Here is a 44,889-nt window from a genome sequence, read left to right as displayed (position 1 = left end):
TTCCGCGCCGACCCGGACGTCACCGCGGCCCTCACCGCCGCCCGCCTGCCCGACCTCGCCCTCCCCACCGCCGCCGACGGCCTGACCGGCCTCCTGACCGACCGCGCCGCGTTCGAGGACTTCGACGTCGACGCGGCCGCCGCCCGCGGCATGGCCTTCGAGGCACTGGACCAGCTCGCCATGGAACACCTCCTCGGCGCCCGCTGAGCGTCCGGGGAAACGTCGAACGGCCCGTCAGCCGGGGCTGACGGGCCGTTCTCGCCTGGTGCACGACCACGCGGCGATCACTCCACCACGGTGGACCGATTCCCGGTGGGCGACAGGTGACCGCGCAGGAACGCCAGTGCGGCCGCGTCGTCGTCGGGGCCGCCGGCCTCGTGACCGTTGTAGCGCCAGACGTCAATGGACTTGGTGCCCGCGTAGGCGTGGTAGGCCGCGTAGACGGTGGAGGGCGGCGTGACCGGGTCCATCAGCGCGACCGAGAACCGGGCGGGGACCTGGGCACGGGCGGCGAAGTGGACGCCGTCCACGTAGGAGAGGGTGCGCAGCACCGCCGCCTCCCGGTCGCGGTGGGTGGCCAGGTAGTCGACGACCTCACGGTAGGGGTGGGCGTCGGTGATCGTCAGAGCACGGGGGATGTCACACAGGAAGGGAACATGGGCGACGACACCCACGAGATCGGACACGAGCGCGGCGACGGCCAGGGCCGTCGCCCCGCCCTGACTGCCCCCGACCACCGCCACACGCGTCGGGTCGACGAACCCGAGGGAACGGACCGCGTCGACGGCGCGGACCCCGTCCGTGAACAGACGCCGGTAGTAGTAGCCCGCGGGATCGCCGATGCCGCGCGTCATGACGCCGGGGACCTGGGGGCCGGTCGGCGCCGGATCCGGTGTGTCGCCGCGGCTCCAGCCGGAGCCCTGACCGCGGGTGTCCATGATCAGGTGCGCGTAGCCGGCCGCGGCCCAGTGCAGGTTCTCCAGGACGTGGCCGCGGCCGCCGCCGTAGCCGACGTACTGCACGACGGCGGGCAGGGCGGCCCGCCTTCCGCGCGGGAGCCGGAGCCAGCCGCGGACCGGGTCGCCCCCGAAGCCGGGGAAGGTGACGTCGTAGCAGTCGAGCGCGGACAGACCGGTCTCCACCTCGGCGAGCACCACCTTCCCCTCGTGTGCGCGCGCCTGCCCCAGGGTCTGCGCCCAGAAGGCGTCGAAGTCGGACGGGGCCCGCTGGGCGCTGCGGTAGGCGGCGAGCTCGGGTTCCGGCAGATCGGTGAACATGACGCTCCTGGAATCGGGACCGTGAGGGTGACCGGGGCCGGCCTAGTCGAGGACGAACTCGGCGTGCAGGCGCCGGGTGTGGTCCAGGGTCCGGGTCGGGCCGTCCAGCCGTACCCGGGCGGTGAGCCGGCAGTCGGCGCTGGAGGCGGCCAGGCGCAGCTCCACCTCACCCGGCTCCACGATCCGTTCCCCACTGCGCCCGGTGAAGGAGGCCAGGTCCGCGGGGACAACGACCCGCACCCGGGTCTCCTCCCCCGGAGCCAGCGTGATCCGCTGGAAGCCGATCAGGCGCTGGACGGGCTGCACCACCGAGGCGACCGGGTCGTGCAGGTAGAGCTGCACCGTCTCGGTCCCCGCGCGCTCCCCGGTGTTGCGCAGGGTGAAGGCGAGGCGGATCTCCCCGTCCGTGCCGGCCGTGTGCTGCTCCACCTGGAGCCCCGACCAGGAGAACTCGGTGTAGCCGAGCCCGTGGCCGAAGGCGAAGGCCGGGCTGGGGTCGGTGCTGGAGACCTCGCTCGGCCCGGCCAGCCGGGCCGCGAGGTAGGTGGTGGGCTGGACCGCCGGGCGGCTCGGGATGCTGACGGGCAGTCGCCCCGAGGGGTTGGTCCGGCCGCTCAGCACCGAGGCGATCGCCCGGGTGCCCGCCTCGCCGGGGAAGAAGGTCTGGACGACGGCTGCCGCCTCGGTTCCGGCTCGCCCAAGGGCGTAGGGACGGCCCGCGAGCAGCACCAGCACGACCGGCTTCCCGGTATCCAGCAGGGTGTCGAGCAACTGCTGCTGCACCCCGGGGAGTTCCAGCGACTCCGCATCGCAGCCCTCACCGCTGGTACCGCGACCGAACAGGCCCGCCCGGTCTCCCAGGGCCAGGACGACCACGTCGCTGTCCTTTGCGGCGGCCACGGCCGCGGCGAAGCCGCCGGTGTCGGTGCCGTCCACGGTCGCGCCCTGGACCGCCCGAATCCGGCTCTCCGGGAAAGCCCTGGCCAGCTCCTGCTTCAGCGTCGGCAGTTCGATGCCGAGCGGGATCTCCGGGTGCTGGCTGCCGACATGGACGGGAAAGGCGTAGCAGCCCAGGACCGAGGTGGGCGTGTCGGCGTTCGGCCCGATCAGGGCGATGCGGCCGGGCCGTGCCAGCGGCAGCGTGCCGTCGTTGCGCACCAGGACCACCGCCTGCTCGGCGATCCGCTCCGCGAGCCGGCGGTTCTCCTCCGTGTCCAGATCGACGCTGCCACGCAGCGCGGCCGGGTCGTCGAGCCTGCTCCCGGCCAGGGCCGGCGGAATCGGGTTCCAGCCCGGGTCCAGCAGGCCGAGCTGCGCCTTCTGCACCAGGACGCGGCGCAGCGCGCGGTCGACGAGCGCCTCGGGCACGGTCCCGGCCCCGACCGCCCGCAGCAGCGGCTCGCCGAAGGTCTTGACGGTGGGCAGTTCCACGTCGACGCCGCTGGCCAGGGCGAGGCCTGCCGCCTCCGCCCAGTCGGCGGCGACGCCGTGCAGCAACTTGAGGAAGGCGACGCCGAAGTAGTCGGCCACGACGGTGCCTTCGAAGCCCCAGGTGTCCCGCAGCAGTCCGGTCAGCAGGGCCTCGTCGGCGGCGGAGGGAATGCCGTCGGTGTCGGTGTAGGCGTGCATCACCGAGCGCGGCCGGCCCTCGCGGACGGCCATCTCGAACGGCGGCAGGATCACGTCGGCGCGCTCGCGCGCGCCCATGCCGACGGGGGCGAGGTTGCGTCCGGCACGGGAGGCCGAGTAGCCGGCGAAGTGCTTGAGGGTGGCGACGACGCCGGTGGACTCCAGTCCCTGCACATAGGCGGTGGCCACCGCGCCGACCAGGTAGGGGTCCTCGCCGATGGTCTCCTCGACGCGGCCCCAGCGGCCGTCGCGGACCACGTCGAGGACGGGGGCGAGCCCCTGGTGGACGCCGACCGCGCGCATGTCGCGGCCGATCGCCACGGCCATCCGCCGGATCAGGGCGGGGTCGAAGGTCGCTCCCCAGGACAGCGGGACCGGGTAGGCGGTCGCGCCCCACGCGGCGAAGCCCGCCAGGCACTCCTCGTGGGCGAGCGCCGGGATGCCGAAGCGGTTCGCTGCGGCGATCCGCTGCTGACTGCGGGCCAGCGACAGCGCCCCGAGGGCGGGGTCGACCGGGGCGGTGCCGAACGGGCGGGTCAACTGGCCGAGCCCGTTGGGCAGCAGCGTGTCGAGGTCGGGCGGCGCCTCCATGTCGTGCTGGTGCGGGGCGACGTCCCCGCCCTCGTCGGAGGCGCCCACCCAGACGCCGACCAGCTGGGCGAGCTTCTCGGGCAGGGTCATCACGCCGATCAGGGCGTCCGCGCGCTCCTCGGGGGAGAGCGCGGGGTCGTGCCAGGGGGCGGTGGTGTCAGATGACGGCACGGCCAGGTTCATGGTGCGGATCTCTTTCCTCCGACGCCGTGCATACGGCGTCAAGCCGACGAGGCAGGGCCATTCCAGGGGGCGCGGGAGCCGACGCCGGCCTCCGCGGAACCCGCTCTCCTGAATGTTTCGCCCCTGTTGCCGAAAGTGCTGCCTCTGCCGGGACGTTAGGTCCCAACCCTCGCGCGGTCAACCCCGGATCTACGGGGCAGCCGAAGCGTGACGCCGGCAGCTCGACCGGCGATCTGGTGGCGTTTGCACCGTATTGATGCAGTGTGCTCGGCATCCCGCGGTGCCGATTCCTCCTCGCACCGACCTATTGACGCGCCGGATCGGCCCGCCATACGGTCCCCACCATTCGCTGACTGTCGGCATCGGTATCGAAAGTTTCGACGTATTCGGCACGATGCCTCTCGTCCACGGAAGGGACATCCATGGGCACCACCCTCAGCACTTCCCGCCCCCGGCCCGGGCGGCCGCGGTCGCGCGTCCGGCTGGTCACCATCGGGCTGGCCGCCGCGATCCTCGCCGTGCCGTCCGCCGTCGCGGCCGCCGACGACGCCGGCGCGCCCCAGGCCCCCGGTGACTCACTGCGGGCCATCGCCGCCAGGGAAGGCCTGCGCATCGGCACCGCCGTCGACATGGCCAAGCTCGGCACGGACACCGCGTACACGTCCGTGGTCGCCGACCAGTTCTCGGTGGTGACACCGGAGAACGTCATGAAGTGGGACGCGGTCGAACCGACGCGCGGCACGTACGACTGGCAGGCCGCCGACCGGCTGGTGAGCTTCGCCGAGCAGCACGACCAGCTGGTCCGCGGTCACACCCTGATGTGGCACAACCAGCTGCCCGGCTGGCTGACCAGCGGGGTCGCCGACGGCTCCATCGGCACCGCCGAACTGCGCGACATCCTGCACCAGCACGTGACCGACGAGGTCGGCCATTTCCGCGGCCGCATCTGGCAGTGGGACGTCGCCAACGAGGTCTTCGCCAACTCCTGGGACAGCCATCCGCTCGCGGACGGGGTCAACGGGGACGACTTCTGGGTGCAGCACCTCGGCGAGGGGGTCATCGCCGACGTCTTCCGGTGGGCCCACCAGGCCGACCCCAAGGCGCTGCTGATGTACAACGACTACAACATCACCGGCGAGGACGGCACCAACGCGAAGTTCCAGGCCGTCTACGACTTCGTCAAGCGGCTGCGCGCCCAGGGCGTGCCCATCGACGGCATCGGCGAGCAGGGCCACCTCGACACCCAGTACGGCTTCGATCCCCAGACGTTCCAGGCCGACCTGCAGGCCTTCGGCGACCTCGGTCTCAAGGTGGCCGTCACCGAGGCCGACGTGCGGACGTTCGTGAGCGGGACCGGCGCCGACGAGGTCCCGACGGACCAGCTCGCCGCCTTCGCCCAGCCCTACGAGTTCTCCGCCATGCTCACGGGCTGCCGGCTCGTGCGGCAGTGCATCTCGTTCACCGCCTGGGGCGTCGACGACGGCGACTCCTGGATCCCTAACACCTTCAGCGGGGAGGGCTACGGGCTGCTCTACGACGCCCGGCTGCGGCCGAAGCAGGCCTACTTCGCCCTGCGGCAGGACCTGCTGCTCGGCCTGTCGGCGCACCGCACGGACGGCTAAGTTTCGAAAATGTTTCGGAAATTTGCCATTGACTCCCCTTTGGGGCCCCCGCATAATTCCAGCATCCGAAACTTCCCCGCAACGGAGGTGACTCCGTGCGGAAGCACCCGGCAGCCAGGCGCACTTGGCACGCGGGTGACCGAGCCCGATGCGGGCGCCCACAGCGCGCCGCCGGCCTCTCCCCTTGAGAACGTATTTCGAAATGTTGCGAAGATGATCTTCAACCAGGGACTTTCCATGATGACGAGAAACACCCGCACCGCGACGGCCGCGGCCCTCGGTATGGCCATCGCTCTGGCCGCGACCGCCTGTGCCGGTGGTGGCAGCGCCGGCAACAGCGGCTCTTCCGACGGCCAGGTCACCCTCACCGTGTGGGAGAACTCGACGACCGGGCCCGGCGTGCAGTACTTCCAGGACGCCGCGAAGGCCTACCACCAGCTGCACCCGAACGTCACCGTCAAGATCCAGTCGATCCAGAACGAGGACCTCGACGGCAAGCTGCAGACCGCCCTCAACTCGGGTTCCGCGCCGGACATCTTCCTGCAGCGCGGTGGCGGCAAGATGCAGGCCATGGTGGACGCCGGCCAGATCCAGGCACTGAACCTCACCGACACCGACAAGGCGAACATCGGCACGGCGGCCCTGGCCAGTGCCTCGGTCGACGGCCAGGTCTACGAGGTGCCCATCGACACGCAGCCCGAGGGCGTCTACTACAGCAAGGACCTCTTCCGACAAGCCGGCATCACCGCGACGCCGACGAGCATGGACGAGCTCCAGGCCGACATCGTGAAGCTCAAGGCCATCAACGTGGCGCCCATCGCGGTCGGGGCCAAGGACGCCTGGCCGGCCGCGCACTGGTACTACAACTTCGCCCTGCGCGAGTGCAGCCAGGACGCCATGACGACGGCCGCCAAGTCCCTCAAGTTCACCGACGCGTGCTGGACCAAGGCGGGTGACGACCTCGCGTCGTTCGTCAGGACCAACCCGTTCCAGCAGGGCTTCCTGACCACCTCCGCCCAGCAGGGCGCCGGCTCCTCGGCGGGTCTGCTGGCGAACCACAAGGCGGCCATGGAGCTCATGGGCAGCTGGGACCCGGGGGTCATCGCCAGCCTCACCCCGGACCAGAAGCCGCTCCCGGACCTCGGCTGGTTCCCCTTCCCCGCCGTGACCGGCGGCCAGGGCGACCCGTCCGCGATCATGGGCGGCACCGACGGCTACTCGATCTCCAAGACCGCCCCCAAGGAGGCCCTCGGCTTCCTGCAGTTCCTGGTGACCAAGGAGCAGCAGGAGGCGTACACCAAGGCCTTCGTCACCATCCCGGTGAACAAGGACGCCCAGTCGGTCGTCACCGAGTCCTACAGCATCTCGGCGCTGCAGTCCTTCAACAAGGCCGCCTACTCCATCCAGTTCCTCGACACCGAGTACGGCCAGAACGTCGGCAACGCGATGAACACCGCCGTCGTCAACCTCCTGGCCGGCCAGGGCAGCGCCGCCGACATCGTCAAGGCCACCAACGACGCCGCGGCGAAGGGCTGAGTAGGCACACCATGAGCGACACCCTGGGCACTGACGCGGCCCTCGGCCGGACGTCGCAGGACACGCTCGGAGACGGGGGCGCGGTCGAGCCCGCGCCCCCGGTTCCTCTGCGGACGGCTTCCCGCCGCCGCGGGCGTGCCAGGATGCGGCTGGAGATCGCGGTCCTGTCCGGGCCGGCCGTTCTCGTGTTCGTGGCCTTCGTGATCTTTCCGGTCGTGCTCGCCGCCTACTACGGCTTCTACCGCTGGCACGGCTACGGAGCGCCCACCGACTGGGTCGGCCTGAACAACTACAAGCTCATCCTCACCGACCCCGCCTTCCAGCAGGTCCTGTGGCACAACGGCGTGATCCTCGTGCTCTCCCTGGTGATCCAGGGCCCGGTGGCGATCGGCCTCGCCCTCCTGCTCAACCAGAAGATCCGCGGCCGCTCGCTGATCCGCGTGCTGATCTTCGTGCCGTACATCATCTCCGAGGTCATCGTCGGCACCGGCTGGAGCCTGCTGCTGCAGAGCGACGGCGCCGTCAACGACCTGCTGCGCAGCATCGGCCTCGGCTCGCTCCAGGCGAACTGGCTCTCCGACCCGAAGCTCGCCATCTGGACGCTGATGGTGATCATCTCGTGGAAGTACATCGGATTCGCCGTGATCCTGATGCTGGCCGGCCTCCAGTCGATCCCCGACGAGCTGTTCGAGGCCGCCGCGATCGACGGCGCCTCCTACTGGCAGATCCAGCGTCACATCACCTTGCCGCTGCTCGGGCCGACCGTCCGCATCTGGGGGTTCCTCTCGATCATCGGCTCCCTGCAGCTCTTCGACCTCGTCTACATCATCTGGGGCCAGTACGTCGCGGGCACCGCCGGCACCTCGACCATGGCGATCTACATGGTCGGCCAGGGCCGCAACGCGGGCAACTACGGCTACGGCAGCGCCGTGGCAGTGGTGATGTTCCTGATCTCGCTCGTGGTCGCCCTGCTCTACCAGCGCTTCGTCCTCCGCCGGGACCTCCAGGGCGCCGTCACCGAAGGAGCCGCCCGATGAGCGCGACCAGCCCGCTTTCCCTCCCACGTCGCCGGGACCGCGACCGCGGCGGCGCCCAGGAGCAGCCGCTGAAGTGGGGAAGCCCCTTCACCTACTTCGTCTCCCTGCTCTTCATCGGCGCCTGCCTGGCCCCGGTGCTCTACATCGTGATCGGCGGGTTCCGCACCAACGCGCAGATCACCACGAGCCCGGCGGGCCTGCCCAGCCCCTGGGTGCTCGGCAACTACACCGGCGTGCTGAGCTCGACCACGTTCTGGGGCGAGTTCGCGAACTCCGTCATCGTCGCGCTGGCCTGCACGGTGGGAATCGTGGTCCTCGGGCTGATGGTCAGCTTCGTGCTCGCCCGGTACGACTTCCGGCTCAAGGGCGCGATGTACTCCCTGTTCGCCGCGGGCCTGATGTTCCCGATGGTCATCGCGATCACCCCGCTGTACATCGTCGTCAAGGACCTCGGGCTCGTCGACAACCTGCTCGGCGTGATCATCCCGGAGATCGCCTTCGGCCTGCCGACGACCGTGATCATCCTGGTGCCGTTCCTCCAGGCCATTCCCAAGGAGATCGAGGAGGCCGCCTCGATCGACGGGACGAGCCGGCTCGGCTTCTTCTTCCGGATGGTCGTCCCGCTGTCGATGCCCGGCGTCGTCACGGTCGGCATCCTCGCCTTCATCGGGAGCTGGAACAACTACGTCCTGCCCCTGTACATCCTCAACTCCCAGGCGAACTTCACCCTGCCGCTCGGCGTCCAGATGTTCTCCTCGCAGTACTCCGCCGACACCGCCAAGGTGCTCGCCTTCACCTCGCTCGCCATGCTGCCCGCGCTCGTCTTCTTCTCGCTCTTCCAGAAGCGGATCGTCGGCGGCCTCACCGGCGCCGTCAAGGGCTGACCAGACAAGGACCATCGCCTTGCCCCGCGCTCACGTCACACTCGACCGGCAGTCCGTCGTCGCCCCCGTCCGGCGGCGCACCTTCGGGTCGTTCGTCGAACACCTCGGCCGCTGCGTCTACTCCGGGATCCACGAGCCGGGGCACCCGACCGCGAACGAGGACGGGTTCCGCATGGACGTCGTGGACCTCGTCCGGGAGCTCGGCAGCACGACGGTCCGCTACCCGGGCGGCAACTTCGTCTCCGGCTTCCGCTGGGAGGACTCCGTCGGCCCGCGCGAGCAGCGCCCGGTGCGGCGGGACCTGGCCTGGCACTCGCTGGAGTCGAACCAGGTCGGGCTCGACGAGTTCGCACGGTGGCTGCGGCTCACCGACTCCGAGCTGATGCTGGCGGTCAACATCGCGACGCGAGGCATCCTGTCGGCTCTGGACCTGCTGGAGTACGCCAACCACCCCTCGGGCACGGCGCTGTCGGACCAACGCGTCGCCAACGGCTCTCCCGAGCCGCACAACGTGCGCATGTGGTGCCTGGGCAACGAGATGGACGGACCCTGGCAGACCGGCTTCATGACCGCCGACGACTACGGCAAGCTCGCGGCCCGCACCGCTGCCGCCATGAAGGCGGCCGACAAGGACCTCGAACTCGTCGTCTGCGGCTCCTCGGGATCCGGCATGCCGACCTTCGGCGACTGGGAGCGCACGGTCCTGGAGCACAGCTACGAGCACGTCGACTACATCTCCTGCCACGCCTACTACCAGGAGCACGACGGCGATCTCCGCTCCTTCCTCGCCTCCGCGGTCGACATGGACTACTTCATCGACACCGTCGTCGCGACCGCCGATCACGTGGGGTACAAGAAGCGGTCGGAGAAGAAGATCAACATCTCCTTCGACGAGTGGAACGTCTGGTATCTGACGCGCCACCAGGAGTCCGGTGAGGGCCGCGGGGAGTGGACCCACGCCCCTCGCCTGCTGGAGGACACCTACACCGTCGCGGACGCCGTCGTGGTCGGCAACCTGCTGATGACGCTGCTCAAGCGCAGCGACCGGGTCACCTCCGCCTCACTCGCCCAGCTCGTCAACGTCATCGCACCGATCATGACCGAGCCCGGTGGGCCGGCGTGGCGGCAGACGACCTTCCACCCCTTCGCGATCACGAGCCGCCTTGCCACCGGCGAGGTGCTGCGGCCCGTCATCGACGCCCCGGTCCACCGCACGGCGCGGCACGGTGAGGCGTCCCTCGTCGACGCCGTGGCGACCGCCGACGAGGGACGGGCCGCGGTCTTCCTGGTCAACCGCGACCTGGCGGAACCCGCGCAGGTCACGGTTGACGTGCGCAGCCTCGGACTGTCCCGGGTCGTCGAGGCGCTCACCCTCGCCGACCCCGACGTGTACGCGAAGAACACCCTGGCCGAACCGAACCGGGTGGCCCCGGCCACGAACCCGACCGCGACGCTGGCCGACGGCGTCCTCACCGTCGAGCTGCCCCCGGTGTCATGGTCGGCGATCGCACTGCACTGAGCTCCCGTCCGACCTCACGTCCGACCTCACGCAGGCGCCACGCTGTCCGTGAACCGGTGACCCTGCGCCGCAAGCCCTGACCCGGACGGCCCGTCCGCCCGCCGCGTCTTTGGTACGCGGCGGGCGGACGGGCCGACGCGGTTCATCCGCAGGTGACACCGTTCAGGGTGAAGGCGCCCGGTGCCTGGTTGCCGCCCGAGTAGGAGGCGTTGAAGCCGACGGTGGTGCTCGCGCCGGGCGCGAGCGCGCCGTTGTAGGACAGGCTGGTCGCGGTGACCGTGCTGCCCGACTGGGTCCAGGCGGCGTTCCAGCCGTTGGTGAGCTGCTGGTTGCCCGGCCAGCCGAAGGAGAGCGTCCAGCCGTTGACCGGCGTGCTGCCGGTGTTCGTCAGGACCAGGGTGGCGGTGAAGCCACCGCCCCAGTCGTTGACCGAGTAGCCGACCTTGCAGCTCGCGCCGGTCGTCGCCGCCGTCGTGGTCACCGTGACCGTCCCGGAGCGGGCCGAGCGGTTACCCGCCGTGTCCCTGGCGTAGACGGCGAAGGTGTAGGCGGTGTTCGGCTGCAGGCCGCCGACCGTCGCGCTCGCGCCCGTCGGTGAGGCCACGACCGTCTCGTTGCCGCCGGACACCTGCACCACGTCGTATCCGGCCAGGCCGGTGGAGCTGGTGGACGGGCTCCAGGTCAGGTTCGCCGAGGTGCTGGTGACGGCCGAGGCGGTCGGCGTGCCTGGTGTGGTCGGCGGGGTCACCGCGCTGCCCGGCTGCAGGGTGAGGAGCACGGCGCTGTACGGTGCCACGGTCTGCGCACCCGCCGTGCCGGTGCTCGCGGTGGTCAGTGCCGCCGCGGCGCCCGCCATCGTGGTCACCGTCGGTGTGCCCGAGGCGGGAGTGAACCCGGTGTAGTTCAGGCTCACCTGATAACTGTTGGCCGGGTCGTCGTTCACCAGCAGCACACGCAGCGAGCCGTCGGCGGCCTTCACCGAGTAGGCCTGGAGCAGGGACTGGCTGGAGGCGGCGGAGACCAGGGTGTCGCCCGGGTGGACGAACCGGCTGAGCAGCGTCATGCCGTTGTAGGCCGGGAACGGTGTGTCGGCCGCCGGCTCGCACAGTTGTGTGCCGCCTGCCGTCGCGCAACTGCCGTCGGCGAGCATGCCATAGTCGCCGTAGCCGGCCGAGCCGTAGAGCGAGGAGCCGTTGTCGCCCGTGGTCACGATGCCGTTGTGGATCTGCCACCAGTCCACGCCGGCCACCCCGTTAGCGAGCCAGCCGAGGTAGTCCTGGGGCAGGAACAGCGCGTTGACCAGGCCGACGGTCTGCTTGCCGGGGTTGGACGAGACGGAGTTGGTCTCCGTCACCATGATCGGCACCGAGCTGCTGCCCGCGTACTGGCCGAGCTGCGAGCGCAGGGTGGAGACCATGGTGGGGATCTGCGCCGCGTCGGCGAGCAGGCCCGCGTCGGTCGGCCCGGGCGGGGTGACGCTGCTCGGGTTCTGCGGGTACCAGTGCACGTCCGCGAAGCCGATCTGTCCGGCCAGCGCCGTCATCACGGTCTGGTTCCACGACTGCGGGCTGCCCGCGGAGGTGGCGCCGTCCGGCCAGTTGCCGGGCGCGGTGAGGACCACGCCGATCTGGATGGTCGGGTCGACGGCCTTCATCGCGGCGATGTACGCCTTGACGTTCTGCGCGTACACCGCCGGACCGCAGTTGCCCGGGTTCGCGCCGGCCGCGCAGTGCTTGTCGGTCTCCCAGTCGGCGCCATAGGTGCCGTTGCCGTAGACCTCGTTGCCGATCTCCCAGTACTTGACGTGGTAGTTGTGCGTGACGTTGGCGTACCTGACCCAGTCGGCGGCCAGTTGCGCCCCGGTCTCGGCCGGGCTCTCGCTCGCGCCGATGGTGTCGCCGCTGCCGTAGTTGACCGTCACCATGCCCTGGGCACCGGACTGCTGGAGCATGGCGGCGTACTGGTCGAAGTCGACGGCCTGGGTACCGTTGGTGAGGTCGCTGTTGGTCTTCCAGTTGTAGCTGTCGGACGAACTGCCGCCCGGGAAGCGCACCAGACCGACGCCGGCCTGCTTCAGCAGGCCCGGGACGGCGGCGTCGGTCAGCTTGCTGTCGTACACCGAGGCGTTGGTGCCGATCGCGGTGGCGGGCACGGTGGCGAGGGACTGCGCGGCGTTCACGTTCACCGTGGCGGTGGTGGCCGCGCTGGTGGCGGAGGTGGCCGCGTCGGCGCTGGGCACGGAGCTCCAGAACGGTGCGGCCGCCAGCAGGGCCAGGGTCGCCAGCGATACGGGCAGGCGTAACGTGCGCGAGGGGAGTCGCATGGGCGTGGACCGGTTTCTCTCGACGGGTGGGTACCGCCGGAGCCTTGCTGGTGAGGGGGCTCGGGACCGCCGACGGTGCCCCGAGGTTCGGCCGCACCGTCGTCGCACGTCAACGGCGCGGCCCCCGGGCGGTGCGATGCAGCGGGGTCACCTGCGGTGATGAGGGGGCGGCCGGTGTAGCTTTCATCGTCCCCTGCGGCGCAGGAGGCATCCGCGTCGGAAGGGTCAGCGCCGCAGGGTGAGCACGCCCGGCCGCCACGCCAGTCGGCAGATCTGGACCTGTAACGGCCAGGCGAACCAGCAGTGGAACCTGGGCTGAGCCCCACGCCCGCTGACGAATGCTGAACAGGTGGCCGACGGCACACGCCGTCGGCCACCCGCGCATGTCAGGTCAGGCAGGTCAGTCGAGGGTCCATTTCTGGTTGCTCTGGCCGCTGCACGTCCACAGCTGGACCAGGGCGCCGTCGGCGGTGGAGGCACCGGTCACGTCCAGGCACAGCCCCGACTGGACGCCGGTCACCGAGCCGTCACTGTTGAGCTGCCACTGCTGGTTGGTCTGGCCGTTGCACGGCCACTCGTCCACCTTCGTGCCGTTGGCGGTGCCCTTGCCGTACGCGTCCAGGCACAGCGTCGTCCCGGAGTCCGTCACCGTCAGCTGACCGGACCCGGTGTGCGTCCACACCTGGTTCGCCCCACCCCAGCAGGAGTAGATCTGGAGCTGCGTCCCGGCCGTGGTCGACCCGTTCGGCACGTCCAGGCACTTGCCCGCACCCACCGCGTGCAACTCACCCGTCGCACTGCCGCCACCACCGGTGCCCGAGCTGCCGCCGAGGGCGGCGAGCGCCGCGGAGTAGGCCGGCTTGGGCTGGTCGTTGTCGTCGTACATGGTGGCGGCGCCGTAGCCGGGGAAGGTGCCGGGGATCCAGGAGTGGGCGTCGTCCACCCCCCACTGGCTCACGCCCACGCAGCGGGAGACAGCCAGGCAGTCGTGCACCACCGCGCCGAAGTCGGTGGCCTGCTGCTGGAGGGAGCCGCTGGTGGCGGGCAGCTGGATCCGGTCGTCCAGCTCGGTGACGGCCACATCCAGCCCCAGGGCCGCGAACCGCTGGAGGTTCGCCTGCATGTCGGAGGGGATCTGGCCGACGACGAAGTGGCTCTCGAAGCCGATCCCGTTCAGCGGCACCCCCTGCGCGAGCAGCGACTGCGCCAGGGAGTAGAGGGCGTTGCTCTTCGCGTTCTCGCCCTCGATGTTGTAGTCGTTGAGGTAGAGCTTGGCGGCCGGGTCGGCGGCGTGCGCGGTGCGCAGCGCGTCGGCGACGTAGCCGCTGCCCATGGCGTTGTAGAAGACGTCCTGGCGCAGCGAGCCGTCGTCGTTGAACGGCTCGTTGACCACGTCCCAGGAGTAGACCTGGCCCTTGTAGTGGGTGGCCTCGGTGGTGATGTGCGATTCCATGACGGACTGCACCTGGTTGAGCGGCAGACTGCTGACCCAGCCGGGCAGTTGGCTGTGCCACACCAGGTTGTGGCCGCGCACCCGCATGCCGTTGGCCTGGGCGTACTGCACGAGCTGGTCACCTGGACCGAAGTTGTACGAGCCGTTGGACGGCTCGGTGGTGTCCCACTTCATCTCGTTGCCCGGGGTCATCATGTCGAACTGCGCGCCGGCGATGCTGGTTTCGCCGCTGACGCCGAGATCGGCGTCGGTCAGGGCGGTGCCGAAGTACCGCCCGCCCGACTCCGCGGCCGCCTTCAGCGTGCTGCCGGACGCCGCCGCCGGGCTCGCCGCGGCCAGCGTGCCGAGCGCGACGGCGAGCGCCGAGGTGACCGTGACGGCCCACACGCGCTGCGATCCGCTGCGGATCCTGCCGATGAGCATGGTTGACCTCCTGTGACAAGGGTGGGGGGAGGGCATGCGCGCGGCGCCCGTCCGGCAACGGCACGCTCGGGGAGATGCTCCGCCGCCAAGTAACCCGGAGCGACCGCGCACCGTCAAGACACTGCTGAAAGTTTCGATGATGTTTCGGAATCTCAGAACCCCGACCCGGACTTGCTCAACATATTTATCAGTGCATGTACTTGACAGACCGTCTGATCTCGCTGCACCGTCTCCACCCAGAGCATCCCGCCCGTCCTGCGGTCCGGCAGCCCGGAACGGGCGAGATTGTTAGCGCTAACAACCACCCATTTGCGCTACTCAGGGAGTATTCCGCATGAGCAACTTCCGCCTCCGACGGCCTCTACGAACGCGTGCCCTCGGCCGCGCCGGCGCCGCCGCGGCCCTCGTGCTCGGTGCACTCGTGGCGACGGGTGCCTCCACCGGCGCGGCCCAGGCCGCCGCGCAGGGACCGTGCGACATCTACGCCGCCGGCGGCACCCCGTGCGTCGCCGCCCACAGCACCACCCGCGCCCTGTACGCGGCGTACGACGGCCCGCTGTACCAGGTACGACGCGCCTCGGACGGGGCGACGAAGGACATCGGACTGCTGAGTGCCGGCGGGTACGCCAACGCCGCCGCGCAGGACGCGTTCTGCTCCGGGACCAGCTGCGTCGTCACCGTCATTTACGACCAGTCCGGCAAGGGCAACAACCTGACCGACGCCCCGGCAGGCGGCGCGGCCGGCGGCCCGGACAACCTGGCGGACGCCACCGCCGCGCCGGTCACGGTCGGAGGCCACGAGGCCTACGGCGTCTACATCCCCTCGGGCACCGGCTACCGCGACGACACGACCAACGGCATCGCCACCGGCGACAAGCCCGAGGGCATGTACGCGATCTTCGACGGCAGCCACTTCAACGGCGGCTGCTGCTTCGACTACGGCAACGCCGAGACGACGAACCACGACGACGGCAACGGCACCATGGAGGCCATCTACTTCGGCAACATCAAGGTCTGGGGCTACGGCACCGGCAACGGCCCGTGGGTGATGGCCGATCAGGAGAACGGCCTGTTCTCCGGCGTCAACGCCGGCTACAACGCGAACGACCCCAGCATCAACGACCGCTTCGTGACCGCGATCGTCAAGGGCGAGCCGAACCAGTGGGCCATCCGCTCCGGCAACGCCCAGTCCGGCGGCCTCACCACCGACTACAGCGGCCCGCGACCCAACGTGTCCGGGTACAACCCGATGCACAAGGAGGGCGCGATCATCCTCGGCATCGGCGGCGACAACAGCAACGGCGCCACCGGCACCTTCTACGAGGGCGTCATGACCTCCGGCTACCCGAGCGACGCCACCGAGAACGCCGTCCAGGCCAACATCACCACCGCCGGCTACAGCACCAGCACCACCGGCAGTGCGACGGGTGAGTTGCACGCGGTGGGTGCGGGCAAGTGCCTGGACGTGCCGAACGGCTCGACCACGGCCGGGACGCAGCTCCAGATCTACTCCTGCTGGGGTGGGGCGAACCAGGTGTGGACGCACACCGGGTCCGGTCAGCTGACGGTGACGGACTCCGGGACGACGCTGTGCCTGGACGCGTACGGCAAGGGCACCGCCAACGGCACGAAGGTGGACGAGTGGCCGTGCAACGGCCAGACCAACCAGCAGTGGCAGCTCAACAGTGACGGCTCGGTGACCGGCGTCCAGTCGGGGCTGTGCCTGGACGTGACCGGTGCCTCCACCGCCGACGGCGCCCTGGTCCAGCTGTGGACGTGCAGCGGCCAGAGCAACCAGAAATGGACCCTCGACTGACCCCGTCCGGGGACGCCGGCGGCCCGCTGCTCACCGAGCGGGCCGCCCGTCGCTGCCGGCGCCGATGCCGGATGTGATCGCCGCCAAACGACAGAATCGCCGCATATGTCCCGCACAGGGCGATCCCTCACAGGGCGGTCGGCTGGTGGATGAACGCAGTGAAGCTCCCCCGGATGACGGGCCGCCCCGGCAGGGCGCGGGCACGGCGGAGTGCGTGGTCGACGCCCGAGGGTGTGTCGCGCGCTGGAGCGAGGGGGCACAGAGCCTGCTCGGCTACTCGGCCACCGACGTCGTGGGACGGCCCGCCGTCCTCCTGCTGGCCGAACCCGTCCCGTCGGCGGAGGTGACGCGCGCGCTGGCCGCCGGTGGGCCACGGTGGAGTGGCGAGCTCGCCCTGCGCCACCGTGAGGGCCGACGGGTCGACGTGACCGCCGTCGCGCACCACGGCGCGCCAGGGTGCGGACCTGACACCTGGCGCGTCGTCTGCGCGCTGGGCGGCCGGCAGCCGCGGCGCGAGGACGACGACCTGGTGCGCTGGACCCTCGACCAGCTGCCGCGCTGTTCCGTCTCGATCTACGACGCGGACCTCGGGTACCGCCGCTCGAACCAGGCCATGGTGCCCGTCGTCGGCCTGCCGGACGACGCCATCCGGGGCCTGCACATCCATGACATCACCACCCAGCCGCAGACCGGGGCCCTGGCCGCCGCGTTGCGCAGGGCGGTCGACATTGGCGAGCCGAGCCATCTGGAGACCTTCCAGCGCACCGGGGGCCAGCGACGCGTCCACGCGTGGTCCGTCGACTTCGTCCCGCTGAAGGAACCGGGCGGGCCGGTGCGCGGGGTCGCGCTCGTCGCCCACGACATCACCGAGCAGCAATACGCGCGCAAGCGCCTTCTGCTGCTCAACGAGGCCGCCAGCCGCATCGGCAGCACGATCGACCTCGCGCAGACGGCGCGCGAACTGATGGAGGTGACGGTTCCGGAGCGGGCGGACCTCGCCAGTGTCGACCTGCTCACCGCCCTGGAGGGGGATGCCGAGGTGGGCGAGGAGGACCTGCACGGTACCGTGACGCTGCGGCGGTTCGCGCACCGGTTCGCCCCCGGCAGCAGCCCACGTCCCGCTCCCCCACCTGCACGGTGCCGCCCTGGGGATCGAGGTGCTCTACCCCGCCGGCAGCCGGGCGGCCACCAGTTGGGACGCAGACACCGCCGAGCTCCGGGTGACCCTGCCCACGGCGCCCTCGGCCGTACTGCTGCGCCTGTCCCGCGCCGGCGAGGCGCGGGACAGGCCGTAAGGGCCGGGGCGTAGGGCTTGGGCTGCTCAGCGCGGCGGCGCGGTGCTCTCGCGGACGACCAGGGTGGTGGCGATGTCCAACCTGGTCCGTGACACCTCGTCGCCGCGGCCGAGGGCCACGACCAGCCGGGTGGCGGCGGCGGCCATCGCGGTCAGCGGCTGGCGGACCGTCGTCAGCGGCGGGTCCGTCCACTCCGCCACCGGCAGGTCGTCGAACCCCACTACGCTGAGGTCCCCCGGCACGGACAGGCCCAGCTCGCGGGTCGCCTGGAAGACCCCCAGCGCCTGCAGGTCGCTCGCGGTGAAGACCGCGGTGGGCCGGTCCGGACGCGAGAGCAGCTCGCGGGCGGCCGCGTAGCCGTGGTCGCGGGTGATGTGGGTCCGCACCAGCAGCTCGGGGTCAGCGTCCGCGCCGGCCTCCTGGAGCCCGGACAGGTAGCCGGCCACACGGGCGACGCAGAAGGGGTGGTCGGACCCACTGATCATGGCGATGCGGCAGTGCCCCAGACCGGCCAGGTGCTGGACGGCGGCCCGGCCACCCTTCCAATTGGTAGCGCTCACAGATGGCGCGTCCTCGGGGACTTCGCCGAGCGGATCGTAGACGACGAACGCGACTCCTTCGGCCCGCAGCCGCCGGCGCTCGGACTCCTGGAGCCAGGCGACCGAGACCGCGTGCTCCCCGCCGTGGTCGGGCCGCTCCCCGGCGCTCTGCGCCGTGACGCCCTTGCGCCCGAAGTCCTTGGTCAGGACGCCGACGCCGTGCTCCTGGGCGACCTGCTCCACCCCGCGCAGGATCTCGTCCGCCCACATGTGGTGCAGCTCGCGGAAGAGCAGTTCCTCGTCCTCGCCCGGCTCACCAGCCGACTTCCCGGCGCCGTAGGCGGCGAAGAGTTCTCGGGCACGAGCCCTCGTCGCCTCCAGGTCCTCGGGCTCCCCACCCTCGCCGTGGCGCGGCCCGACGGCCGCAGGCCGTACGGAATCCGCGCGGTAGACGAGGGTGACCGACAGCATTCCGTCGTCACGCACCCCGGCGTCGTCGGCCGTGGGTTCTGCAGATCGTCCGTCTGTCACAGCGGCTTCTCACAGTTGACGGGACGCATGCCGTGCCCGGTCGGGAAGGACAGGCTACTCATACTCGGACCTGTGGGAACAGTCTCCTTGAGGTGCACCTGACCCCGTTGGTGCGGCTACGGTGCTGCGGGGGCGAGCTTCTCGAAGAAGAACTCGTGCTTGAGGAAGGACACGTCGTGCTCGTGTCCCGGGTACGGCGGGAGCAGCTGGGCCGCCTGGAAAAGCCGCCAGCCGTCCAGTAGGGCCCCGGTGCCCGTCGGGTACGGGGGGACGTCGCTGTCGCCCGTGGTGGGCGAGGTGCCTCCGGTGCCGTCGTACAGCGACCAGCCGAGGACCCGGGAGTCGAGCGAGGAGTCGCTCAGGTAGAGCACCAGCACCTGCTGGCGCAGCGTGTCGTCCTTGGATTGCGTGAGAGCGGTCATATAGCGGCCTCCTGCGGGCGGTTGGAGACGCGGGTCGCCCAGTGGTCCGCGTCGAAGGTCGGGTTGCCGGTCAGTTCCCGCCACAGCAGGACGCGGTTGTAGATCTCGAGCCGGCCCGAAGCCTGCTCGTACCAGGGGAACTCGGTGACGAGCTCGTCTCTGACCTGCGGGTCGTCCAGGTCGGTGGTGTCCCACAGCAGGCGCTGGCGGACCGTCGGATTGAAACGGATCTTGAACATGTAGCGGGTCAGGTCGCTGTCGTTGCGCCGGCCGCCGTGCCAGATGCCGTGGTGCACAAACACCACCGTCCCGGCCGGACACACGAGTCGGTCCTGGCCCAGGAGGTTCTGGTAGCGCCCGGTGTCGGTCTCGTTGATGCGCCGCAGGTGGCTGCCGGGAACGCTGAGGGTCCCGCCCATCTCCAGGGTGACGTCCTGCGGGTAGTACATCAGCTGGACGTCGAAGGCGTCGGGACGGACGTCGATGATCGCGTCGGCGTGCAGGGACTGGGCGTGCCCGTTGTGGGGCTCGCGCACGTGCACGGCGTGGTGGTCGACGGTCGGCTCGGGTCCGACCAGGCTGTGCAGGGCTCCCGCCACCTCGGGGACGGCGAGCAGCCGCCGGGGGAAGGAGTCGTCGGCGTAGGCCTTGGCCAGGGGCGTCCCGTAGCGGACGTCCGGCACGCCCTGCCCCAGGAACGACAGCGCCTCGGCGTTCATCTCGGGTGGCACGACCGCGTCCAGACGCAGCGAGCCGCGCGCCACGAAGCGCGCCATCTGCACCGAACTGAGTAGTGCTTGACTGTTCTGCATGTCGGCAACGCTAGGTCCGGTGGGCGGCCCGCCGCGTGGGCCGGGATCACCCTCTACTGGTTCATTCTCACCATGCGGCCGCGATGGCGTGCTGCGCCGCGCACCGTGGTAGGAATCGCGTCATGCACGCTGTTTCCGCCTGTCTCGACGAGCCCCCGGTCCTGGCTGCCGTGGGCATCGGGGTGCACGGCCCTGCCGGTCAGGTGGACGACTTCCTGCTGCCGGAGCTGTGGCAGCTCCACCTCTACGACTACGAGGCCGAGCTGATGGTGGCCGGGACCCGGCATGCGATCCGGCCCGGGCGGGTCAGCCTGGTGCCACCGGGCACACCGGTGCGCTACCGCTACCAGGGGCGCTCCCAGCACGTCTTCGTCCACTTCCGCCTCGCGACCGCAGGGGCGCCTCGCGAGATCCCGGTGATCCAGGACGCAGGACCGGAACTCGGCCCCCTCGCGGCACAGTTGAGGGACGCGCTGACAGCGTGGCCGGGCAACCCGGCGCGGACGACGGCCGCCGTGTGGGCGGCGCTGTGGCGGGTGGCCGAACTCGTCCCGGCGCACCCGGGCGCGCCGGAGAGCGTCCACCCCGTGGCGGCGGCTGCCATGGCGCTGATCGAGGAGCGCCTCGCGGAGCCGCTGGCCGTCCCGGAGATCGCGAAGGCGCTGGGCGTCTCGCACAACCACCTGACCCGCCTGTTCCGCGCCGCCACCGGCGAGACCGTCGTCGGCTACATCCGCTCCCGCCGGATGGAGCGGGCGGGCCACTTCCTGCGGGCCACCACGATGTCGATCCCCGCCATCGCCGCGTCCGTCGGCTGCCCGGACCTCCAGGCGTTCAACAAGGCCTGCCGCCGCGAACTCGGCGCCGCCCCACGCGCCATCCGCGCCGGCAGCGGTCCGGCGGCCCGTCAGTGCTGACACACGACACCGCCGGCCGCGCGTCCTCAATGGACCCGCGGCCGGCGCGCAGTCTGGTCCTGCTCGACGGGGCTCAGCGCGGCTGCCGGACCACGGCGACCGCCCCCGGCGCCAGCCCCACCCCCTCCGGTGGCACAGGACGGTCCGTCAGCAGCTCATGGCCGGGGACCTCGGCCGTCCAGGCGCAGTCGCCGTGGTTCATCAGGAACAGCCAGCTGCGCCCGTCGGCCGCATGGCGGCGCACAGCCTCCACCCCCGCGGGCAGGCCCGGCAGTTCCGGGCGGACGCCCGCCTGCTCCGCGAGGGCGGCCACCAGTGCGGCGTAGTGCGGGTCGTCCAGGCAGGTCGAGAGGTACCAGCCCTGGCCGGTCCCGAAGCGATGGCGGGTCAGTGCGGGCCGTCCGGCGAGCATGCCGTGTGTGTACGAGGCCATGGTCTCCGCGCCCTCCACCGACAGGGACTCGCTCCAGTCACCTCCCGTGCTGCCGTCGGACAGGGTGATCGGTTCGTCGGCGGCCAGCGGCCGGTACTCCTCGACCCGGATGCCCAGGGCCTCGCGCAGCGGACCGGCGGGGTAGCCGCCGAGATGCGCCCGGTGGTGTTCGTCGACCGCGCCGGAGAAGTGCTGTACGAGCAGCGTGCCGCCGCCGTCGACGTAGTGGCGCAGCGACTCGGACCCGGCCGCCGAGAGCAGGTACAGCGCCGGGGCGACCACCAGCCGATAGCGGCTCAGATCGGCTTCGGGATGGGCGAAGTCGCAGGTCAGGCCCGCGTCCCAGAACGCGCGGTGGGCGCGGCTCAGCGCCCGGTGGTAGTCGTTCCCTGGGGACGGCAGCCCCTGGCAGTCCAGGGCCCACCAGGCGTCGGAGTCATGCAGCACAGCAGCCTCGGCGCGCACCACCGCCCCCGCGACCTCGCCGAGCCCGGCCACCGCCTCGCCGACGCCGACCGCCTCGCGGAAGATCCGTGAGGCGGGCCCGGCGTGCGGCACCACCGCCGAGTGCCACAGCTCCGCGCCCGCGCGGGACTGTCGCCACTGGAAGAACAGCGTGCCCTCCGAGCCGCGGGCGATGTGGCCGAGCGAGTGCCGCAGCATCTCGCCGGGCTGCTTGGGCAGCACCCGGTCGCCGGCGTAGACGGTACTGGGGCCCTGCTCGATGAGCAGCCACGGCTTGCCGCCGCCGAAGGAGCGGGCGCGGTCCGCGCCGAAGGCGGTGTCGACGCCGGGCACCGCTTCGGGCGGCTCTCACCCGACTCGGTCGGCGGCGACTCAGGTGCAGGACGGACCGCTGTGGTCGGCCGGCTCGGTGGACCCGCACAGCATCGTCTACTGGTCGCAGAGCGACCTCGTACTACGGACCGCCCAACCGCTCACCTCGCTCACCATCGAGCTGCGCGTCGCGCAGACCGGAGGCGTGCGGAACACGGGCACGTGGCGCACCCTGCCCAGCGACGACTTCACCGTCACCGTCCGGCAGGTCGGCGCCACGCTGGTCTACCGCTGGGTGCTCACACCGGGTCTGACCGTGCCGGCCGGACAGTACGAGTTCGCCGCCCAGTTCAACCACGCCGCCGGCGTGCGCGACGCGGGCGGCGACAGCTACCGGATCGACGCGCGGACCTCGGGCGGCTCTCCCGTCGCGGTCTGGGGAGGCTTCACGGCGGCCCGATGAGCGTCGGCCGTGGCGGGCGACCGCGAAGGACCCGCTCTGGTCTGGTTGGATGTGGTTCGTCCCGAACTGTTGACCAGCCGTTGACCTGAGGAGCAGGCCCTGAACACCCCGTCCGCGGAGCTGCTCTCCGTCGTCCTGTTGGTGGCGGTGCTGGTCTGCGCGGTGGTGCGGCCGTGGGGCTGGCCCGAGGCGGTGGTCGCCGTTCCGGCGGCCGCCGTCGTAGTCGGCGCGGGGGCGATCTCCCTGCCCCACGCGGCGGCGGAGGCGGGGCGGCTCGGTCCGGTGATCGGGTTCCTCGCCGCCGTACTGGTGCTCGCTCAGCTCTGCGCCGACGAGGGCCTGTTCCAGGCCTGCGGAGCGTGGATGGCCCACAGCGCCGCCGGACGGCCCAGACGTCTGCTGGTGCAGGTGTTCGCGCTCGCGTCGGTGATCACGGCGGTGCTGAGCCTGGACGCGACCGTCGTGCTGCTCACCCCGGTGGTGTTCGCGACCGCCGCCCGCCTCGGGGCCCGGCCCAAGCCGCACCTGTACGCCTGCACGCACCTGTCCAACACCGCGTCGCTGCTGCTGCCGGTCTCCAACCTGACCAACCTGCTGGCCTTCGCCGCCGCGGGCGTCAGCTTCACCCGCTTCGCCGCCCTGATGACGCTGCCCTGGCTGGTCGCGATCGGCGTCGAGTACCTGGTGCTGCGCCACTTCTTCGCCGCCGACCTGGACGCCGGCGCCGAGGCACCGGCCGCTGCCGACACGCCGCACCTCCCCTGGTTCGCGCTGCTCACCGTGGTCGGGACGCTCGCCGGATTCGTCGTCACCTCCGCGCTCGGCCTCAACCCCGCCTGGGCCGCGTTCGCCGGTGCAACGGTCCTGGCCGTGCGCGCGCTGGTCCGTCGCAGCAGCACCCCGACCGCGATCGTCGGCTCCGCCGCGCTGCCGTTCCTCGCCTTCGTGCTCGCGCTGGGTGTCGTGGTCCGGGCGGTGGTGGACAACGGCCTCGCGTCCGGGCTCGCGCACCTGGTCCCGCACAGCAGCACCCTGCCCGCGCTGCTGGGCGTCGCCGCGTTGGCGGCGGTCCTGGCCAACGTCATCAACAACCTGCCCGCCACCCTGGTGCTTGTCCCACTGGCGGCCCCGGCCGGGGCGGGCGCGGTGCTGGCGGTGCTGCTGGGCGTCAACATCGGACCCAACCTCACCTACGCCGGTTCGCTGGCGACCCTGCTGTGGCGGCGCATCGTGCGTGAGCACGAAGGCGACGTGGATCTGGGCGAGTTCACCCGGCTGGGCTTGCTCGTCGTGCCCGCCGCGCTCACGCTGGCCGTGGTGGCACTGTGGGGGTCACTGCAGATCGTCGGAGGGTGAGCGGGAGCCGTGGCCGTCGTCGTCTGGATCACCGAGGGAACCTGGCCCGCCTGCGTGGACTCCGCCCGCGCCCACGCGCCGGACGACGCCGAGGTGGTCCTGCTGCACGTCCTGGACACCGAGCCGGCGGCGGTGGCGCACGGCGCCTTCGCCGGCCTGCTCGGACGCGCCCACCCCAACCCCGGACACCGACCCGCCACGGGCTGGGGCCGGGACCCCGGTGATGCGGCGGAAGAGACGGCCGCGATCTCGGAGCGGCAGCTCCTCCAGGCGGCGGCCGACCGTCTCGGCCGCCCCTGCGTTCAACAGGCCCGGGCCGGACGCGTGGAACGCGAGGTGGTCGCCGCGGCCGACGGCGCCGACCTGCTGATCCTCGCCCGCGACGGCGATCTCACCCACCTCGGTCCGCACAGTCTCGGCCACGCCACCCGCTTCGTCGTCGACCACGCCCCCTGCCCCGTCCTCCTGGTCTGGCCGAAGGCCGCCCCGGACCTGACGGCGCTCCCGCCGCCTCCCCCGCCCCGTTGAGGGCAGTCGGGGCTCACACCGGTCCCGGCGGCTGCACCGTGAACTGGCCGTTCAGCCCGGCGGCGGGCCTGACGAACGAGCAGATCGGCGAGCGGCTCCTCCTGTCCCCCGGACCGTCTCCACGCACCTGTACCAGCTGTTCGCGAAGTTGGGCGTGACGTCCGGGGCCGCGTTGCGAATCGCGCTCGACCACCGTGAGCGGCTCCCCTGACGGGCCCGACGGCGTCCGCCCTGCCCGGAACGGTCGCGCGGCTGACGGGGACGACCACGGCCGATGCCGTCACGTCAGGTATGTCGGCGGCGGGGACCCAGGCCGGGTCAGTCGCCGGACAACGCGGGTGCGTCCTCTGCCGCGCGCACGCGTTGGGCCACGGCGGCGCTCCAGGGGACACTGAGCAGCACAATCAACCCGAGCCCGAGGAGGGCCGGGGCCGGACGCGCCGCGGCCAGGACGAGGCAGGCGGCGGCGGCAGCCGCCGAGGTCCGGGCCAGCAGACGGTAGAGGTCGCGTTTGCGGCGCCAGTCGGCGAGGGTCCGTGCGACGAGCATGGTGCTGACCAGCACCACGGCCGTCCCGCCACACAGGGTCCAGGCGGTGGCGGGATCGGTGCGCGCGGCGTGGGCGTGCTCGACGAGTCCGACCATGGCTGCGCCCATCGCGGCGACCGCCGCGGTCAGCGGGAGGTGGGCGAGCATCCACTGCGTGGTGGCCGCCGCCGTCGTCCGGGGCTCGCGATGGCCGGCGAAATCGAAGTAGGTCCACCACGCACCGAAGCCGACGACGACGCAGAGCAGCGCGACCGTCAGGGTCGGCACGCTGACGGGTTCGGCCGCCAGGCCGGTGACGACGCCGGTCACGGTCTCACCGAGAACGATGATGATGAGCAGTCCGAACCGTTCGATGAGGGCGTCGGTGACGCTCAGTGCGACGGTCGCGGCGGGTGTTGCCCGCAGGATCACGGCGGCGAAGCCGGTCAGGTAGGCGAGGTCCAGCAGGCCCCACGTCCACAGCCGAGCCGCGGCCGGCAGCACCGCGCTCGCCCCGAGGACGAGCGCACACACCAATGTTCCCGTGACGAACAGCCGGCTGGAGCGGCGGTACTCGGGCCGGTCCCCGCGCGCGGCCAGCAGCCACAGCCCGGCCAGGACGGCGAACAGGACGGAAGCCGTGACCGCGAAGGCCGCCCCACGCCCGCCGCCCACGCCGGGGATGAAGGCCCCGAGCGGGACGAGCACGAGGATCTGCAGCAGGAAGGTGCTGCGGGCGCGCGCGTCCTCACGGCCGTGGAGTTCGTGGTGGAGGCTCCCGTTGACCCAGGCGATCCAGACCAGCCCGAACACGGCCGCGTACTGGCCGAAGCCCGGCCAGGTCAGCTCACCCGCGAGGTGGTGGGCCGCCTGTGCGACCAGCACCACGACCACGAGGTCGTAGAAGAGCTCCAAGGGTCCGACGACGCGTTCGCGCGGCTGCTCTCCGTGCGGACGCGGCGGCTGCCACAGCTGGCTGCGCAGCCTGCTCCAGAACGTGCGCTCGGCGGTCATCACGCGGCAGCCCCGTTCCTGGTCCGTTGCCCCCGGTTCCCGCAGCTCAGGGCGCGCAGGGACGGGTCTCGGTCCAGTCGACCATCAGCCGGCGCTCGGCGAAGAGCCACTCGCCGTCCTGCCGGACGAATTCGTCGAGATAGCGGATGGAGGCGACCATGATCGTGCGCTCGGCGTCCGGCCCGGCGGAGATGTGGTGGGCCAGGCAGTAACTCTCCCCCGTGGCCCGGTCCCCGTCGAGGGAGACGGTGCTCTGGCCGTTGAAGTGGGTGGTGGCCCGGTAGGTGTTCAGGTTGTCGAAGACGGGCGCGAGGGACTCTCGAAGGATCCGGAGGGCAGCGCCGTGAGCGTCAGGACCGATCCCCGGGTCACCCGGACGACGGCCGCGCTGCGTCGCGCGGTCGTCGAGCTCGCCTCGCAGCGGCCCGTGTCCCGGATCACCGTTGCGGAGCTGGCCGAGCGGGCCGGGGTGACCCGGGCGACGTTCTACAACCGCTACGGCACGCCGCTCGATCCGCTGGTCGAGGCGCTCTACGCGGACCTGGAGTCCGGTCACCGGCTGGAGGAGCGACGCCGCACGGAGGGCTCCTCGGGCGCGGAACTGCTGCGGCTGGCGACCGCCGAGGTGGCCGACCACGTCGAGCGTTTCGCCGACGTCTATCGGCACGCCCTCGACGATCCCGCCGACCGCGGCGTCTACGACGCGCTGGCACGTCACTTCGACGGCTACGCGCGCACGTTCCTGACGCGCGCCTCCGGCTGCCGGGAACTGCCGGACGTCAGCCACACGGTCGTCGCCCAGTTCCTGGCCCACGGCTTCGCGGGCGCGATCAGGGCCTGGCTCGCCGACCCGTCCATCGGCAAGGACGCGCTGGTCGACGCCACCGTGGCCTGCGCACCCGCCTGGTGGGCCACCACCGCGGCCGCCGATCCCACCGATGCCGGACCCTGAGGGACCGCACACCGCCGCCGGCTCCGGATCAACCTGGCAACGAAGCGTTCACGGCTCGACCACCGCCCGGAGCGAGGTCGTCGCCGCGTACGCCGCGCCGAGCAGCGGGGCAGCTGCCGGGAGTTCGGCTCCGACCACCGCGACGCGGCCCGCTCGGGCGGGCACCCCGTCGGCCAGTCCCTCGCGCAGCGGTCCGGACACGAGGTCCCAGGACGACGCGATGGAGCCGCCGATCACGAGCACCGACGGGTCGAACGCCGCGAGCACGGGGCCCAGTACCAGGCCCAGCACGCGGAACGCTTCAGAGAAGACACCGGCCGCGGCGGCGTCACCCTGGCGCGCCCGCAGTGCGATCTCCCGCACGTCGGGTGGGGAGGCGCTCCCCGTGGCCTGCCCGTAGGCGCGCCGCAGGGCGCGGCGCGACACGGTCTCCTCAAGGGGCTGTCCGGCGTGACGCAGCAGGTGCATCCGTCCCTCGGGCGGGACGCCGGGACCTGCCTGCACAATGCGCCCGTCGTGCAGGAAGCAGGAGCCGACGCCGGTGCCCAGGGTGATGCCGACCACCGTGCGGTGTCCGCGCGCGGCCCCGGCCCACCACTCGCCGAGGACGAACGCGTCCGCGTCGTTGCAGAAGCCGACGTCACGGACGCCGGGGAGCAGCCGGGTCAGGGCGGCACGGAGGTCCACACCGCGCAACGCGTCGAACTTCCCGACCCCCTCGTAGCGCCCGATGCCGCGCGCGTAGTCGAAGGGGCCCGGCACGGCGACGGCCCAGCGTCCGCTCCCGCCCTCGGGCAGGCGTGCGGCGCACCGCACCAGGGCCGACACGATCGCGTCAGCGCTGCCGTCGCCGTCCAGCGGTTCGCGGAAAGACCGACCACCCCGGAGGGCGCGGGACTCGACGTCCACCTGCGCCGCCGTCACGTGGGTGCCGCCCACGTCCATGACGGAGACGAGACTCCCGTGATCACGGCTCATCGCACCAGGGCCTTGACGTAGCGAACCGGGCCGGTGCCGAGCGCGCGCACGCGGTAGTCACCGACGCAGGCGGGCACCGTCAGGGTCTCGGCGTAGGCGAGCTCGTAGCGGTGTCCGGCGCTCGTCTCGACCAGGACGCCCGCACCCTCCACGACGTTGACGATGTGGAAGCGGCCGTCGGTGCTGTCCTCGACCGTCGCGTCGTTGGCGAGTTCGAAGCGGCGGACCTCGAAGAACATCTCGCGGAGCCGGCCGATCACGTCCTCACGCCAGCCCTCCCCCGCACGCAGCTCCTGTGGCTGCTGGACCAGGTCGCGGGAAACGGCCTCCCCCACCCGGGCGCGGTTGAGGTTCTCGAAGGCGTGGCCGACATGGACGGGACGGGGCCGGCCGGCGCCGTCCTTCCGCAGCCAGTCGTAGAAGCGGAGGCTGTACAGGTAGGGCGTGGCGCTGATCTCCAGCACGACGTTGCCCTCGCCGCTGCCGTGCGGGGTACCGCCGGGGATGAGGAACAGCTGGTGCTGCTCGGCCGGGAAGGTCTGGACGTAGCGCTCGATGTCGAACGGCTCGCCGTCGTGGAAAGCGTGGTCCGCCTCGCGCCGGAACGCCTCCAGGTCGGCGTCCTCGTGCAGGCCCAGGAACACCTTGCGGTCGGGCCCGCCGAGCATCATGTAGTAGGTCTCGTGCTGGGTGTAGGGCCAGCCGAACACCCGCTGCATGTAGTCCGGTTGCGGGTGGCAGTGGACGGAGAGGTTGCCGCCGCCGACGGTGTCGAGGTAGTCGAAGCGGATCGGGAACGAGGTGCCGAACGCGGCGTGCACGGGCACCCCGAGCACCTGCTCGGGGTGCAGCGCGACCAGCGCCTGCAACGGGACCTCGACCCGAGGACCCTCCCGCCCGCCGACGAGGATGCCGCTCTCGGGCGCGATGAGCTCGTAGCCGAGAGCGGTGTTGGCGGCCTCGCGGTTGAAGCCGAGCTCCTCCTGGGCCCAGTGTCCGCCCCAGGACGTGGTGTTGAAGGTGGGCCGGGTGCGGAACGGCTGGGTGGCCAGGTCGGCCAGGGCGCCGCGCAGCGCCGGTCCGGAGAGCCAGGCGGGCGTCGCGGGGTCCTGGGTGTCGAGCCACAGGTCGATGTCGGTGAGGATCGTGTCGCGGTGCCGGTCGAGGACGGGCCAGTCGATGTAGAACAGGCGGCGGGTCGTCCCGGCGCCGCTTCCGGCGGGCTGGCCCAGATTGCTGCCGGTGCCGCCGGTGATCGCGGCCTCGGCGTAGCGCTTGGGCAGGTCCGCATACCAGAGCCGGTCGTGGGCGACCAGCGCGGCGCCCGGGCCGAAGACGACGGTCACGCCGCCGGGAACCGGCTGGACCTCGGGTGTCCCGGCGAAGAAGTCGGCCAGTCCCGCCTGGGAGAGGGGCGCGAAGTCCGGGTCGTCCTCCAGGACGGCGGACGCCGTGAGGGCAAGGATGTCCTGCCAGTCGGCGTAGTGCTCACGCAGGTCGAGCGGCTTCGCCGCGATCTCGCGGGCGGCCAGGGCATCGCAGACCCCGGCGGCGACCGCCTCCCAGTCGACGGCGACCGGGCCGTCGACGGCGAGGACCAGCCCCGGGGTGAGCCCGGCGACGGCCTCACGGTATCCGGCACCGACCTCCGCGGTGACGCTGTGACAGGGTTCGGCTTCGTAGCCGCGAACCAGCGACATGGTGCTGTCGGCCTTTCTCGAGGAAGTGCGATGTGCGATGGCGTTCAGTCGGCCGGACCGAAACCGGTCAGCGTGCCGATCCCCTCGACGGTCAGCGTGTGCGGGCGCGTGACCGGGCCGCCGTGGGCGAAGCTCGGGTCGAGATCGAACAGTGCGGAGAGCACCGCCTCGGTCGCGGCCGCACCCGCGATGCAGTCGCGGTTGGAGACGCCGCGTTCGGCGACCTGGGCACGGTGCTCGCCGTCCGGGCCGGTGACGATCTCCATGGCCTGTCCCCAGACACCGCCCGACGCCGCGGCGGTCAGATCGCGCAGGAGCGTGACGGCCCGGTCCCGGTAGCCGAGGCGGGCCAGGCCGTGGGCGGTGACGCCGGGCCAGGCGCAGAACGCGCCGGCGGCGCCGTGGTCGGGCCGGTCGGAGGCGGCCGCGATCGGGTCGTCCGGACTCAGCGCGCGCATCCAACCGCCCACCAACAGGCGGTCGGTGACGAAGTCGGCCATCTCGCGGCGCGTGTCCGCGCTGAGATCGCGGTACAGGTGGGCCGAGACCAGGCCGAAGTCCAGGCAGTGGCCGATCGTGTCGGTGCCGTCGGGGCGGCGGATCTGCCAGCGGCCCGCGCCGGCGTACAGGTCGAGGACCGCCTTGGCCAGCACGTCCGCCTCGGCCTCGGCCCGGGCAGCGTCCTCGTGGCGGCCGCGCTGCCGGTACAGGCCGGCGAGCGAGCGGGTCGCCCCCACGTAGGCGCCGTTGAAGGAGGCGACGACGCCGGTATAGGTGGGGACGCACTCCAGCAGGTTCCACGCGTCGTCACCGAAGTCGGCGAGGACCCCGCCCGTGGCGGCGCTGCGCTTGTCGCGCCAGCCGAAGCCGAGCCGCTCCAGGTGTTCCAGGACCGTCGCCCCGCCGGTCTCCACGTCGAGGAAGGCGGTGTCCCCGGTGAGGCAGACGTAGTGCTCGATCAGCCGGAACAGGGCGTGGTCGTTGGCGCTGTAGGCGTTGCCCAGCGGTCCGCCGCTGCGCGCCTCTATGCCAAAGGAGTCCCGGTAAGGGCCGGCCAGGACGCGGGTCAGCCACGAGCGCAGCCCGGCGGGTTCCAGCAGCGCGTACATCCGGCTCCACTCGCAGTGGTCCCAGAAGTACGTGGTGGTGGGCCCGAGGCGCGGGCCGCCGGTGAGGAATACCGGCTCGCCCGGCCGGATCCGGATGTTGCGCATGTACAGCGCCTGGAGCGCGCCGAGGTAGTACGTCTCCGCGAGACCCGCATCCTCGGTGGTCAGCACGGGCAGGTGCCCGGAGAAGTCGCCGTTGCCCGGCGTGAACATGTTGGTCCAGTGCGCCCGCCAGCCCTCCTCTCCCGCGCGCACTGTCCCCTCGAAGTCCGCCGCCGCGGCGCGGGCCTCGGCCATGACGGTCGCGGCGTCGGTCCCGTAGGCGCAGGCCAGCGCCACGGTCGTGCTCTGGCCGGGCTCGATCCGGACGGTCCAGGTGGCGCAGCCGCCGGGGCCCTCGGCCTGGAGGCTGGACGGCCCTTCGGCGAAGGCGTATGCGGCGCGAGCGGAGGACCGGGTGTCCGCGATGGCGACGGCCTGGCCGTCCAGGCGCGCGGTCCAGCGGCGCGAGCGGGTCCAGTGCCGGGTGCGGGCGATCTCCTGGCCGTCGAGGTGCAGCGCGACGTGGTCGGCCTCGATGCGGGCGCTGACCCGGTGCCACTCCCCGGCGCGCGGCTCGGCGTCGGTGAGCTCCCGCTCCCCGGTGATACCGAGCCAGAGGCGGCCGCCGTCCAGTCCGATCTGCAGCGAGTCGGGGTGGTTGCCGTGGGTGAGCACGGTGCCCGTCTGACCCTCGGTGTCCAGGCGCAGGTCGAGGGTGATCGTCTGGCCGGGGGCGAGGGCGAAGGGGTCCAGGGTCGCCTCGTCCTCGACGGCCAGCGTGATCGCGTCGTCGGCGCGGAGGACCGACGTGCCGTCACCGGACTCGATGCGGAGTGCGCGGACGGTGCCCGCGACGCCGACGCGGGGTTCGGGCTCCTTGTCGTGGCTGACGTGGGCGGGGAGTGCGTCGTCCAGCAGCATCGGGCCGTGGTCCTCGTCGCGCTGGATCCCGGGGACACGCGGCCGGCCGAGGCGGAGCTTTCGCGAGGCGGGTGAGAGCAGGTAGGAGCCGCCGCGGCCCCCGGTGGTGGCCCGGATTCGCTCCAGTGCCATGAAGTCGTGGTGCTGGCCGTGGTTCCACGGGCCGTCGTAGAGCCAGCCGTAGCCGACCTCGCTGTGGGCGACCATGGCGAACAGGTCCTGGGACAGCTCGACGGTCCTGGCGTCGGCGCCCTCGTTGGTGACGGTGACCCGCCACAGCAGCAGGTCCCGGGAGAGTGCCATCCGGGTGTCGGTGCTCAGCCGCAGTCCGTCGCCGCGGTGCTCGCGGGTGACGCCCCACGGCTTCCAGCGGAAGCGCTGGGCCGCCGGGACGGAGCCGTCCACGCGCAGTTCGCCGGTGTGGTAGCCGAACGTGAACGGCGGGGCGACCAGCCAGGACAGCGAGGTCAGATCGTGGTTGACGTGGCCCTGGCCCTGCTGGTTGCGCAGCGACGGCAGGTGGGCTATCTCGTCCAGGCCGACCCAGCGTCCGGCCACGGCGTCCAGGTCGGGGACAGCGGCCTCGACGACGGGGGCCGCTTCGGTCTTGGTGGTCACTTGCCGGCTCCCGAGGTGAGTCCGGCGATGAACTGCTTCTGCAGGGTCAGGTAGCTCGCGACCGGGATGACCGCCGCCAGCAGCATCACGCCGAACAGCTGCGCGTAGTTGGTGGAGTACTGGCCGACCGACAGGTAGATGCCGGTGGTGATCGTCTGGCCCTTGAGCGGGCCGAGGATGAACTGCGGGTTCATGAAGTCGTTCCAGATCCACAGCGACAGGAAGATCGTCACGGTGGCGGTGGCCGGGCGCAGCAGCGGCATGACGATCGTCCACCAGATCCGCAGGCTGCCGGCGCCGTCCACGGTCGCCGCCTCGATCACCTCGGCGGGGACGGAGCGCAGGAAGCCGGAGTAGACGAAGACCGCGAAGGACAGGTAGCCGCCACCGACGTTGGCGAGGATCAGCCCGGGATAGGTGTGGTCCAGGTGCAGGAAGGTCAGGATGCGGATCGTGGGCAGCAGCACCACGGCGGGCGGGATCATCAGACCGGCCGCGAAGCCGGCCAGCACGATCCCCCGGAAGCGGGCGGACCGCCGGGACAGCCAGAAGCTGAACGCGGAGCCGAGCGGGATGATCAGCAGCACCGAGGCGATCACGGTGACCGCGGAGTTGCTCAGGCCGATCTCGATGATGCGGTCGGGCCGCGACAGGGCGTCGGTGAGGTTCCCCAGGGTCGGCGGCGCCGGCGGGGCCGCCGGGTTGCGGATGATCTGGTCCTGCGACTTGAACGCGTTGACAAGGGTGAGGTAGATCGGACTGACGAAGGCCAGCGTGATCAGGCCCGCCGCCACCAGGTGTCCCCTGGTGGCCCAGGCCCGCAGGCCGCGGCGCGGCACGGTCACGGCGGCGGGGGTGACGGTGACGGCCGGACGCTGGGCGGCCGTCCGCTGCTCGGTCGGTGCGGTCACAGTTCGACCTCCCTGCGGCGCAGCAGGCTGGTGACGGTCAGGGCGATGCCCGCGGAGACGACGAGCAGCAGCATGGCGACGGCCGAGGCGTAGCCGTAGCGGTCGTCGGTGAAGGCGAGCTGGATGATGTAGAGGGCGGTGGACTGCGTGGAGTCGGCGGGGCCGCCCGAGGTGAGCACCGCGATGATGTCGTAGAGCTTCAGCATGGTGATCAGCGAGATGGTGACGCTGATCGTCGTACCGGGGGCGAGCATCGGGAAGGTGATGTGCCGGAACCGCTTCCAGCGGCCGGCCCCGTCGACCATCGCGGCCTGGTAGAGCTCGACCGGGATGGACTGGAGCGCGGCGAGGTGGACCACGGTGGTGAACCCCGTCAGCACCCAGGCGGCGACCAGGCCGACGGAGAACATCGCCAGGTGGGGCGTGCCGAGCCAGGTGACCGGCTTGCCGATGATCCCCAGCGAGAGCAGGACGCTGTTGAGGATGCCGTCCTGGGCCAGGATGTAGCGCCAGACGAAGGCGACGATCACACCGGACAGCACCTGGGGCAGGAACGCCACCGTGCGCATCATCCGGAAGCTCAGCGAGCTCTTGTTGAGCAGCGTCGCGAACCCGATCCCGGCCGCGTTGGCGACGAGCGTCACCGCACCGGCGAGGATCAGTGTGAACGTGAGGCTCGCGGCCAGCGCGCTGTCGTGCGTCATCTCCGTGTAGTTGGCGATCCCGACGAAGCGGGACTGCGCCAGCAGCGGGTTCTCGTCGGTCAGGCTCTTCCAGGCGCTCATGATCACCGGCACGAGGATGAACAGGGCGTACAGGCCCAGCGCGACGACGGCGATGGCGCCGAGGGCGGGGTCGCCGCGGCGTGGGCGGGCTCGGGTGGTCATGGCTCTTCCCTTGAGGAATCGGCGGCAGGGAGTCCGGCGCCGTGCCGGTGCGGGGCACGGCGCCGGATGCGAGGAGGCGAAGACGGGCTGCTACTTGGTGGCCGCGTCCCAGGCGGCGTCGAGCTTGGCCATCTGCCCGTTCACGTCGTCCGAGGTGAACAGCGCCTGGCTGGCCGCGTAGAAGGCGTCGTTGAGGCCGGAGGGCATGGAGTCGTCGTTGGTCGCCCAGCCGAACGCCGAGACCTTGGTGTTCTGGTCGGTGACGTAGGCGTACGAGTCCTTGAAGACCTGGGTGACGTTCACGTTGTAGTCGGCCAGGGTCTTGCCCTTGAGCATGGGGAACGCGCCGTCGCCCTCGATCAGCGTCTTGTAGTTGGCCGGGTCCAGCGACCAGGCCTCGGCGAAGGCGGTGGCCTTGGCCGGGTCGGCCGTCTTGGCGCTGATGGCCATGGAACCGCCGACCGCGAACGGCACGACGAGCGAGCCGTCGTCGGTCGGGGTCATGAAGGAGCCGAAGTCGGCGGCGTTGGCCTTGGGCACGGAGCCCAGGAACCAGCTGCCCATCATGTACATCGCGGTCTTGCCGGAGGTGAAGTTGGTGATCGAGTCGGCGTACTTGACGCCCAGCGCGCCGTCCTCGAAGTCACCGTTCTTGACCATGGTGCGGTACTTGGCCACGGCCGCCTCCACGTTGGCGTCCGTGAAGTGGACCTTGCCGGCGTAGCGCTCCTGCAGCCAGTTCGGGTCCTTGCCCAGCACGTCAGCGGACAGGATGCCGACCAGCGGCATCGACGCGGCGAAGGGGTCACCGCCGCCGAGCTCGATCGGGGTCATTCCGGCCGCCTTGAGCTTGGCGTTGACCGCCATGAAGTCCGCCCAGGTCTTCGGCACGGCGGTGATGCCGGCCTTGGCGAACATCTTCTTGTTGTAGAAGACCATGGGGATGATCTGGGAGTTGGTCGGCGGGATGTAGACCTTGCCCTTGTAGGCGTTGCCCATGGGCAGCATGAAGTTGGCGTTGACCCAGTTCTGGTCGTACGGCTTGAGCAGGCCGGCCGTGGCGAACGTCGAGGGCGTGATCGACTGGAGCAGGTCGGGGAACTGCCCGGACGCCTGGAGCTGCTTGGCGTACGCGTCACGGTCCGTGCTGGGGGCGACGATCTTCTTGATCGTCAGACCCGGGACCTTCTTCTCGCCGTTCGCGATCGAGGTGTCCCAGAACGACGTGGTCAGGCTGGGGGTCTCGAAGGTGAGGTACGTCAGGGTGGTGCCGCCCGCAGCCGTCGAGCCGCCGGTCGACGCGGCAGAGCATCCGGTGAGCAGGGCGAGCCCTGCGGCGATGCAGGCCGCAGTCAGACGAGTGTGCCGCATGGGAGTCTCTCCTGAGGGGGTGATGTGACCCGATGAGGGATGCCGAGGGGTGGGGGCGGATCGTGGTGCGTATCGACGCCTGGTCACCTTCGAGATAACGTTATCGCGAGGATAGGCTCGCGTTGCGGGAATGTGTCAAGAGTCGATCTGATAACGGTCCACAGGAAGAACGAGGAGTCAGCGGCATGAGTCAGGCACGGGGCGGGAACGGCGGCCGCCCGAAGCGGCCGACGATGGTCGACGTCGCCCGCGAGGCCGGGGTGGCCCTCCGGACGGTCTCGCGGGTGGTCAACAACGACCCCACCGTAGGGCCCGAATATGTGAGCAAGGTCGAGGCCGCCATCGCCGCCCTGAACTTCCGTCCCGACGAGCGCGCGCGGCAGCTGCGCACCGGCGTCACGGGGACCATCGGCGCCGCCGTGCGAAGGATCGCCGAGGTCAACGCGGAACTGGCCGCCATCGAGCAGACGGCCCGCGACTGCGGGCTGACGCTGCTGGCGGCCTCCACCGACTTCGACGAGCCCCGCGAGCGGGAGATCCTGATCTCCATGTGCCGCCAGCGCCTGGACGGCATCATCGTCGAGCCCTTCGGCGAGAACCACGCCTACCTCCAGCCCGAGCTTGACGCGGGCATGCCGCTGGTCGCGATGGACCGGCCGATGAGCGGCGTCTCGGTGGACTGCGTCATGTCCGACAACGCCTCCGGTATCGGCATCGCGTTCCACCACCTCACCCAGCACGGGCACCGCCGGATCGCCTACATCGGCGACAGCGAGCTCGTCTTCTCGGGCCGGGAGCGCGCCGCCGCGTTCCGCGCCGCGCTGCGGGCCCACGGCCAGCCGATCGAGGGTCTGGTGCACCCCGGCCCGATCAACACCGAGCGCGTCTGCGCCGCCCTGGACAGCGTGCTGCACGGCGACGATCCGGCGACCGCCCTGGTCACGGGCAACATGGACACCACGCTGACGGCGCTGCGGTGCCTGGGCCCGCAGGCCGCCGCGCAGCTGGCGATCGTCGGCTTCGACGAGGTGCCCCTCGCCGACCTCCTCCAGCCGGCCCTCACCGTGGTCGCCCAGGAGACCTTCACGATCGGCCGGACGGCCGTCGAACTGCTCCGGGCCCGGATGGCCGACCCGAGCCGCCCGGTCCAGACCGTGGTCGTACCGGTGACCTTGAAGGTCCGCGGCTCGGGCGAGGTGAGGCCCTAGGCCGTGTCTGACAATTCGCGTCGGATCAGCCCTCGTCGTCTGGCGCCGTGCATCGCAAGGCGGAGGGTCGGCCTCGTACCGGATGTACTCGGCCGGGCCCGACAACGCAGCGAGGTGCGGCGCCAGGCGGCGAGGGCCCGACGGGAATTGTCAGACACGGCCTAGCTTTCGGGGGCTTCCGGGCCGCTTCCCGGGGTTTCCGGGGGATCACCGCCGGGTTACCGGAGTCTTGACACGCGCCCGGGGCACCCGCAATCCTCCGCGATAACGTTATTTCGCCACCGGCCCTCATCCCGTCGATTCCGCCATGCGCGTGAGGGCCCGGTCCCGGTGTCGCGGTCTGCGGCGTTCCCGCGGCGTTCCCGCCGAACAAGGGTTCTCCCTGCGGTTCTCCCTGCGCACCAGGCGACTTCCATCTCCCCACCCCGCGGATGAGAGGTCAGGTCATGAAGCTGAGAGTGCGACCCAGGAGGCTGATCAGCGTCGCCACCGTGATGGGGCTCGCCGGTGCCATGGTCACCACGGCACTGTCGAGCCCCGCACTGGCGGACACGGTCACCGCCAACCAGGCCTGGCGCATCGCCCAGCAGTACACCGGCGTGTGGACCACCCCGCCGACGCAGCTGACCAGCGGTGAGACCGTCGACGCGCCCCTGCTGGGCAACGGCGACCTCGGCGTGGCCGTCGGCGGGTCGATCGCGAACCAGACGCTGTACGTCGGCAAGAACGACTTCTTCTCCTCCTCCAGCCACGCGATCAAGCCCCTGGGCCGGATCGTGATCAACGCCTCCGGGCTGAGCGGCTCGTCCTACAAGGTCGTGCAGGACATCGCCCACGCCGAGGTCGACGGCACCTACACCCTCAACGGCCAGACGCTGGCCACCAGCAGCTGGGTCGACGCGAACTCCGGCACCGTCGTCACCTCGTTCACGCTCACCGGCGGCAGCGCGCAGAACATCGGCATCTCGCTCCAGAACGGCTCCGGCGGCACGCCGACCGTCTCCACCACCGGCAACGACCTGGACGCCGACGTCTACGCGGACACCGGCACCGGCAGCGACCCGCACGCCCGGATGGCCGCCCGGATCATCGGGTCGGCCCAGACGATCTCCGGCAACACCCTCAGCATGTCCCTGCAACCGGGCAGCACGGCGACGCTGGTCACCGGGATCGTCTCCAGCATCGACAGCTCCTCGTGGCAGTCGGGCGCCGACGCGCTGGTCCAGAACCTCGCGCAGACGGACGTGGACAACCACAACGCCGCACACCGCTCCTGGTGGCAGAGCTACTGGTCGCAGTCCTTCGTCGAGATCCCCGACAAGGCCGTCGAGAAGAGCTGGTACGGCTCGCTCTACCTGCTGGCCTGCGTCTCCCGTTCCGGCAAGTTCGCCCCGGGCCTGTGGGGCAACTGGATCACCGGCGCCATGAACTGGAACGGTGACTACCACACCAACTACAACTACGAGGCCCCGTTCTACGCCGCGCTGTCCACCAACCACGTCGCGCAGATGGCCGCCTACGACCAGCCGGTCCTCGACTGGCAGTCGGCCGGCCAGTCGCTGGCCACGTCGAACGGCTACACGGGCGTGCTCTACCCGGTGGGCCTGTCGCCGAAGGGCACCAGCGCGGACACGAACCTGCACAACCAGAAGTCCGACGCGGCGAACCTCGCCAGCGACATGGTGATGCGCTTCGAGTACACCGGTGACACCACGTACGCGAACACCGTGTACCCCTGGCTCAAGCAGGTCGGCCTGTTCTGGCAGAACTACCTGACCTGGGACGCCACCAACAACCGGTACGTGATCACCAACGACGCCCCGCACGAGGACCAGGCCTACCCGCAGACCAACTCCGGCCTCTCCCTGGGCCTCGTCCACCTGCTCTTCCAGGGCCTGATCGACATGAGCACCGCGCTGAACCAGGACGCGACCACCCGGGCCACCTGGCAGAACATCGTCTCGCACCTCAGCGCCCTGCCCACGATGACGCTGAACGGCCAGACGATCCTGCGTGAGACCGAGGTCGGCAGCGACTTCTACAACGACGGCAACGACATCGACTCCCAGGCGATCTACCCCGGCAGCCTCGTCGGCCTGGACTCCAGCTCGACCCTGCTCTCCACCGCGCAGAACACCATCGGCGCGCTCACCAACGCCTGGCACGGCGGCAACGCCCCCGCCACCTTCTACGCCGCCGCGGCCCGCGTCGGCTACAACCCCAGCACGATCCTGAGCAACCTGGACAACGAGGCCACCAGCCAGAGCTACCCCAACATGGCCGTCCACCACAACGGCGGCGGCATCGAGAACATCAACGTCACCACCTCGGGCCTGGACGAGATGCTGCTCCAGTCCTTCCAGAACGACATCAAGTTCTTCCCGGACTGGCCCGCCAACACCAACGCCAAGTTCGGTGACCTGCTCGCCTACGGCAACTTCGAGATCTCCAGCAGCCTGGCCGGCAACACCGTCCAGTACGCCCGGGTCGTCAGCCAGAACGGCGGCAACCTCACCTTCACCAACCCGTGGTCGGGCAACGTCGAGGTCTACCGCAACGGGACCGATACCGGCACCGTCTCCGGAACGAAGATCACCATCGCCACCTCCGCCGGTGACACGCTCGACCTCGCCCCCGCCGGCACCTCGCTGTCCACCATCCAGACCGAGCTGACCCAGCCCCTGCAGACCAGTACCGGCTCCACCTCCAGCTTCAGCTCGGGCTTCGAGTCGACCGACCCGGCGCTGACCTGGACCGACACCGTGGACTCGACCGGCGGCGGCCTCTCCTCCGTCACCGGACTCTGCTGCGGCCTGACCGGCCCCGAGGCCGGGATCCGCACCGGGGAGACCGCCCACACGGGCACCGGCTCCCTGATGTACTCCGGCTCCGGGCAGGGCGGCAGCGCCGTGCACGCCTACCTCAAGATCTACGACCTCAGCGGCGCCCCGCTGGCGATCGGCTCCGGCAAGACCCTCAGCTACTGGATCTATCCGCAGAGCAGCGCCACCACTCCGTACGTCGCCGCGGGCTCCACCAACAGCGAATGCGTCGCCGTCGACATGATCTTCACTGACGGCAGCACCCTGCGGGACTCCGGCGCCGTGGACCAGAACGGACACGGCATCCACCCGGCCCAGCAGTGCGGCCACCTGACGCTCGACACCTGGAACCACGTCACCGTCAACCTGGGGACCAACAACGCCAACAAGCAGATCAGCCGGCTGCTGGTCGGCTACGACAACCCCAACTCGACCGGTGGCTACCGCGGTTACATCGACGACCTGACCATCAGCTGACCCGTACCGGCGCGAGCCGGTCCCAGAGGCAGGAGGTGCCGTGGCGCATCCCACTCCCCCCGTCGTGCGGCGCGAGGCCGACGTCGACGTGGAGGCGACGATGCGCGACGGCACCGTCCTGCGCGCGGACCTCTACCGCCCGGCGGGCGCCGGACCCTGGCCGGTGCTGCTGGCCCGCACGCCGTACGGCAAACAGGACCCCGGCGTCCTGGCCCGCCTCGACCCGTGGGCCGCCACGCGCCGTGGCTACCTGGTCGTCGTCCAGGACTGCCGCGGGCGCTTCCGCTCGGACGGGCGCTGGGCACCGCTCGCCCACGAGAGCGCCGACGGACACGACACCGTCCGGTGGGCCTCCCGGCTTCCGGGCGCGGACGGCCGGGTCGTCCTGTACGGGCCCAGCTATCTGGGCCACACCCAGTGGGCGGCGATCGCCACGCAGCCGCCCGAGCTGTGCGCCGCCGCGCCGGAACTCACGTGGTGGGACCCGTACGACGGACTGCTCGCCCGGGGCGGCGCCGTCGAGCTGGGGCTGGTGACGCACTGGACGCTCACGCTCGGGTACGACGTGCTGGAGCGCCGGTACGCGGACCGTCCCACCGAGCGGAGGTGGGCGCGCACCGAACTGGACGCGGCCGTCGAGGACCTGGTCACCCGCACCTACTGGGAGCTTCCGGCGGAACGCCCGCCCAGCCTGCGTCGCTTGGGCCTGCCGCTGCCCGCGCCCGCGCCCGCGCCCGGCTCGCCTCACGGTCTCCGGATGCCGCCGGTGCTGGTCGTCGCGGGGTGGTTCGACTGTTTCCTCCAGGGCGGCCTGGACAGCTACACCGCCGCCCGTCGCGCCGGGACGCCTGCGGCCCTGATCGTCGGGCCCTGGTCGCACACCGACCAGTCCGGCGGCGTCGACGGGCCGGACTTCCTGCTCTCGCGCGAGCTCGACTGGTTCGACCGGCACCTCGGGCAGGACGGCGGCCAGGACCCGCCCGAGCCGCCGGTGCTGGTGTACGTGCTCGGCGCCGACCACTGGCGCCGCCTGGAGACCTGGCCTCCGGAGTCCGTCCAGGTGCCCTGGCACCTCCACCAGGACGGCCGGCTGTCGCGCGACGCCCCCGAGCGGGACTCGCCTCCCGACCTCTTCCGCCACGACCCGGAGAACCCGGTCCCGACGCACGGAGGGGCGCTGCTGATGGCGCCCGGCCTCCCGCCCGGCCCGCTCGACCAGGCCGGGGTCGAACAGCGCGAGGACGTGCTCGTCTACACCGGCGAACCGCTGACCGAGCCGCTGGAGGTGATGGGCCGTATCAGCGTCCACTTGGTCGCTGATTCGAGCGCGGCCACCACCGACTGGGTGGCTCGCCTGTGCGACGTCGACCCGCAGGGGGTGTCCCGGAACATCACCGACGGCATCCTGCGCGCCCGGGACGTCGACCGTCACGTCGACCACGGAGTCGGCGTCGGCGCGGACCGGGCGCGGGAACACGCGATCGACCTGTGGTCCACCGCCTACGTGTTCCGGCCGGGGCACCGCGTCCGTCTGCAGATCGCCTCCAGCTGCTTTCCGCGCTGGGACCGGACCCTGGAGGCGTCGGAGCAGCGGGTGTTCCACGACGCCGCGCGGCCGTCCCGGCTCGTCCTGCCCGTGGTCCCGCGTCGGCCCCCCGCCGGGAGCCCCTGATGTCGCCGACGCGTCAGCCGTCGAGGGAGCCGCGCACCCACTGCACCAGTGCGGCGACGTGCACCGCGGCCGTGGCGGCTGCCAGTTGGGCGTCCCTGTCGCGCAGGGCGGTGAGGATCATCTCGTGTTCGCGCTGGGCGTGCTCGATCGCCTGCGCGGCCGTCGTCCCGCGCAGGATGCGGACCCGCTGGGTGTGCGTGGAGAGCATGTCGAGGATGGCCGTCAGTACGGGGTTGCCCACCAGGTCGGCGATGGCGCGGTGGAAGGCCATGTCGCAGCGGATGAAGTCCTCGGCGTCCTGGACCGCGCTGCCGCTGTCGAGGATCCGCTGCAGCGCCTCCAGGTCGGCGCTGGTCGCGCGGGTGGCGGCGAGGGCGACCGCCTGCGGTTCGAGCATCCGGCGGACCTGGAGCAGGTGGAGCGCGGTGGCCCCGCGCGAGACGTCGGAGACGAAGGACAGGTTCTCCAGCAGCCGCCGCGGTTCGAGGTCGGAGACGTAGGTGCCGTCGCCCTGGCGGGTGACCAGGATCTGCATCGCCGTCAGGGCGCGCACCGCCTCGCGCAGGGAGCTTCGGGACAGGCCCAGCTGGAGGGCGAGTTCGCCCTCCTTGGGCAGGCGCGAGCCCGGCGGCAGCTCACCGGACACGATCATGGCCTTGATCTTGTCGATCGCCTGGTCGGTCAAGGCCATCGTGGTGCTCCTCGGATCTGGGGCGGGGACTCACCTCCATCATCATTCATCGGATGACTGACAGCAATAGTCGGATGAATGCTTGCGCGGATGACCTCATGCTCGTAGATTCACCGCACGCCCTCCCTCATTCATCGGAGGTATCGAGGGCGACTCGCTCCCCCTTCCTGCTCCCTCTTCCCCGCACCGCGGAGGTTCTGCACCGTGAAACTGCTGCGCATCGGGGCCCCCGGGGCCGAACGGCCGGCCCTGCTGGAGGCCGTCGCCGACGGTCGCCCCCGCTACCTGGACCTGACGGACGTCACTCCGGACATCGACGGGCCGTTCCTCGCCTCCGGCGGGCTCGACCGCGTGCGCACGGCGCTCGCCGAGGGCGTGCTCCCGGAGCTCGTGCCCCCGGCGGTGGGCTGGCGCTTCGGCGCTCCGGTCGCCCGTCCCGGCAAGGTCGTCTGCATCGGCCTCAACTACCGCGACCACGCGGAGGAGACCGGCGCCGCAATCCCGCCACGGCCGGTGGTCTTCATGAAGGACCCCGGCACGGTGGTCGGCCCGTACGACGAGGTGCTGATCCCCCGCGGTTCGGTGAAGACCGACTGGGAGGTGGAGCTCGCCGTCGTCATCGGCCGCCGTGCCCGCTATCTCGGCTCCCGCGAGGAGGCGCTGGCCTGCGTCGCCGGCTACGCCATCAGCAACGACGTCTCCGAGCGGGAGTTCCAGCTGGAGTTCTCCGGTCAGTGGGACCTCGGCAAGTCCTGCGAGACGTTCAACCCGCTCGGGCCCTGGCTGGTGACGGCCGACGAGGTCGGCGACCCGCAGGAACTCGGGCTTCGGCTGTCGGTGGACGGCGTGCCCCGGCAGGACGGCCACACCAAGAACATGATCTTCGACGTCGCCGAGATCGTCCGCTACCTCAGCCAGTACCTGGTGCTGGAGCCCGGCGACGTGATCAACACCGGCACCCCGGCCGGAGTCGCGCTGGGCCTGCCCGACCACCCCTACCTGCGCCCCGGCCAGCGCGTCGAGCTGGAGATCGACCGGCTCGGCACCCAGCGCCAACTCCTCACCCAGGCATGAAAGGCACTCCGTTGTCCTCACCCTCAGCGGCCGCCGCCGCGCGGATCACCGCGCTGGACACCTACGACATCCGCTTCCCCACCTCGCGCGAGCTGGACGGCTCCGACGCGATGAACCCCGACCCCGACTACTCCGCCGCCTACCTGGTGCTGCGCACCGACGCGGGCGACGGCCTGGAGGGCCATGGCTTCACCTTCACCATCGGCCGCGGCAACGACGTGCAGGTGGCGGCCATCGAGGCGCTGCGCCCCTACCTGGTGGGCCGCTCGGTCGCCGAGGTCTGCGCGGACCCGGGCTCCGTCTACCGCGACCTGAACGGCGACAGCCAACTGCGGTGGCTGGGGCCGGAGAAGGGCGTGATGCACATGGCCGTCGGCGCCGTCGTCAACGCGGTGTGGGACCTGGCCGCCAAGCGCGCCGGACTGCCGCTGTGGCGGTTCCTGGCCGAGGCCGAACCGGAGTGGCTGGTCTCCCAGGTGGACTTCCGCTACATCGCCGACGCGCTCACCCCCGAGCAGGCGCTGGGCCTGCTCCAGCGCGGCCGGGACGGCGCGGCGCGGCGCACGGCCGAACTGACCGCCACCGGCTATCCCGCCTACACCACCTCGCCCGGCTGGCTCGGCTACTCCGACGAGAAGCTCGTCCGTCTCGCCACCAAGGCGCTCGACGACGGCTTCCGCCAGATCAAGCTGAAGGTCGGCGCCGACCTGGCCGACGACGTCCGCCGCTGCCGCACCGCGCGCGCCACCATCGGACCGGACGTGCGGATGGCCATCGACGCCAACCAGCGCTGGAACGTCGACGAGGCCGTCGCCTGGACCAACGCGCTCGCGGAGTTCGACCCGTACTGGATCGAGGAGCCGACCAGCCCGGACGACGTGCTGGGCCACGCCGCCATCCGCGCGCGCGTCGCCCCGATCCGGGTCGCCACCGGCGAGCACGTGCAGAACCGGGTCGTCTTCAAACAGCTGCTCCAGGCCGGCGCCATCGACGTGCTGCAACTGGACTCCACCCGGGTCGGCGGCGTGAACGAGAACCTGGCGATCCTGCTGCTCGCCGCCGCGTTCGGCATCCCCGTCTGCCCGCACGCCGGTGGCGTCGGGCTGTGCGAACTGGTCCGCCATCTCTCGATGTTCGACTACGTCGCGCTCTCGGGCAGTACCGAGGGACGCGCCATCGAGTTCGCCGACCACCTGCACGAGCACTTCGTGGACCCCGCCGTCATCCGCGACGGGCACTACGTGGCGCCCACCCTGCCGGGGTTCTCCGCCGCCCTGCGCCCGGAGGCGATCGACACGTTCCGCTACCCCGACGGGGTGTTCTGGGCCGAGGACCTGGCGCAGGGCCAGATCGAGACGGCGGAGGTCCCGGCATGAGCCTCGCCCCCCTCGCCTCCCTCACCGCCCTCGCGGACCTCAACGGCCTGCGGGCGGTGGTCACCGGGGGCGCGTCCGGCATCGGCCTGGCCACGGCGCGGCTGCTCGCCGCACGCGGCGCCACGGTGGCGGTGCTCGACCTCCACCCGGGCGACGTGGAGGAGCCGCTCCT

General features: G+C 71.3%; 35 protein-coding genes and 1 pseudogene (1 of these 36 only partly in view). 19 read left to right on the top strand and 17 right to left on the bottom strand.

Annotated features, from left to right (window positions below):
• A pseudogene (locus ABH931_RS05935) lies at nucleotides 1-207 on the top strand (xylose isomerase); the annotation flags it as partial.
• A 77-nt stretch (nucleotides 208-284) separates the two neighbouring features.
• Here the strand turns inward: ABH931_RS05935 and ABH931_RS05930 are convergent.
• Nucleotides 285-1,277 carry an acetylxylan esterase gene (locus tag ABH931_RS05930; RefSeq protein ID WP_370110575.1) on the bottom strand — a complete coding sequence of 331 codons (993 nt, stop codon included), beginning with the start codon at nucleotides 1,275-1,277 and terminating at the stop codon, nucleotides 285-287.
• Between the two features lie 42 nt (nucleotides 1,278-1,319).
• Nucleotides 1,320-3,680 (bottom strand): beta-glucosidase, encoded by a 2,361-nt coding sequence (locus ABH931_RS05925; protein ID WP_370110573.1) that lies wholly within the window; start codon nucleotides 3,678-3,680, stop codon nucleotides 1,320-1,322.
• A 422-nt stretch (nucleotides 3,681-4,102) separates the two neighbouring features.
• Here ABH931_RS05925 and ABH931_RS05920 point away from each other — a divergent pair, with 422 nt between their 5' ends.
• From ABH931_RS05920 to ABH931_RS05900, 5 genes are all read left to right on the top strand, one after another.
• Nucleotides 4,103-5,302, top strand: coding sequence for an endo-1,4-beta-xylanase (locus tag ABH931_RS05920; RefSeq protein ID WP_370110571.1), 1,200 nt, complete (start codon nucleotides 4,103-4,105; stop codon nucleotides 5,300-5,302).
• Between the two features lie 237 nt (nucleotides 5,303-5,539).
• A complete protein-coding gene (locus ABH931_RS05915; protein WP_370110570.1) occupies nucleotides 5,540-6,838 on the top strand; it encodes an ABC transporter substrate-binding protein in 1,299 nt (432 codons plus the stop codon).
• An 11-nt stretch (nucleotides 6,839-6,849) separates the two neighbouring features.
• On the top strand, nucleotides 6,850-7,875 hold the full coding sequence (locus tag ABH931_RS05910) for a carbohydrate ABC transporter permease (RefSeq protein WP_370110569.1): 1,026 nt from the start codon (nucleotides 6,850-6,852) through the stop codon (nucleotides 7,873-7,875).
• Entirely contained in the window at nucleotides 7,872-8,759 is an 888-nt protein-coding gene (locus ABH931_RS05905) for a carbohydrate ABC transporter permease (protein ID WP_370110568.1), read from the top strand. Before ABH931_RS05910 ends, ABH931_RS05905 begins: the two co-directional genes overlap by 4 nt.
• Before the next feature lie 19 nt (nucleotides 8,760-8,778).
• Nucleotides 8,779-10,278 carry an alpha-N-arabinofuranosidase gene (locus ABH931_RS05900; protein ID WP_370110567.1) on the top strand — a complete coding sequence of 500 codons (1,500 nt, stop codon included), beginning with the start codon at nucleotides 8,779-8,781 and terminating at the stop codon, nucleotides 10,276-10,278.
• 142 nt (nucleotides 10,279-10,420) lie between these two features.
• On the opposite strand, the gene ABH931_RS05895 is transcribed toward ABH931_RS05900, so the two are convergent.
• A complete protein-coding gene (locus tag ABH931_RS05895) occupies nucleotides 10,421-12,601 on the bottom strand; it encodes a cellulose binding domain-containing protein (RefSeq protein WP_370110565.1) in 2,181 nt (726 codons plus the stop codon).
• A 400-nt stretch (nucleotides 12,602-13,001) separates the two neighbouring features.
• Nucleotides 13,002-14,477, bottom strand: coding sequence for an endo-1,4-beta-xylanase (locus ABH931_RS05890; RefSeq protein ID WP_370110563.1), 1,476 nt, complete (start codon nucleotides 14,475-14,477; stop codon nucleotides 13,002-13,004).
• 334 nt (nucleotides 14,478-14,811) lie between these two features.
• Here ABH931_RS05890 and ABH931_RS05885 point away from each other — a divergent pair, with 334 nt between their 5' ends.
• Nucleotides 14,812-16,293, top strand: coding sequence for an arabinofuranosidase catalytic domain-containing protein (locus ABH931_RS05885; protein ID WP_370110561.1), 1,482 nt, complete (start codon nucleotides 14,812-14,814; stop codon nucleotides 16,291-16,293).
• Nucleotides 16,294-16,357: 64 nt separating this feature from the next.
• On the top strand, nucleotides 16,358-17,602 hold the full coding sequence (locus tag ABH931_RS05880; protein ID WP_370110559.1) for a PAS domain-containing protein: 1,245 nt from the start codon (nucleotides 16,358-16,360) through the stop codon (nucleotides 17,600-17,602).
• Nucleotides 17,603-17,614: 12 nt separating this feature from the next.
• Here the strand turns inward: ABH931_RS05880 and ABH931_RS05875 are convergent, their stop codons facing one another.
• The 3 genes from ABH931_RS05875 to ABH931_RS05865 form a co-directional block, all read right to left on the bottom strand.
• Nucleotides 17,615-18,658 (bottom strand): substrate-binding domain-containing protein, encoded by a 1,044-nt coding sequence (locus ABH931_RS05875; protein WP_370110557.1) that lies wholly within the window; start codon nucleotides 18,656-18,658, stop codon nucleotides 17,615-17,617.
• Nucleotides 18,659-18,774: 116 nt separating this feature from the next.
• Nucleotides 18,775-19,080: a hypothetical protein gene (locus tag ABH931_RS05870; protein ID WP_370110556.1), complete on the bottom strand. Its 306-nt coding sequence runs from the start codon at nucleotides 19,078-19,080 to the stop codon at nucleotides 18,775-18,777.
• Nucleotides 19,077-19,892, bottom strand: a complete 816-nt coding sequence (locus tag ABH931_RS05865) for a phytanoyl-CoA dioxygenase family protein (protein WP_370110554.1) — start codon at nucleotides 19,890-19,892, stop codon at nucleotides 19,077-19,079. Before ABH931_RS05865 ends, ABH931_RS05870 begins: the two co-directional genes overlap by 4 nt.
• A gap of 122 nt (nucleotides 19,893-20,014) precedes the next feature.
• On the opposite strand from ABH931_RS05865, the gene ABH931_RS05860 reads away from it, so the two are divergent.
• A complete protein-coding gene (locus ABH931_RS05860; RefSeq protein WP_370110552.1) occupies nucleotides 20,015-20,809 on the top strand; it encodes an AraC family transcriptional regulator in 795 nt (264 codons plus the stop codon).
• A 73-nt stretch (nucleotides 20,810-20,882) separates the two neighbouring features.
• On the opposite strand, the gene ABH931_RS05855 is transcribed toward ABH931_RS05860, so the two are convergent.
• A complete protein-coding gene (locus ABH931_RS05855; RefSeq protein ID WP_370110550.1) occupies nucleotides 20,883-22,040 on the bottom strand; it encodes a beta-galactosidase trimerization domain-containing protein in 1,158 nt (385 codons plus the stop codon).
• Nucleotides 22,041-22,083: 43 nt separating this feature from the next.
• Here ABH931_RS05855 and ABH931_RS05850 point away from each other — a divergent pair, with 43 nt between their 5' ends.
• From ABH931_RS05850 to ABH931_RS05840, 3 genes are all read left to right on the top strand, one after another.
• On the top strand, nucleotides 22,084-22,482 hold the full coding sequence (locus ABH931_RS05850) for a hypothetical protein (protein WP_370110548.1): 399 nt from the start codon (nucleotides 22,084-22,086) through the stop codon (nucleotides 22,480-22,482).
• Nucleotides 22,483-22,581: 99 nt separating this feature from the next.
• Nucleotides 22,582-23,838 (top strand): SLC13 family permease, encoded by a 1,257-nt coding sequence (locus ABH931_RS05845; protein ID WP_370110586.1) that lies wholly within the window; start codon nucleotides 22,582-22,584, stop codon nucleotides 23,836-23,838.
• Nucleotides 23,839-23,847: 9 nt separating this feature from the next.
• Complete coding sequence (locus ABH931_RS05840) at nucleotides 23,848-24,366, top strand: universal stress protein (protein ID WP_370110546.1); 519 nt, start codon at nucleotides 23,848-23,850, stop codon at nucleotides 24,364-24,366.
• A 318-nt stretch (nucleotides 24,367-24,684) separates the two neighbouring features.
• Here ABH931_RS05840 and ABH931_RS05835 read toward each other — a convergent pair whose 3' ends face one another.
• Both ABH931_RS05835 and ABH931_RS05830 read right to left on the bottom strand, forming a co-directional pair.
• On the bottom strand, nucleotides 24,685-25,908 hold the full coding sequence (locus tag ABH931_RS05835) for a low temperature requirement protein A (protein WP_370110544.1): 1,224 nt from the start codon (nucleotides 25,906-25,908) through the stop codon (nucleotides 24,685-24,687).
• 46 nt (nucleotides 25,909-25,954) lie between these two features.
• Nucleotides 25,955-26,200 carry a nuclear transport factor 2 family protein gene (locus ABH931_RS05830; RefSeq protein WP_370110585.1) on the bottom strand — a complete coding sequence of 82 codons (246 nt, stop codon included), beginning with the start codon at nucleotides 26,198-26,200 and terminating at the stop codon, nucleotides 25,955-25,957.
• 51 nt (nucleotides 26,201-26,251) lie between these two features.
• Between ABH931_RS05830 and ABH931_RS05825 the strand changes: the two genes are divergently transcribed.
• Nucleotides 26,252-26,860, top strand: a complete 609-nt coding sequence (locus ABH931_RS05825; protein ID WP_370110543.1) for a TetR/AcrR family transcriptional regulator — start codon at nucleotides 26,252-26,254, stop codon at nucleotides 26,858-26,860.
• Nucleotides 26,861-26,908: 48 nt separating this feature from the next.
• Here ABH931_RS05825 and ABH931_RS05820 read toward each other — a convergent pair whose 3' ends face one another.
• The 6 genes from ABH931_RS05820 to ABH931_RS05795 all read right to left on the bottom strand — a co-directional run bounded on the left by ABH931_RS05820 (nucleotide 26,909) and on the right by ABH931_RS05795 (nucleotide 35,397).
• Nucleotides 26,909-27,838: an ROK family protein gene (locus ABH931_RS05820; RefSeq protein WP_370110541.1), complete on the bottom strand. Its 930-nt coding sequence runs from the start codon at nucleotides 27,836-27,838 to the stop codon at nucleotides 26,909-26,911.
• The gene (locus ABH931_RS05815) at nucleotides 27,835-29,538 is read right to left on the bottom strand and encodes a class I mannose-6-phosphate isomerase (protein ID WP_370110539.1); all 1,704 of its coding nucleotides are present in this window, start codon (nucleotides 29,536-29,538) and stop codon (nucleotides 27,835-27,837) included. The genes ABH931_RS05820 and ABH931_RS05815 overlap by 4 nt, the downstream gene beginning before the upstream one ends.
• Nucleotides 29,539-29,582: 44 nt before the next feature.
• The gene (locus ABH931_RS05810) at nucleotides 29,583-32,228 is read right to left on the bottom strand and encodes a hypothetical protein (RefSeq protein WP_370110537.1); all 2,646 of its coding nucleotides are present in this window, start codon (nucleotides 32,226-32,228) and stop codon (nucleotides 29,583-29,585) included.
• Complete coding sequence (locus tag ABH931_RS05805) at nucleotides 32,225-33,139, bottom strand: carbohydrate ABC transporter permease (RefSeq protein ID WP_370110536.1); 915 nt, start codon at nucleotides 33,137-33,139, stop codon at nucleotides 32,225-32,227. Before ABH931_RS05805 ends, ABH931_RS05810 begins: the two co-directional genes overlap by 4 nt.
• Nucleotides 33,136-34,026, bottom strand: a complete 891-nt coding sequence (locus tag ABH931_RS05800; RefSeq protein WP_370110534.1) for a carbohydrate ABC transporter permease — start codon at nucleotides 34,024-34,026, stop codon at nucleotides 33,136-33,138. Before ABH931_RS05800 ends, ABH931_RS05805 begins: the two co-directional genes overlap by 4 nt.
• Nucleotides 34,027-34,116: 90 nt before the next feature.
• Nucleotides 34,117-35,397 carry an ABC transporter substrate-binding protein gene (locus ABH931_RS05795; protein ID WP_370110532.1) on the bottom strand — a complete coding sequence of 427 codons (1,281 nt, stop codon included), beginning with the start codon at nucleotides 35,395-35,397 and terminating at the stop codon, nucleotides 34,117-34,119.
• A 185-nt stretch (nucleotides 35,398-35,582) separates the two neighbouring features.
• Between ABH931_RS05795 and ABH931_RS05790 the strand changes: the two genes are divergently transcribed.
• The 3 genes from ABH931_RS05790 (at nucleotide 35,583) to ABH931_RS05780 (ending at nucleotide 41,576) form a co-directional block, all read left to right on the top strand.
• Nucleotides 35,583-36,605, top strand: coding sequence for a LacI family DNA-binding transcriptional regulator (locus ABH931_RS05790; protein ID WP_370110530.1), 1,023 nt, complete (start codon nucleotides 35,583-35,585; stop codon nucleotides 36,603-36,605).
• 458 nt (nucleotides 36,606-37,063) lie between these two features.
• Nucleotides 37,064-39,904, top strand: a complete 2,841-nt coding sequence (locus ABH931_RS05785) for a hypothetical protein (protein ID WP_370110528.1) — start codon at nucleotides 37,064-37,066, stop codon at nucleotides 39,902-39,904.
• 40 nt (nucleotides 39,905-39,944) lie between these two features.
• Nucleotides 39,945-41,576 carry a CocE/NonD family hydrolase gene (locus ABH931_RS05780; protein ID WP_370110526.1) on the top strand — a complete coding sequence of 544 codons (1,632 nt, stop codon included), beginning with the start codon at nucleotides 39,945-39,947 and terminating at the stop codon, nucleotides 41,574-41,576.
• A 13-nt stretch (nucleotides 41,577-41,589) separates the two neighbouring features.
• On the opposite strand, the gene ABH931_RS05775 is transcribed toward ABH931_RS05780, so the two are convergent.
• Nucleotides 41,590-42,267 (bottom strand): FadR/GntR family transcriptional regulator, encoded by a 678-nt coding sequence (locus ABH931_RS05775; RefSeq protein ID WP_370110524.1) that lies wholly within the window; start codon nucleotides 42,265-42,267, stop codon nucleotides 41,590-41,592.
• Nucleotides 42,268-42,471: 204 nt separating this feature from the next.
• On the opposite strand from ABH931_RS05775, the gene ABH931_RS05770 reads away from it, so the two are divergent.
• The 3 genes in view from ABH931_RS05770 to ABH931_RS05760 are tightly spaced (each overlapping or abutting the next) and all read left to right on the top strand, a layout consistent with a single transcriptional unit that may run on beyond the window.
• The gene (locus tag ABH931_RS05770; RefSeq protein WP_370110523.1) at nucleotides 42,472-43,341 is read left to right on the top strand and encodes a fumarylacetoacetate hydrolase family protein; all 870 of its coding nucleotides are present in this window, start codon (nucleotides 42,472-42,474) and stop codon (nucleotides 43,339-43,341) included.
• Nucleotides 43,338-44,717, top strand: a complete 1,380-nt coding sequence (locus ABH931_RS05765) for an enolase C-terminal domain-like protein (protein ID WP_370110522.1) — start codon at nucleotides 43,338-43,340, stop codon at nucleotides 44,715-44,717. The genes ABH931_RS05770 and ABH931_RS05765 overlap by 4 nt, the downstream gene beginning before the upstream one ends.
• Nucleotides 44,714-44,889, top strand: the beginning of a protein-coding gene (locus ABH931_RS05760) for an SDR family NAD(P)-dependent oxidoreductase (RefSeq protein ID WP_370110520.1). 613 nt of this gene lie beyond the right edge of the window; 176 of the gene's 789 nt are visible here — the first part of the coding sequence; it begins with the start codon at nucleotides 44,714-44,716; its stop codon lies beyond the right edge, outside the window. The genes ABH931_RS05765 and ABH931_RS05760 overlap by 4 nt, the downstream gene beginning before the upstream one ends.

The organism is Streptacidiphilus sp. MAP12-33 (assembly GCF_041261265.1).
Classification (GTDB): domain Bacteria; phylum Actinomycetota; class Actinomycetes; order Streptomycetales; family Streptomycetaceae; genus Streptacidiphilus.
Note: the sequence above shows the minus strand (reverse complement) of the source record. Positions and strands in the feature narration are given on the sequence as shown.

What these genes read in the sequence shown, in the direction of transcription:
- ABH931_RS05910 (WP_370110569.1), top strand. Translation starts at nt 6,850, where the DNA reads ATGAGCGACACCCTGGGCACTGACGCGGCCCTCGGCCGGACGTCGCAG.
- ABH931_RS05905 (WP_370110568.1), top strand. Translation starts at nt 7,872, where the DNA reads ATGAGCGCGACCAGCCCGCTTTCCCTCCCACGTCGCCGGGACCGCGAC.
- ABH931_RS05880 (WP_370110559.1), top strand. Translation starts at nt 16,358, where the DNA reads ATGCCGGATGTGATCGCCGCCAAACGACAGAATCGCCGCATATGTCCC.
- ABH931_RS05815 (WP_370110539.1), bottom strand. Translation starts at nt 29,538, where the DNA reads ATGTCGCTGGTTCGCGGCTACGAAGCCGAACCCTGTCACAGCGTCACC.
- ABH931_RS05865 (WP_370110554.1), bottom strand. Translation starts at nt 19,892, where the DNA reads ATGCAGAACAGTCAAGCACTACTCAGTTCGGTGCAGATGGCGCGCTTC.
- ABH931_RS05925 (WP_370110573.1), bottom strand. Translation starts at nt 3,680, where the DNA reads ATGAACCTGGCCGTGCCGTCATCTGACACCACCGCCCCCTGGCACGAC.
- ABH931_RS05915 (WP_370110570.1), top strand. Translation starts at nt 5,540, where the DNA reads ATGATGACGAGAAACACCCGCACCGCGACGGCCGCGGCCCTCGGTATG.
- ABH931_RS05890 (WP_370110563.1), bottom strand. Translation starts at nt 14,477, where the DNA reads ATGCTCATCGGCAGGATCCGCAGCGGATCGCAGCGCGTGTGGGCCGTC.
- ABH931_RS05895 (WP_370110565.1), bottom strand. Translation starts at nt 12,601, where the DNA reads ATGCGACTCCCCTCGCGCACGTTACGCCTGCCCGTATCGCTGGCGACC.
- ABH931_RS05920 (WP_370110571.1), top strand. Translation starts at nt 4,103, where the DNA reads ATGGGCACCACCCTCAGCACTTCCCGCCCCCGGCCCGGGCGGCCGCGG.
- ABH931_RS05820 (WP_370110541.1), bottom strand. Translation starts at nt 27,838, where the DNA reads ATGAGCCGTGATCACGGGAGTCTCGTCTCCGTCATGGACGTGGGCGGC.
- ABH931_RS05775 (WP_370110524.1), bottom strand. Translation starts at nt 42,267, where the DNA reads ATGGCCTTGACCGACCAGGCGATCGACAAGATCAAGGCCATGATCGTG.
- ABH931_RS05870 (WP_370110556.1), bottom strand. Translation starts at nt 19,080, where the DNA reads ATGACCGCTCTCACGCAATCCAAGGACGACACGCTGCGCCAGCAGGTG.
- ABH931_RS05930 (WP_370110575.1), bottom strand. Translation starts at nt 1,277, where the DNA reads ATGTTCACCGATCTGCCGGAACCCGAGCTCGCCGCCTACCGCAGCGCC.
- ABH931_RS05860 (WP_370110552.1), top strand. Translation starts at nt 20,015, where the DNA reads ATGCACGCTGTTTCCGCCTGTCTCGACGAGCCCCCGGTCCTGGCTGCC.
- ABH931_RS05885 (WP_370110561.1), top strand. Translation starts at nt 14,812, where the DNA reads ATGAGCAACTTCCGCCTCCGACGGCCTCTACGAACGCGTGCCCTCGGC.
- ABH931_RS05790 (WP_370110530.1), top strand. Translation starts at nt 35,583, where the DNA reads ATGAGTCAGGCACGGGGCGGGAACGGCGGCCGCCCGAAGCGGCCGACG.
- ABH931_RS05835 (WP_370110544.1), bottom strand. Translation starts at nt 25,908, where the DNA reads ATGACCGCCGAGCGCACGTTCTGGAGCAGGCTGCGCAGCCAGCTGTGG.
- ABH931_RS05800 (WP_370110534.1), bottom strand. Translation starts at nt 34,026, where the DNA reads ATGACCACCCGAGCCCGCCCACGCCGCGGCGACCCCGCCCTCGGCGCC.
- ABH931_RS05795 (WP_370110532.1), bottom strand. Translation starts at nt 35,397, where the DNA reads ATGCGGCACACTCGTCTGACTGCGGCCTGCATCGCCGCAGGGCTCGCC.
- ABH931_RS05765 (WP_370110522.1), top strand. Translation starts at nt 43,338, where the DNA reads ATGAAAGGCACTCCGTTGTCCTCACCCTCAGCGGCCGCCGCCGCGCGG.